The sequence below is a fragment of the Vibrio rubrogenes genome, assembly GCF_059641415.1.
Map to the genome: position 1 here is coordinate 57672 of NZ_JCARSY010000010.1, position 57671 is coordinate 115342.

General features: G+C 46.3%; 51 protein-coding genes and 1 pseudogene (2 of these 52 cut by a window edge). 20 read left to right on the plus strand and 32 right to left on the minus strand.

Features of this window, described 5'->3' with window-relative positions:
• Positions 1-82 carry the beginning of a 50S ribosomal protein L27 gene (rpmA, locus tag AC55NX_RS09550; protein ID WP_021019784.1) on the minus strand. Its footprint begins 176 nt before the window's first position, so only the first 82 of its 258 coding nucleotides appear in the window; it begins with the start codon at positions 80-82; the stop codon falls past the left edge of the window.
• 16 nt (positions 83-98) lie between these two features.
• Positions 99-410 (minus strand): 50S ribosomal protein L21, encoded by a 312-nt coding sequence (rplU, locus tag AC55NX_RS09555; protein ID WP_496995513.1) that lies wholly within the window; start codon positions 408-410, stop codon positions 99-101.
• 270 nt (positions 411-680) lie between these two features.
• Here rplU and ispB point away from each other — a divergent pair, with 270 nt between their 5' ends.
• The gene (ispB, locus tag AC55NX_RS09560) at positions 681-1652 is read left to right on the plus strand and encodes an octaprenyl diphosphate synthase (RefSeq protein ID WP_496995514.1); all 972 of its coding nucleotides are present in this window, start codon (positions 681-683) and stop codon (positions 1650-1652) included.
• An 84-nt stretch (positions 1653-1736) separates the two neighbouring features.
• On the opposite strand, the gene mdh is transcribed toward ispB, so the two are convergent.
• Positions 1737-2672, minus strand: a complete 936-nt coding sequence (gene mdh, locus AC55NX_RS09565; RefSeq protein ID WP_496995515.1) for a malate dehydrogenase — start codon at positions 2670-2672, stop codon at positions 1737-1739.
• A 388-nt stretch (positions 2673-3060) separates the two neighbouring features.
• Here mdh and argR point away from each other — a divergent pair, with 388 nt between their 5' ends.
• The 4 genes and pseudogenes from argR (at position 3061) to AC55NX_RS09585 (ending at position 8096) form a co-directional block, all read left to right on the plus strand.
• The gene (gene argR, locus AC55NX_RS09570) at positions 3061-3531 is read left to right on the plus strand and encodes a transcriptional regulator ArgR (protein WP_059123289.1); all 471 of its coding nucleotides are present in this window, start codon (positions 3061-3063) and stop codon (positions 3529-3531) included.
• Positions 3532-3868: 337 nt separating this feature from the next.
• Positions 3869-4840 (plus strand): TAXI family TRAP transporter solute-binding subunit, encoded by a 972-nt coding sequence (locus tag AC55NX_RS09575; RefSeq protein WP_496995516.1) that lies wholly within the window; start codon positions 3869-3871, stop codon positions 4838-4840.
• Between the two features lie 188 nt (positions 4841-5028).
• Entirely contained in the window at positions 5029-7581 is a 2553-nt protein-coding gene (locus AC55NX_RS09580; protein WP_496995517.1) for a TRAP transporter permease, read from the plus strand.
• A gap of 73 nt (positions 7582-7654) precedes the next feature.
• Positions 7655-8096, plus strand: a pseudogene (locus AC55NX_RS09585) (universal stress protein).
• An 84-nt stretch (positions 8097-8180) separates the two neighbouring features.
• On the opposite strand, the gene AC55NX_RS09590 reads toward AC55NX_RS09585, so the two are convergent.
• From AC55NX_RS09590 to AC55NX_RS09605, 4 genes are all read right to left on the minus strand, one after another.
• Entirely contained in the window at positions 8181-8981 is an 801-nt protein-coding gene (locus tag AC55NX_RS09590; RefSeq protein WP_496995518.1) for a glycosyl hydrolase 2 galactose-binding domain-containing protein, read from the minus strand.
• Positions 8982-9133: 152 nt separating this feature from the next.
• Positions 9134-10324, minus strand: a complete 1191-nt coding sequence (gene uxuA / locus AC55NX_RS09595; protein WP_496995519.1) for a mannonate dehydratase — start codon at positions 10322-10324, stop codon at positions 9134-9136.
• Between the two features lie 96 nt (positions 10325-10420).
• Positions 10421-11191: an FCD domain-containing protein gene (locus tag AC55NX_RS09600; RefSeq protein WP_496995520.1), complete on the minus strand. Its 771-nt coding sequence runs from the start codon at positions 11189-11191 to the stop codon at positions 10421-10423.
• A 123-nt stretch (positions 11192-11314) separates the two neighbouring features.
• Positions 11315-12304 (minus strand): TRAP transporter substrate-binding protein, encoded by a 990-nt coding sequence (locus AC55NX_RS09605; protein ID WP_496995521.1) that lies wholly within the window; start codon positions 12302-12304, stop codon positions 11315-11317.
• Positions 12305-12620: 316 nt separating this feature from the next.
• Here AC55NX_RS09605 and AC55NX_RS09610 point away from each other — a divergent pair, with 316 nt between their 5' ends.
• The 12 genes from AC55NX_RS09610 (at position 12621) to AC55NX_RS09665 (ending at position 24634) form a co-directional block, all read left to right on the plus strand.
• Entirely contained in the window at positions 12621-13148 is a 528-nt protein-coding gene (locus tag AC55NX_RS09610) for a TRAP transporter small permease (protein ID WP_496995522.1), read from the plus strand.
• A gap of 10 nt (positions 13149-13158) precedes the next feature.
• A complete protein-coding gene (locus AC55NX_RS09615) occupies positions 13159-14460 on the plus strand; it encodes a TRAP transporter large permease (RefSeq protein WP_496995523.1) in 1302 nt (433 codons plus the stop codon).
• Positions 14461-14517: 57 nt separating this feature from the next.
• Entirely contained in the window at positions 14518-16893 is a 2376-nt protein-coding gene (locus AC55NX_RS09620; protein WP_496995524.1) for a glycoside hydrolase family 31 protein, read from the plus strand.
• A 12-nt stretch (positions 16894-16905) separates the two neighbouring features.
• Complete coding sequence (locus AC55NX_RS09625; protein ID WP_496995525.1) at positions 16906-18384, plus strand: mannitol dehydrogenase family protein; 1479 nt, start codon at positions 16906-16908, stop codon at positions 18382-18384.
• Positions 18381-19808, plus strand: coding sequence for a glucuronate isomerase (gene uxaC, locus AC55NX_RS09630; protein ID WP_496995526.1), 1428 nt, complete (start codon positions 18381-18383; stop codon positions 19806-19808). The genes AC55NX_RS09625 and uxaC overlap by 4 nt, the downstream gene beginning before the upstream one ends.
• 63 nt (positions 19809-19871) lie before the next feature.
• Complete coding sequence (locus AC55NX_RS09635) at positions 19872-20501, plus strand: bifunctional 4-hydroxy-2-oxoglutarate aldolase/2-dehydro-3-deoxy-phosphogluconate aldolase (RefSeq protein WP_496995527.1); 630 nt, start codon at positions 19872-19874, stop codon at positions 20499-20501.
• Positions 20502-20974: 473 nt separating this feature from the next.
• Positions 20975-21148 (plus strand): 2Fe-2S iron-sulfur cluster-binding protein, encoded by a 174-nt coding sequence (locus tag AC55NX_RS09640; protein WP_496995528.1) that lies wholly within the window; start codon positions 20975-20977, stop codon positions 21146-21148.
• Positions 21148-21987, plus strand: coding sequence for a formylglycine-generating enzyme family protein (locus AC55NX_RS09645; protein WP_496995529.1), 840 nt, complete (start codon positions 21148-21150; stop codon positions 21985-21987). Before AC55NX_RS09640 ends, AC55NX_RS09645 begins: the two co-directional genes overlap by 1 nt.
• Positions 21971-22948: a DMT family transporter gene (locus tag AC55NX_RS09650; protein WP_496995530.1), complete on the plus strand. Its 978-nt coding sequence runs from the start codon at positions 21971-21973 to the stop codon at positions 22946-22948. Before AC55NX_RS09645 ends, AC55NX_RS09650 begins: the two co-directional genes overlap by 17 nt.
• Positions 22945-23469 (plus strand): carbapenem self-resistance protein CarG family protein, encoded by a 525-nt coding sequence (locus AC55NX_RS09655; protein WP_496995531.1) that lies wholly within the window; start codon positions 22945-22947, stop codon positions 23467-23469. Before AC55NX_RS09650 ends, AC55NX_RS09655 begins: the two co-directional genes overlap by 4 nt.
• 89 nt (positions 23470-23558) lie before the next feature.
• The gene (locus AC55NX_RS09660; protein ID WP_496995532.1) at positions 23559-24482 is read left to right on the plus strand and encodes a DMT family transporter; all 924 of its coding nucleotides are present in this window, start codon (positions 23559-23561) and stop codon (positions 24480-24482) included.
• Positions 24479-24634, plus strand: coding sequence for a hypothetical protein (locus AC55NX_RS09665; protein WP_496995533.1), 156 nt, complete (start codon positions 24479-24481; stop codon positions 24632-24634). Before AC55NX_RS09660 ends, AC55NX_RS09665 begins: the two co-directional genes overlap by 4 nt.
• Positions 24635-24838: 204 nt before the next feature.
• On the opposite strand, the gene AC55NX_RS09670 is transcribed toward AC55NX_RS09665, so the two are convergent.
• The gene (locus AC55NX_RS09670) at positions 24839-25969 is read right to left on the minus strand and encodes an ROK family protein (protein ID WP_496995534.1); all 1131 of its coding nucleotides are present in this window, start codon (positions 25967-25969) and stop codon (positions 24839-24841) included.
• A 43-nt stretch (positions 25970-26012) separates the two neighbouring features.
• Entirely contained in the window at positions 26013-26888 is an 876-nt protein-coding gene (locus tag AC55NX_RS09675; protein ID WP_496995535.1) for a glucosamine kinase nucleotide-binding domain-containing protein, read from the minus strand.
• Positions 26889-27199: 311 nt separating this feature from the next.
• Between AC55NX_RS09675 and AC55NX_RS09680 the strand changes: the two genes are divergently transcribed.
• Complete coding sequence (locus tag AC55NX_RS09680; protein ID WP_496995536.1) at positions 27200-28348, plus strand: Gfo/Idh/MocA family protein; 1149 nt, start codon at positions 27200-27202, stop codon at positions 28346-28348.
• Between the two features lie 79 nt (positions 28349-28427).
• On the opposite strand, the gene AC55NX_RS09685 is transcribed toward AC55NX_RS09680, so the two are convergent.
• The 4 genes from AC55NX_RS09685 to AC55NX_RS09700 all read right to left on the minus strand — a co-directional run bounded on the left by AC55NX_RS09685 (position 28428) and on the right by AC55NX_RS09700 (position 32895).
• Entirely contained in the window at positions 28428-29783 is a 1356-nt protein-coding gene (locus AC55NX_RS09685; protein ID WP_496995537.1) for a glycoside hydrolase family 28 protein, read from the minus strand.
• 23 nt (positions 29784-29806) lie between these two features.
• Positions 29807-30595, minus strand: a complete 789-nt coding sequence (locus tag AC55NX_RS09690) for a carbohydrate ABC transporter permease (protein WP_496995538.1) — start codon at positions 30593-30595, stop codon at positions 29807-29809.
• 29 nt (positions 30596-30624) lie between these two features.
• Entirely contained in the window at positions 30625-31392 is a 768-nt protein-coding gene (locus AC55NX_RS09695) for a carbohydrate ABC transporter permease (RefSeq protein ID WP_496995539.1), read from the minus strand.
• A gap of 177 nt (positions 31393-31569) precedes the next feature.
• Positions 31570-32895 carry an extracellular solute-binding protein gene (locus tag AC55NX_RS09700; protein WP_496995540.1) on the minus strand — a complete coding sequence of 442 codons (1326 nt, stop codon included), beginning with the start codon at positions 32893-32895 and terminating at the stop codon, positions 31570-31572.
• A 509-nt stretch (positions 32896-33404) separates the two neighbouring features.
• Between AC55NX_RS09700 and AC55NX_RS09705 the strand changes: the two genes are divergently transcribed.
• Positions 33405-34004, plus strand: coding sequence for a GNAT family N-acetyltransferase (locus AC55NX_RS09705; protein ID WP_496995541.1), 600 nt, complete (start codon positions 33405-33407; stop codon positions 34002-34004).
• Positions 34005-34022: 18 nt separating this feature from the next.
• Positions 34023-35117 (plus strand): ABC transporter ATP-binding protein, encoded by a 1095-nt coding sequence (locus tag AC55NX_RS09710; protein ID WP_496995542.1) that lies wholly within the window; start codon positions 34023-34025, stop codon positions 35115-35117.
• A 74-nt stretch (positions 35118-35191) separates the two neighbouring features.
• On the opposite strand, the gene rraB is transcribed toward AC55NX_RS09710, so the two are convergent.
• The 19 genes from rraB to AC55NX_RS09805 form a co-directional block, all read right to left on the minus strand.
• The gene (rraB, locus tag AC55NX_RS09715; RefSeq protein WP_496995543.1) at positions 35192-35611 is read right to left on the minus strand and encodes a ribonuclease E inhibitor RraB; all 420 of its coding nucleotides are present in this window, start codon (positions 35609-35611) and stop codon (positions 35192-35194) included.
• Positions 35612-35648: 37 nt separating this feature from the next.
• On the minus strand, positions 35649-37100 hold the full coding sequence (tldD, locus tag AC55NX_RS09720; RefSeq protein ID WP_496995544.1) for a metalloprotease TldD: 1452 nt from the start codon (positions 37098-37100) through the stop codon (positions 35649-35651).
• A complete protein-coding gene (locus tag AC55NX_RS09725) occupies positions 37097-37930 on the minus strand; it encodes a carbon-nitrogen hydrolase family protein (RefSeq protein WP_496995545.1) in 834 nt (277 codons plus the stop codon). The genes tldD and AC55NX_RS09725 overlap by 4 nt, the downstream gene beginning before the upstream one ends.
• Positions 37927-41871: a YhdP family protein gene (locus tag AC55NX_RS09730; protein ID WP_496995546.1), complete on the minus strand. Its 3945-nt coding sequence runs from the start codon at positions 41869-41871 to the stop codon at positions 37927-37929. Before AC55NX_RS09730 ends, AC55NX_RS09725 begins: the two co-directional genes overlap by 4 nt.
• 19 nt (positions 41872-41890) lie before the next feature.
• Positions 41891-43360, minus strand: coding sequence for a ribonuclease G (gene rng / locus AC55NX_RS09735; RefSeq protein WP_496995547.1), 1470 nt, complete (start codon positions 43358-43360; stop codon positions 41891-41893).
• A 20-nt stretch (positions 43361-43380) separates the two neighbouring features.
• On the minus strand, positions 43381-43950 hold the full coding sequence (locus AC55NX_RS09740) for a Maf family protein (RefSeq protein WP_496995548.1): 570 nt from the start codon (positions 43948-43950) through the stop codon (positions 43381-43383).
• Positions 43947-44435, minus strand: coding sequence for a rod shape-determining protein MreD (gene mreD, locus AC55NX_RS09745; protein ID WP_496995549.1), 489 nt, complete (start codon positions 44433-44435; stop codon positions 43947-43949). Before mreD ends, AC55NX_RS09740 begins: the two co-directional genes overlap by 4 nt.
• A complete protein-coding gene (gene mreC, locus AC55NX_RS09750; protein WP_496995550.1) occupies positions 44425-45312 on the minus strand; it encodes a rod shape-determining protein MreC in 888 nt (295 codons plus the stop codon). The genes mreD and mreC overlap by 11 nt, the downstream gene beginning before the upstream one ends.
• 57 nt (positions 45313-45369) lie before the next feature.
• Positions 45370-46413 (minus strand): rod shape-determining protein, encoded by a 1044-nt coding sequence (locus tag AC55NX_RS09755; protein WP_038185732.1) that lies wholly within the window; start codon positions 46411-46413, stop codon positions 45370-45372.
• A 178-nt stretch (positions 46414-46591) separates the two neighbouring features.
• Positions 46592-48580: an RNase E specificity factor CsrD gene (gene csrD / locus AC55NX_RS09760; RefSeq protein ID WP_496995551.1), complete on the minus strand. Its 1989-nt coding sequence runs from the start codon at positions 48578-48580 to the stop codon at positions 46592-46594.
• 358 nt (positions 48581-48938) lie between these two features.
• Positions 48939-49988, minus strand: coding sequence for a hydrogenase nickel incorporation protein HypB (hypB, locus tag AC55NX_RS09765; RefSeq protein WP_496995552.1), 1050 nt, complete (start codon positions 49986-49988; stop codon positions 48939-48941).
• The gene (gene hypA / locus AC55NX_RS09770; protein ID WP_496995553.1) at positions 49981-50331 is read right to left on the minus strand and encodes a hydrogenase maturation nickel metallochaperone HypA; all 351 of its coding nucleotides are present in this window, start codon (positions 50329-50331) and stop codon (positions 49981-49983) included. Before hypA ends, hypB begins: the two co-directional genes overlap by 8 nt.
• 9 nt (positions 50332-50340) lie before the next feature.
• A complete protein-coding gene (hypE, locus tag AC55NX_RS09775; RefSeq protein ID WP_496995554.1) occupies positions 50341-51342 on the minus strand; it encodes a hydrogenase expression/formation protein HypE in 1002 nt (333 codons plus the stop codon).
• 6 nt (positions 51343-51348) lie between these two features.
• The gene (gene hypD / locus AC55NX_RS09780; RefSeq protein ID WP_496995555.1) at positions 51349-52503 is read right to left on the minus strand and encodes a hydrogenase formation protein HypD; all 1155 of its coding nucleotides are present in this window, start codon (positions 52501-52503) and stop codon (positions 51349-51351) included.
• A 4-nt stretch (positions 52504-52507) separates the two neighbouring features.
• Positions 52508-52759: a HypC/HybG/HupF family hydrogenase formation chaperone gene (locus AC55NX_RS09785; RefSeq protein ID WP_059123331.1), complete on the minus strand. Its 252-nt coding sequence runs from the start codon at positions 52757-52759 to the stop codon at positions 52508-52510.
• A 66-nt stretch (positions 52760-52825) separates the two neighbouring features.
• Positions 52826-55105 carry a carbamoyltransferase HypF gene (hypF, locus tag AC55NX_RS09790; protein WP_496995556.1) on the minus strand — a complete coding sequence of 760 codons (2280 nt, stop codon included), beginning with the start codon at positions 55103-55105 and terminating at the stop codon, positions 52826-52828.
• Positions 55106-55192: 87 nt separating this feature from the next.
• On the minus strand, positions 55193-55771 hold the full coding sequence (locus AC55NX_RS09795) for a HupE/UreJ family protein (protein ID WP_496995557.1): 579 nt from the start codon (positions 55769-55771) through the stop codon (positions 55193-55195).
• 38 nt (positions 55772-55809) lie between these two features.
• Positions 55810-56637, minus strand: a complete 828-nt coding sequence (gene fdhD, locus AC55NX_RS09800) for a formate dehydrogenase accessory sulfurtransferase FdhD (protein WP_496995558.1) — start codon at positions 56635-56637, stop codon at positions 55810-55812.
• Between the two features lie 14 nt (positions 56638-56651).
• A protein-coding gene (locus AC55NX_RS09805; protein WP_496995559.1) for a sigma 54-interacting transcriptional regulator crosses the window boundary here: on the minus strand, positions 56652-57671 show its final stretch. It continues 1062 nt past the right edge of the window; 1020 of the gene's 2082 nt are visible here — the last part of the coding sequence; the start codon falls outside the window, past its right edge; the stop codon is at positions 56652-56654.

A 57671-nucleotide genomic window follows, 5' to 3' on the forward strand; every position in this document is an offset into this window, starting at 1 on the left:
CACCAAAACGTTTTACACCAAGACGTTTACTTTCTGAATCGCGGCCGTTACGAGTAGAACCACCAGCTTTTTTGTGTGCCATTGTTAAACTCTCCTACTTAAGCGTTGATAGCAGTGATTTTCACTTCAGTGAACCACTGGCGATGACCTTGTTGCTTGCGAGAATGCTTACGACGACGGAACTTAACGATTTTTACTTTATCGCCACGACCGTGTTGTACAACTTCTGCAGTTACTTTTCCGCCATCGACAAGGGGCACACCAACAGTGATTTCTTCACCGTTAGCAACCAGAAGAACTTTATCAAATTCAACAGTTGCGCCAGTTTCAACGTCTAATTTTTCTAAACGAAGTGTTTGACCTTCGCTTACTCGGTGTTGTTTACCACCAGACTGGAAAACAGCGTACATATTTTACTCCGCTCTTTCCGCACAGCCATCCTACTATGTGAGTAATTTTGGGTGTGCGCTAAACTAATCATCAATAGGGCGCAGATTCTACGCGAATGCCGTTTTTAAAACAAGCTCTATTTTTAAAAAATTGGCGAAAAACAACTCATAGGGCAAAAGTCTCTCGAGCCTAGCATTATAGCATGTATTCATCCCTGTTTTTTAGTGTATTATGAACGAATTCAAAGAACATTACTTCCTTACAAATATCGAACTTCAGCCGGATTTACAATGGATTTTAAAGCTATCCAAGCGCTCACAGCCGATGATATGGCAAAAGTTAATGAGACAATTCTTGCCCAACTTAATTCTGACGTTTCATTGATCAATCAGCTTGGTTTTTACCTCATCAATAGTGGCGGTAAGCGCCTTCGTCCTCTGCTAGCAGTACTCTCTACCCGCGCCCTGGGATACACCGGTGACGCGCATACTAAAGCGGCTGCGTTTATTGAGTTTATACACACCGCAACATTACTTCACGACGATGTGGTCGATGAATCGGACATGCGACGGGGTAAAGCTACGGCCAATGCGACTTTTGGCAATGCTGCCAGTGTATTGGTTGGTGACTACATTTATACGCGTTCATTCCAAATGATGACGCAACTTGGCTCACTCCGGGTGCTGGAACTCATGAGTCACGCAGTGAATGTGATTGCTGAAGGCGAAGTCCAACAATTGATCAACTGCAACGATCCGGATATCACCGAAGAGAACTACATGCAGGTGATCTATTCCAAAACAGCTCGTTTGTTTGAAGCCGCTACCCAGATCGGCGCTATCCTTAACGACGCCGGTTCAGATATAGAAAAAGCACTTCAAGATTATGGACGTTATCTGGGGACTGCTTTTCAGCTCATTGATGATTTGATGGACTACACATCAGATGGTGACGAAATGGGCAAAAACGTTGGTGATGATCTTGCAGAGGGAAAACCAACGATCCCATTACTTCATGCCATGCGCACCGGAAATCCCGAGCAGGTTCAAATGATTCGGGATGCGATCGAAAAATCAAATGGTATGGAGCACCTTGAAGAGATCCTTGAGATTCTGGAACAGACCGGCTCTCTCACTTACACCCAACAGAAAGCTCAGGAAGAAGCCGACAAAGCCATTCAGGCACTCAGTATTATTCCTGACAACGAATATAAAGACGCGCTGATTTCACTGGCCCATCTCGCCGTTCACCGCACCAAATAGAGCGGTTCAACTATTGTAAAATTCAACGATTGTAAAAAAAGCTGGCTTAGCCAGCTTTTTCATTCTGTTCAATATATCGAATGATTATGATGCGAAATCAACACCAAGCTGAATATCGCCATTCAATGTATCCAACATTCCGTCCAGTGCTTTTTGTTCAAACGAACTCAATTCACCATAACTCAGCACTTCTTCAATGCCATCTTTACCTAATTTGACCGGTTGAGCAAAGAAAGGTGCAAGACCGCCATCGCTTTCAATATAAGCACACTCGATAACATTAGCTTCACCCTGAAGCGCTTTCACAAGCGACAAACCAAAACGGCAAGCAGCCTGCCCCATCGATAATGTTGCACTACCACCACCGGCTTTTGCTTCAACCACTTCAGTCCCTGCGTTTTGAATACGATGTGTTAAAGCAGCAACTTCTTCATCAGAGAAAGTGACATCTTTGACCTGAGAAAGTAAAGGAAGAATAGTCACACCAGAATGCCCACCGATCACAGGCACGTTTACATCCAGCGGATTTTTTCCTTTTAATTCACTGACGAATGTTTCTGAACGGATCACATCCAGCGTCGTGATGCCGAACAATTTACGCTTATTATAAACACCCGCTTTTTTCAGCACTTCAGCAGCGATAGGAACTGTCGTATTGACAGGGTTAGTGATAATCCCGATACATGCTTCAGGGCAAACCACCGCAATTTTTTCAGCAAGTGATTTAACGATCCCGGCATTGACGTTAAACAGATCCGAACGATCCATCCCCGGTTTACGAGCAACCCCCGCAGAAATCAACACCACATCCGCACCTTCAAGGGCTGGTGTTGGATCTTCACCTGAGTAGCCATTGATTGAAACTGGGGTTGGAATGTGGCTGAGATCTTTTGCCACACCGGGTGTCACAGGTGCGATATCGTAAAGGGCAAGATCAGAACCGGTAGGTAGATGATTCTTCAATAACAGAGCAAGGGCTTGACCGATACCGCCAGCGGCACCAATAACAGCGACTTTCATTTGTAATTCTCCTTGAGCGTTCTCTCGATATATTTCTTTTGTAGGGTAATTATGCAACTGGAAAAGCTATAGCAATTACAACTTGATTACAATTGACTCGCGCCAGCTTTGCGAAGTAACGCAAGAACCAGTATGAAGCATTCGCCTGAGCAAGCGTTCCCCACAATATTTTTACCGATAATACAATACGTTATGCTTTATATATCCATTTATACCAAATAACTTACACTGATTCTCTACACTGAAATTTAAATCAGTTGGAGCATTGTGCATAACTATGCGAAAATATTCAAAGGATACATGAGGTCTCTATTCACCTTGTGTAGTGATTTTGATAACCATAAGGCCAATGCCACTCATTGGTGAAAAGGCCTTTGCTAAGTAAATTATGAAAAACGTAGATAAACAAGATCTGTTAGTCCGCTCATTTAAAGCGTTGCTCAAAGAAGAACGTTTCGGCTCTCAAAGCGATATTGTCGAAGCGCTGCGCAGTGAAGGATTTGAGAACATCAACCAATCCAAAGTCTCTAGGATGTTAACAAAATTTGGTGCTGTCCGGACTCGCAACGCCAAAATGGAAATGGTGTACTGTCTTCCGGCTGAATTGGGAGTTCCTACCGTTTCAAGTTCTCTGCGGGAGCTTGTTCTTGATATCGATTATAACCCGGCGTTAGTGGTGATTCACACCGGCCCCGGAGCCGCACAACTCATTGCTCGTTTACTGGACTCACTCGGTAAGTCAGAAGGAATTCTGGGCGTTGTCGCCGGAGACGATACCATTTTCATTACTCCGACCCGTCAAATTTCCGTTGAAGAGTTACACCGTTCTGTGTGCGAACTTTTTGAATATTTCGGATAATTTTTGCAGCATAAAACACTAGTGATAAAAATAACAACTTCTCGCTTATTGAAGTAATTAACGTGATTTACATCACATCTTCAACATCTCTAGTGTTTGATTTTACTCATATTTAAGCTATTGATTCCACTCACCAATTCGATTGTCTTTTGCCAAATATTTCTCTGATATTTTTGTCATATGTATAATTTTCATTAACAATATTTCAATTTTGTGCCAATTTTTTGATATTATCGGCCCACTTTTCGAGTCATTGTGAAAAGTTGCTGTTTCTTCAATAGGAACTCTCTTCAGTCTATATTCACTGAGAGACAACAAGAAAAAGGAAGGAATATTCATGGTATTGAATAAAATTATGAAACTTAGTGCAATTGCAGCTACTGCCATCGGTGCAAGTGCTGCCGTCAATGCGCAAGAATTCATTACGATAGGAACAGGATCGGTCACTGGTGTATATTACCCAACTGGTGGTGCAATCTGTAAACTCGTGAATAAAGATCGCAAGGAACACGATATTCGTTGCTCCGTTGAATCAACTGGTGGATCCATTTATAACGTCAATACAATTCGCTCCGGCGAACTTGATTTTGGTATCGTCCAGTCTGATTGGCAGTATCACGGTTACAACGGGACCAGCAAATTCGCTGAGCAAGGTCCTTACAAAAAACTACGTGCAATGTTCTCTCTTCATACAGAACCATTTAACGTCATTGCCCGTACCGACGCCCACATTAACAATATCAAAGATTTAAAAGGCAAACGTGTCAACATCGGTAACCCCGGTTCCGGTGACCGGGCAACAATGCAAGTTGTCATGGATAGCATGGGGTGGACGAAAGATAGCTTTAAACTCACTTCTGAGTTGAAAGGTTCCGAGCGCTCCCAAGCATTGTGTGATAATAAAATCGATGCGTTTATCTACGTTGTCGGTCATCCGAATGGTTCCATCAAAGAAGCAACCACATCATGTGATGCGAAACTTGTACCTGTAACCGGTCCGGAAATTGATAAGATCGTCTCAGAAAACCCTTACTATACTTATACCGATGTACCCGCCGGTATGTATCGGGGAACCGATCAGGATGTGAAAAGCTTCGGTGTTGCTGCGACACTGGTGACCAGTGCTGATGTCCCTGACAAAGTTGCTTATAACGTAGCCAAAGCTGTGTTTGAAAACTTTGATACCTTCAAGAGACTTCATCCGGCATTTGCTCACCTGAAAAAAGAAGACATGGTGAAAGCGGGAATTTCAATTCCGCTTCATCCGGGTGCAGTCAAATATTACAAAGAAGTTGGCTTGCTCAAATAAGAATCTCCTCAGGCTAACGCTCTGATAAATCATGAGGAGGCCGAACGCCTCCTCATTTTATATTTTGGTATTGCATGAATCACTCATTTTAATTTTCGCAATATCTTTTCTGACTTTCCGTTGGTGTGAAAGTCATGGTGTAACTTCATCATTAGACCATCAATAATTCAATAATAAGGATAACGTACATGACGCAGGCAAATGTGCAGGATATGGTGGCACAGGCAGATACAGGTGCCCGAAATCCCAAGGGCCTTGCAGGCCGGATTCTCTGGGTTGTTCCGGTCTGTTGGTCATTATTCCAACTTTGGTATGCTTCCCCGCTACCATTCATTTTTGATTTTGCCGTTCTCAACGACACACAGGCTCGTTCAATTCATTTGATGTTTGCAATCTTCCTTGCATTCACCGCATATCCGGCCATGAAGAACTCTTCCCGGGATCACATTCCCCTGATTGACTGGATACTGGCATTACTCGGTAGCTTCTCCGCCGCTTATATTTATCTGTTTTATGAAGCACTAGCCGGACGCTCAGGGGCCCCGACAACCGTTGACGTTGTTGTCTCAGTAATCGGTATGGTGTTACTTCTTGAAGCCACACGCCGGGCTTTAGGTCCGCCGTTGATGATGGTGGCAATGGTATTTCTCGCATATACCTTTGCCGGACCGTATATGCCGGATGTGATTGCGCACAAAGGCGCAAGTTTAAATAAAGCGATGTCTCATCTCTGGCTCACCACCGAAGGGGTCTTCGGGGTTGCTTTGGGTGTTTCAACCTCATTTGTATTTTTGTTTGTGTTGTTCGGTGCGATGCTCGAAAGAGCCGGTGCCGGTGCTTACTTCATTAAAGTCGCTTTCTCGTTACTGGGACACATGCGGGGCGGTCCGGCCAAAGCTGCGGTTGTTGCTTCCGGATTATCTGGATTGGTCTCCGGCTCTTCGATTGCGAACGTCGTAACCACAGGAACATTTACCATCCCGTTGATGAAGCGTGTCGGTTTTCCCGGCACCAAAGCCGGAGCCGTAGAAGTTGCCGCATCAACCAATGGTCAGTTGACACCACCGATCATGGGTGCAGCCGCTTTCCTGATGGTCGAGTATGTCGGTATTTCTTATGTGGAAGTGATCAAAGCCGCTGCACTGCCTGCTATCATCTCTTATATCGCGCTGATTTATATTGTCCATCTCGAAGCCTGTAAAGCTGGCATGGAAGGACTGCCGCGGCGGAAAACCGTCACCCTGCTTCAGAGTGTGCTGTCTTTTACCGGCACAATTCTGGCACTCGGTGCTATCAGTGCCATCGTCTATTACGGTATCGGCTGGACAAAAGCAGCCTTTGGTTCGGCAGCAACGCCTATCGTCACCTTGGTGCTACTCTCATCCTATGTCGGTTTGGTCAAAATATCCTCCCGCTATGCCGGGCAAACCATGGATATTGATGAGGACTTACGTGAAGTTCCGGATCCGGGCCCGACGCTGAAATCAGGTCTGCACTTCCTGCTGCCGATCGTGGTACTGGTCTGGTGTTTGACCGTTGAACGTTTTTCTCCGGGGCTATCAGCATTCTGGGCAACCGTGTTTATGATCTTCATTCTGTTGACCCAACGCCCATTAATGGCTTTCATGAATCAATCCGGTGATATTGCTGCCCAAGCAAAAGTCGGCTTGAATGATTTCTTTGAAAGTCTGGCATCCGGCGCGCGTAATATGATTGGTATCGGTGTTGCGACGGCAGCCGCCGGGACAGTGGTCGGCGTGGTCACCTTAACCGGGATCGGACTGGTGATGACCGACTTTGTCGAGTTCATCTCCGGTGGCAGCGTGATCATGATGTTGATCTTTACCGCAGTGATCAGTCTGATACTGGGGATGGGGCTGCCGACTACGGCAAACTATATTGTGGTCTCTACCCTCATGGCACCGGTCATCGTGACGCTCGGAGCACAACACGGTCTGATCATTCCTTTGATCGCGGTGCACCTGTTCGTGTTCTATTTCGGTATTCTGGCTGACGATACACCGCCGGTAGGGCTGGCTGCATTTGCCGCATCCGCGATTGCCAAATCGGATCCGATCCGCACCGGTATTCAGGGCTTTACCTATGATATTCGGACCGCCATCTTACCGTTCATGTTTGTATTCAATACCCAGCTGTTACTGATTGGTATCGATACTTGGTGGCATTTAATGCTGACCATTTTCTCCGCCATTGTCGCAATGCTGCTGTTTTCTGCTGCAACGCAGGGATGGTGGTTTACCAAGAATAAGTGGTGGGAAACGGTGTTACTCCTTGCTCTGACCTTTACATTCTTCCGACCCGGGTTCTGGTGGGACATGATCTATCCGGAGCATCAACTGTATCCGGGACCTGATATCTATCAGGTCACGGAGAAGCTTCATCCCGGAGAAGCATTGGAGCTGGTTGTCTCTGGTGACAAAATGAATGGTGAACATGTGACGAAAACGGTTCGGCTGCCATTCGATGAGCGCGCCAAAACAGCCGAAGAGAGAGTCAGTTCGATGGGCTTGATGCTGACCCAGCAAGGACAAGATATGATGGTCGATATGGTCGAATTCGGTAGCCCGGCAGAAGCCTCCGGCATTGACTTTGACTGGAAAATTGACTCAATCATCGTCGAATCTGAGCGACCAATGAAAGAGTGGGTATTTATTCCGGCATTATTCCTCACGTTATTATTGATCTGGAATCAAAAACGCCGCATAAGATTATCAAAATAGATGCCATATCAATATGCCTGACTCCGGTCAGGCATATAATGGCTCCGATTCTGGCTAGAGAGGTTATATACCCATGTACAAACATATTCTTGTACCTGTTGATTTAAATGAACAAGGCTTTGCCGATAAAGCGGTAGAAATCGCAGTCTGGCATGCAAAACATTCCAATGCCGAAATACATCTGCTCAATGTTTTGCCCGGTATTCACATGTCAATGGTTTCGACCTATTTTCCTAAAGATGCGGCCGCCAACATGAAAGCCGACGTCAAAGCGCAACTCAAAGCTTTTGCGGAAACGCATATTGATGAAGAAGTGGTCTATCACCTCCACATTGCCGAAGGAAAACCCTATAGCACCATTTTGGATTATGCCGAGAAACTGGGCAGTGACCTGATTATTATGCCAAGCCACAAACGCTCCAAAATTGATAATTGTGGTATTAGGCTCAGTCGCCAGTAAAGTCGTGCAGAACTCTCCTATTCATGTACTGGTTGTCAAACCTCAAGAGCTCTAATCTCAACCACATGAAACAAGCGTATACCAAAAAGGTGCAGATTATAAATCTGCACCTTTTTTAATCGTCCGTTTGTTCAAATCGTCACAGCGGAAAGTGAGTCACACATATCCCTTCACTCAGACCGATTTGACAACGTTGTTCCTGCCCGTCCAATTGAACGGTTAATATATATAAATCCTGAGGATCCGGATGCCCGGGATCAAAATATCGGGGTGCCTCAACCTGAAAAATAGCACTGGCCTGATCGCTTCTCATGTCGATAGGGATCTGATAACTCATCCCATCAAATTTAATTACCGCAGACACCAATCCGGGTTTTAGCATTTCAAAATAAATATGCACCAGCAGTTCACAGCCACCACCGTGATGCCATACCTGTTCTGTCGTCAAATGCGTCAATCTGACATGACGGATACACTGGAGATAAGGTTCCCGCCAGATACCGACGCGTGAGTCGTAATGACGGATCGGCTCTTTGCCCAGAAAACAGAGCGGATGTTGAACAACGTCAATCAAGGGTTCATCATCGGGTTCGAGAAATAAAATCTCAAACCGATTCCGGCCGGGCTGAAGTAATGGTTTAATCTCTTTCCGATAGACGGATGACAATCCGTCACAATCAAACAAAGCAACGCCATTGAGGCGGACCTCCGCATAATGGTCGATCCCTTCTAAAACGAGATCGATTCCCACATAACTCAGCAGCTCATCATCCACTTCAATATCGTGCATAAGGTGCCATTCCTGTGCTGCAATCTCTGCTTCAGAAAGCGTGACAGGGAGAACCTCGCTCAGCGGTGCGGGAAAACAGATATCATCCTGAGGAACAGTGAGATCAGTCAGCGGAGAAAGCTGCCAATAACCTGCCAATGAGTATTTCATATGCCATAACTTGTTCTGGATCAATTTTTACATTGTCCCAGAGTCACGGTCATTTTGAAAGAATCAAATATCTGCCCATAAATAAAAAAAGCCGCTCAACAGCGGCTAAATCAATCAACGGCAAAGAACGTCATCAGGTACAAACCAATCATTTAGTTACTGGTGTAAAATGCCCGTTTTAAAGCAAGTTCAACACCTCGAATCTCAGCCAATCCTTTCAAGCGGCCGATACAGGAATAGCCCGGATTGGTTTGTTTTTTCAGATCATCGATCATTTGATGACCGTGATCCGGACGCATCGGAATGCGACGAACATCTCCTTGCATTTCACGTCGATGCTCTTCTTTCAAAAGTGCATTAATCACGTTGTACATATCCACATCGCCATCTAAATGCGCGGCTTCATGGAAACTCATCGGGTTGCTTTCTTCACGTAAGGTCGAACGCAAGTGCGTGAAGTAAATCCGGTCACCATAGGTTTCAATCATCCGCACCAGATCATTGTCTCCGCGCACCCCGTAAGAGCCGGTACACATGGTGATACCATTCATCATACTTGGCACCGCGGTAGTCAGCGCTTCAATATCTTCAATGGTTGACACGATCCGAGGTAAGCCAAGAATCGGACGCGGCGGATCATCCGGATGTACAGCTAATTTGAGGCCATATTGCTCACAGGTTGGTATCAATTCTTGTAGAAATAACACCATATGTTCCCGCAGTTTTTCTTTGTCAATGCCCTGATAGGTGTCAAGACGCGCCTGAAATTCTTCTAACGTATACCCTTCTTCTGCACCGGGTAAACCGGCAATGATATTGGATGTCAATTTCTCAATTTGTGCCTGAGACATCTGTTCGAAACAAGCTTTCGCCTGTGCTTGTTCCGCTGCGGTGTAATCCGCCTCCGCGCCCGGCCGTTTAAGAATAAACAGTTCAAATGCTGCAAATTCAATCTGATCAAAACGCAGTGCTTTCGAACCGTCGGGTAACTGATACTCCAGATCGGTGCGTGTCCAGTCGAGTACCGGCATGAAGTTGTAACACACGGTATCAATGCCGCATTCCGCGAGATTAATCAGTGACTGTTTGTAGTTTTCGATCCATTGTTCGTAGTGACCGGTGCGCGTCTTAATCTCTTCATGCACCGGCACACTTTCGACAACTGACCAATTAAAACCTTTCTGTTCCAACAGCGCTTTGCGCTTGAGGATTTCATCTTTGCGCCATACCTCACCATTCGGAATATGATGCAATGCGGTTACAATTCCCGTGGCGCCTGCTTGTTTAATATCATCTAAAGACACAGGATCGCTTGGGCCATACCAACGCCAAGTTTGTTCCATAATTGTTTCCTAGTTATTCGTTTTCCAGTGATTCGTTTTCCAGTGATTTATTGTTGAGCCATATCGAATGAGTGCGACATGGTTTTATCCACAAAGTTAGCGAAACAGATAACCATCAAATAGCGGGTCATCCATATCGGATAATTGAAACAGCGTCTGCTTCACATTTTCGATATGCTGCCACATCGCTTGTCTTGCTCCGTCCGGATCGCGCTTTTGTAACGCCAATAAGATTCGCTCGTGATCCTCTAGCCATTGACAACGGTAAGTATTGCTCTTTATACGTGAATGCAGTTGTTGCCACATGGGGCTTTCATTTCGCCGCTCCCACAGGTCATGAATGATGTCACTCAGGACACTATTTTGGGAGGCTTCAGCGATGGTCAGGTGGAATAGCCGATCATATTCGTAATCATCGGTATCATTTTCCAGATTGACGCGCTCTTGATCCAAGTAATATCGAAGACGAGAAATATCATTCTTGGTAACGTTCGATGCAGAAAAACTTGCAATCTGACTTTCCAGCACCTGTCGCGCTTGTAACAATTCAAACGGGCCGACATCACTACTGCGATTTAACTCTGGTTCCTGTTCTTCTTGTAATGTGTCCGGCAGTTTAATGACATAAACCCCCGATCCTTTGCGGACCTCAACAAACCCTTGCAGTTCTAACATGATAATCGCTTCGCGAACGACGGAACGACTGACATCAAGCTCCTCAGCGATCTCTCGTTCAGGCGGCAGGCGATCACCGAGACCAAATTCCCCGGACGCAATCCGCTTTTGTAATCCAAGGCCTATTTTTTGATAAAGACGCTGTGGATGAATCATATCAACACGAACACTCAAGTTTGTTTGAATACCCATATGATCTCACTTAGTTAACTACCGTTAGTCTGGGGTACAGGTATTGTTGGATAAGGATGCAACGACATCGGGCTCTAATAATTGGTTGACCAAGCCATATTGGTCAACCATTGATAGCATTGCTTAATTGGATGCCAGCGCATCAATTTCTTTGACATATTTTGCAATCGCTTGATTACTCAATGCTTCATCATGCATCGGTTTGACCGCATCGATAAACGGCTGTTTCTCAACTTTTACGAAAGAAACACCCATTGCTGTTTTCGCTTTTTCCTGCGCTTCTGCAATCATTTTGGTCCAGAGATCTTTGTGATACAGCATTGACTCTTTGGCAGCTTTACGAATAGCAACTTGCTGATCCGGCGTGAGTTTATTCCAAGACTCTTCACTGATAACCAATACATCAGGAATCATGGTATGTTCATCCATGCTGAAGAATTTCGCCACTTCACCATGACGAGAGTTGGTTAAAGCCGTTTCATTGTTCTCAGCACCATCGACTACCCCTTGTTGCAGGGCAGTGTACAATTCACCATAAGCCAGCGGTGTCGGTGAACCGCCCATAAGTTTAATCATGTTGACTGCGGTAGGACTGGGCTGGACGCGAATTTTCATGCCTTTCAGCTCAGCGGGTGACTTGATCGGTTTCTTCGCATAGAAGCTACGCGCACCACCATCATAATAAGTTAAACCAATGAATCCCTTTCCTTTCGATGCATTTAAAATATCGTCACCGACCTGACCGGTCAGCACGCGGTAAAAGTGGTCGCGATCATGGAAAATATAGGGGATGTTAAATGCACCATAGGCCGGTTCAAAAGACTCCAGCTCACTCGCATTTGATTTGGCGATATCCAAAGCACCATTTTGCAGCAGCTCCATCGACTCACGTTGGGTCCCCAGCTGGCCATTCGGATAGATGCGAATTTTCACCTCACCGTGGGTATATTCCTTCACTTTTTCTGCCATATATTGCATCGACTTGTGAACCGGGTGATTTCTGTCTTGGTTATGGCTCAGCTTTAGAATGGTGGTCGCAGATGCCGTAAAAGAAATTGAAGCAGCCGCCACACAGGCCATCAGGGTAGACAGCGTTTTTTTATTCAACCGCATAATGTTCTCCATTTTAGAGTGATGTTATTTTCATGCGTTATCTTTCAGATTATTCGATGAGTGCTCCACGCCTTATTCATCTCATCTTTAGTAGGTCACTATTAAGTTAGCTGCCAATGCAGACCAATTTCAATAAAAAACTTCACATTGGTTGACCAACTTCATAAAAAACGGCCACAACTGTTCAGACCAAATGTTAATGAGAGTTCGATCACAGGCTGTTTTTGTGTGACATGCTCTAATGCCAAGCGATTTTAAGGAAAATAATTTACCCCTACATGCTTATATAACAAAAATTGGTTTACCAGGAGTCATTATGGACAAGTTAATAGGCGTCATTAATCGAGGACTGTCGATGTTCTGCATCGGCTTATCCAGCGTCCTCGTTATTTGCGTCGTCTGGCAAGTTTTCTCTCGGTATGTGTTGAACACACCCAGTACAACGACAGACGAGCTCGCTCGCTTTCTTTTTATATGGGTCGGCCTGATGGGCGCGGCATATACATTGGGACAAAAACGCCATTTAGCCATTGAATTACTTGAACAAATTTTAGAAAAAAGTCCGGCTAAGCACAGCATTCTTCGTCTTGTCATTAATGCAATCAGTATTATTTTTGCCAGTGTGATCATGGTTTACGGCGGTGGAAAACTGATGCTGCATGTTCTGGAAACCGGTCAGGTATCTCCGGCACTCAACCTCGAGATGGGCTACGTTTACGCAGCCATTCCCCTCAGTGGGATCTTCATGTTGATTTATTTATCAACTGACTTTTTGACCAACCTGAGAACCCTAATGTGCATTAAGTCACACAAGGTGGATTCTGTGGCTAACCAATTAAAATAGGAACTGACTCATGGATTGGCAAATTATCATTGTTCTGTTTGGTACCTTCTTTATTTTCTTGGGATTAGGCGTACCGATTTCATTTGGTATTGCAATTTCATCACTGCTAACCGTGATGCTTTCACTCCCTTTTGATGCAGCAATTGCGGTTATTTCACAAAAACTGGCTTCCGGTCTCGATAGCTTCTCTCTGTTAGCGATTCCTTTCTTCATTCTCGCAGGGAATATCATGAATCAGGGCGGCATCGCTCTGCGACTGATTAATTTTGCCAAAGTATTGGGCGGCCAATTACCGGGCTCATTGGCGCACGTCAATGTACTCGCCAATATGATGTTTGGTTCGATTTCAGGCTCGGCCGTTGCATCCGCTGCAGCAGTCGGTGGCACCATGTCACCACTACAAAAGAAAGAGGGCTACGATCCGGCATATTCCGCGGCCGTCAACATTACCTCTTGCCCGACCGGATTACTGATTCCACCCAGTAACACTTTTATCGTCTATTCATTAATTTCCGGCGGAACATCGATTGGTGCATTGTTCCTCGCAGGTTACATCCCCGGCCTTCTCATGGGATTAGGCTTAATGGTTGTTGCTGCGATTATCGCCAAGAAACGCAACTATCCGGTCTCCGAAAAACCCAGTGGTCAAATCGTACTGCAAAGAACCCTCGATGCGCTGCCAAGCCTTGGTCTGATTGTCATCATTATGGGCGGAATTATCGGTGGTATCTTTACCGCGACTGAAGCATCCGCCATTGCAGTGGTTTACACACTGATGCTGGCCGTGGTGTTCTATCGTGAAGTCACGATCAGACAAATTCCGGCGATTATTTTGGAGTCGGTGATCACCACCTCAATTGTACTGCTCTTGATCGGTGCCTCAATGGGGATGTCTTGGGCAATGGCCAATGCCGATATCCCTTACATGATCAGTGATGCACTGATGAATGTATCTGAAAATCCGATCGTCGTCCTGCTCATCATTAACCTGATTCTGCTAATCGTCGGGGTCTTTATGGATATGACGCCGGCCCTGTTGATTTTCACCCCGATCTTTCTGCCGATTGCGATGGATCTGGGGATGGATCCGGTTCACTTCGGGATCATGATGACGTTTAACCTCTGTATCGGTATCTGTACGCCGCCGGTCGGCAGTGCACTTTTCATCGGCTGTTCCGTGGGTAAAGTAAAAATCGATAAAGTCATCAAACCATTGCTGCCTTTCTATGCAGTCTTAGTGCTCGCGCTGATGCTGGTCACCTATATCCCTGAAATCAGTTTAGCGCTGCCGAAAGCTTTCCTCGGCTATTAATCTCACTGGTATTCTTGGGGGCGTACAATAAGGACGCCCCGGTGTAAGGACTAAATGATGAAAACATTAAAACATTGGCAATGGGATTCTGCTCAGGGTAACGAAATCATTCTTCGCTGCGATGCAAAACATACCCTGCATATCTTTGTTCTCGAACCCGATATCTTCCGCGTGTTAGTCAAGAAAAATGAAAGCTTGCGCCTCGACAGAACCTGGACCGTCTCCCCTGCCGCTGATGATATTGACTGGAACGGCCGGGCAAGAACATCGATGCAAGGCTATTCGCTGCCCGATTATCAGTTAAACCGTAGTGATGATGAAGTTGAAATCGCCACCGACCGCCTGAAACTGACCATCACACAACCGTTGCAACTCCACTGGCACTACCATGCACAGGGGGAGTGGCAGCCCCTCGCCCATGATCGTAAAACCGGTGCGATTCAGCTCGCGACAAGTACCGAAGGGGTCGCCCACTTCATGCACCGCGGCGATAACGAGCATTACTTTGGCCTCGGAGAAAAGACCGGCAACCTCAACCGAGAAGGCCGCCGCTTTGAAATGCGTAACCTCGACGCGATGGGATACAACGCCAGCTCGACAGATCCACTTTATAAACACATCCCGTTTTATATTACCCGGACACCACAGAATGTGAGTTACGGTTTGTTCTACGATAACCTCGCCAGCTGCTGGTTTGACTTGGGCAATGAACTCGACAACTATCACATCAAATATCGTAGTTATCGTGCTGAAGACGGCGATCTGGATTTTTACTTCATCCTTGGCCCGCAAGTCATTGATGTCACCCGCTCATTTGTCAAACTGACCGGCGGCACAATCTTCGGCCCGAAATGGAGTTTAGGCTACAGCGGTTCGACAATGCGTTATACCGACGAACCGAATGCCCAAGAACTGCTCGAAAGCTTCGTCGATCAGTGCGCAGCCCATCAAATCCCATGCGACTCTTTCCAGCTCTCATCAGGCTATACCTCAATTGGCGATAAGCGTTATGTCTTTCACTGGAATCATGACAAAGTCCCCGACCCGACGGCCATGTCGGACTATTTCCACCAGCATGGCTTGAAGCTCGCAGCCAACATCAAGCCCTGTCTGCTGCATGATCACCCGATGTATCAGGCTGTCAGACAACAAGGGCTGTTTATTCAGGATTCAGAAAGCGATACTCCGGAAATATCGGTCTTCTGGGATGCGGAGGGTTCTCACCTCGACTTTACCAATCCGAAAACCATCGACTGGTGGAAAAGTAACGTCACCGAACAGCTGCTTGAATACGGTATCGACGCAACATGGAACGACAACAATGAATATGAAATATGGGATCGCGAGGCGCGCTGTTACGGGTTTGGCAATCCCATCCCGGTGAGCTTAATCAGACCGTTACAACCCCTGTTGATGATGAAAGCGTCGTACCATGCCCAGCGAGAATTCGCACCGCAATTACGGCCTTATTTGATCTCCCGTTCAGGATGTCCCGGCATGAACCGATACGTCCAGACTTGGAGTGGTGACAACCGGACCAACTGGACGAGCCTGAAGTACAACATCAAAATGGGCTTGGGCATGAGCCTATCGGGTTTGTACAATATCGGCCATGATGTCGGTGGATTCTCCGGTGATAAACCCGATCCCGAACTCTTTGTCCGTTGGGTGCAAAATGGCGTGATGCACCCGCGCTTTACCATTCATTCATGGAATGACGACGGGACGGTCAATGAACCGTGGATGTATCCGGAAGTCACCCCGATTATTCGCAAAGCGATGGCACTGCGCTATCAGCTGATGCCTTATCTCTATGATGCGCTGTGGCTGGCTCACCATGAACATCAACCGATGCTTCGTCCGACCTTCCTCGATCATGAGCATGATGCCAACACTTGGGCGGAAAATGATGACTTTATGCTCGGTCAGTCGCTACTGGTGGCCTCAGTGGTTGAACCGAATCAACGTCAGCGTGAGGTTTATCTCCCGGATAACACCGTCGGATGGTATGACTTCTATACTCACCAATGGTTTAGTGCCGGTCAAACGATCACTGTACCGGCCGCGTTAGAGACGCTGCCGCTGCTGGTCAAAGCCGGCTGTGTACTGCCGCTCAATCCGGAAACCGGTGTCGCAAATACCCGGCATGACAACCAGCGTGTGCTACTGATTTTCCCGGCTCAGGGCACACATCATTTTTCGCAAACTATTTTTGACGATGACGGTGAAAGTTATGCCTATCAGAGCGGTCAATATGCCGAGCTGTCTGTCGCTGTGACAACCGATGCCAAATCGGTTCAGGTCTCCGTCTCGAAAGCGGGTGACTTTCAGCCGGATTACGACAACGTCGAGATTCGACTCCCTGTGACGGAAAACCGGCAGCTGATCGTCAACGGTCAGCCAACTGAGAACCATCATCGTATTTCAATCTGAGAAGAGAGCAACATGAAGACTATAGCGAATACACAACTCAATTCTGGCGTATCTTTACCAGAATATGATCGAAGCCGTCTGGTGACGAGAATAGTTCACTTAGGATTCGGCGCATTCCACCGCGCACATCAGGCGCTCTTCACCCATGAAATGTTACAAAAAACCGCCAGTGACTGGGGAATCTGCGAAGTCAGTCTCTTCACCAGTGAAGACCTGATCACCGCACTGCGCCGTCAGGATCACTGCTACACCGTCGCTGAAAAAGGTGCAGAGGAAACGGTTGTCAAAGTGATTGGTGCCGTGACCGAGTCATGCCATCCGAAGTTGGACAGTATTGAAGCGGTACTGGAGAAAATGGCAGAACCGCAAGTGGCAATCGTCTCGATGACCATCACCGAAAAAGGGTATTGTGTCGATCCGGCGACAGGTCAGCTAGACCTGACTCACCCTCTGATTCAACAGGATTTACAAACACCGCACGCCCCCAAATCAGCGCTCGGTTATATCGTTGAGGCGCTGAAACGACGTCATGAACGAAGCTTACAGCCTTTTACGGTCATGTCATGCGATAATATCCAAGAAAACGGGCATGTGGCCAGAGCCGCGGTACTTGAATTCGCCCGCCAACTGGATCCGCAGCTTCACCGCTGGATCGAAACCCATGTCACGTTCCCTTGCACCATGGTTGATCGGATTGTACCAGCGGCAACGCCTGATACACTCGACGAAATTGCAACATTATTGGGTTGCCCCGATCCGTGTGCGATTGCTTGCGAACCCTTCAGCCAATGGGTGATTGAAGATAATTTCGTTGCCGGACGCCCCGAATGGGACGTGGCAGGCGCGGAGTTTGTTGACGATGTCGTCCCATATGAAGAGATGAAACTGAGAATGCTCAACGGGAGTCATTCGTTTCTCGCTTATCTCGGCTACCTCGGTGGCTACGAGCATATTTCTGACACCATGACGGATGCAGGCTATCGTCAGGCCGCTTTCGACATGATGCTCAAAGCGCAGGCACCATCACTCAATATGCCGCAAGGAACCGATCTGCAAGCCTATGCTACCCAATTGATTGAACGTTTCACCAACCCGAGCCTGAAACATCGCACCTGGCAAATCGCGATGGACGGCAGTCAGAAAATACCGCAACGGATGGGCCGCAGCCTGAAATACCATCTGGCTCATGGCAGTGATTTTTCGTGGATTGCGACAGGAATTGCGGGCTGGATGCGTTATGTCGCAGGTGTCGATGAACACGGCAATGAGATTGATGTGCGCGATCCGATGGCAAAGCAGCTCCGTGATATCTGTGATCAACACGGACTCAATGTATCGGTTGTGCCGGCATTACTCGGCGTAGAAACAATTTTCTCTCATGAACTGGGCCAGAACCCACAAGTGATTGACGCTGTGAGTCACGCCTATCAATCGTTACTGGATCATGGTGCCCGCGCAACGGTCGCAGCACTGTCAGGAGGAACACAATGAAAAATTTTATGGATGAAGACTTTTTGCTGAATACGGAAACAGCGCGTCGCCTCTATCACGAATACGCCTGTCATCAACCGATCTATGATTATCATTGCCATCTGAGTCCGGCAGAGGTCGCAAATAACCGTCAATTCGAAAACCTGACCCAAATCTGGCTCGCAGGTGATCACTACAAATGGCGGGCAATGCGCGCTGCAGGTATCTCTGAGCAACAGATTACCGGTAACGCCAGCGACTACGACAAGTATCTCGCCTGGACTGCCACTGTGCCACAGACGTTAGGCAACCCGCTGTATCACTGGACCCATCTGGAACTGCGTCGCCCATTCGGTATCACCAATACCTTACTGAGCCCCAAAACTGCGCAGTCTGTCTGGGAGCAGTGCAATGAGCAACTTGCAACGCCGGCATTCTCCGCCCGGGGGATCATGCAACAGATGAATGTTGTCATGGTCGGTACCACCGATGACCCGATCGATTCACTCGAACACCATCATGCCATTGCTCAGGATAGCGATTTTGATGTCGCTGTCCGGCCCAGCTGGCGTCCGGACAAAGTGTTCAAAATTGAACAGGATGGGTTTGCTGACTATATCCAAAAACTCGGAGAAGTCGCAGATATCAATATTGAGCGCTTTAGTGACTTACTGAATGCGCTCGATAAACGTCTGGCTCATTTCGACGCCCACGGTTGTCGCGCTGCGGATCACGGTATCGACACGATGCGCTATGCGCCTATTCCGGATGAAAAAGCACTTGATGCCCTGCTGACACGTCGTTGCAACGGTGACATTCTTTCTGAACTGGAATACGCTCAGTTTTCAACCGCAGTACAAGTCTGGCTCGGTCAGCGCTACGCCGCGCTTGGCTGGGTGATGCAGTTCCATATTGGCGCACAACGTAATAATAACAGCCGGATGTTTGCCCTGCTTGGCCCGGATACAGGCTTCGATTCAATTGGTGACCGGCCGTTTGCTTTTGAACTAGCTCACCTCTTAGATGAGATGGATAAGAGCGACGCTCTGCCCCGAACCATTTTGTATTGTCTCAATCCGAGAGACAACGAAATGATGGCAACCATGATCGGTAACTTCCAAGGCGGTGGGATTGCCGGCAAAATCCAGTTTGGCTCGGGTTGGTGGTTTAACGATCAAAAAGACGGAATGCAGCGTCAGATAGAGCAACTGTCACAGCTTGGCCTGCTCAGCCAGTTTGTCGGTATGCTGACCGACTCACGTAGCTTCCTCTCTTATACCCGTCACGAGTATTTCCGGCGGATTCTGTGCAATATGTTAGGAGGCTGGGTCGAAAATGGTGAAGTGCCGAATGATTTCTCACTGCTCGGTCCGATGGTTGAGAATATCTGTTTTGGCAATGCGCAACGCTATTTTGAGGCGAGGGATGAAATGGCGAGAGATTAAATGATGAAGCATATCGCCATTATCGACACTCAAGCCGTTCTGCTTTCTTAATAAGGAACAACCATGTCAGACATTAAACAGCAAATCAAAGCTATCAAAATCATTCCTGTGATTGCTATCGACAAAGCCGAGGACATCATTCCTCTGGGCAAGGTGTTGGTTGAAAACGGCCTGCCCGCAGCCGAAATCACCTTCCGCTCAGATGCAGCCGCCGAAGCCATTCGTCTGCTGCGTAAATCACAGCCAGACATGCTCATCGGCGCTGGTACCGTACTCAACCGGGAGCAGGTTATCGCCGCCAAAGAAGCAGGTGCGACATTTATTGTCTCTCCCGGTTTCAATCCCAATACAGTCCGGGCCTGTCAGGAACTCGGCATTGAAATCATTCCGGGAATCAATAACCCGAGCGTGGTTGAAGCCGCACTGGAAATGGGAATCACCACCATGAAATTCTTCCCTGCGGAACCATCGGGTGGGATCAACATGGTTAAGTCTTTGCTTGCACCGTATACCAATCTGGAGCTGATGCCGACCGGTGGTATCAAACCATCAAACATCAAAGATTACCTCGATATCCCTCGCGTGATAGCCTGTGGGGGAACATGGATGGTCGAAAAATCACTGATTGAAGCCGGAAACTGGGAAGAAGTCGCCCGCCTCACGCGCGAAGCGGTCGCTTTAATTCAAGCGTAAGCCCTGACCAAAATCCCCCCTCATTTGTTTCGTGAGGGGGATCCGAAAAGTAAAAGCCTTATTGCCCCACGAAACACATCCGGTGAAACCAACCTTCTGCTCACCCCGATGAGTCCACTTATCGTCCGAATATCAATTCATTCTACACTCTGAACCGCCCGCATGATTACGCTGACACCATTAACTCACTTTAGAATCGGTGCTTATGGCTATATTTAATCAATTAATCATTATAAAACCGTTCAAATAAACGATTAAATAACTGAGCATTCAGATAATAAAGAAATTGATAAAACAAACAATTCAATATTATTAAAAACATCCTAGTGATATATTTTAAATTAATGAATAGGGTTCATACACATATAATAACCAAACCACCAATTACACACAATGTAACAAAATAAATAATATCTTAACATTAAAATAACACATATAAATCAATTAGATATAGTGATAAAATAACAAATTACATGCAATATAATTGCCGAGATGGTTTCTGTAGCCGCTGTAAAGTGTTATTAAAGAAAGGGCAGGTTAATATGGATCATTCTGGTGAAATCTCTCGAACAGAAATAAAAGATAACTATATTTTAGCTTGCTGTTCAACTCCCCTAACCCCAATTGAAATAGAGGTTATTAATTGATGCATTACTTATTATTTTTATGTATTTTTTTTATTAATTCCCCTGCATTTTCATCAACAGAAAAACAACTTAAATTAAATGAGTCACTGGTACAAGCCGGTGATTATTATGTTGGTGATGTTTTTGGCCAACAGCCATATGAAAAACATACAAATGTGTCTGTAAAATCTTTCTATATGATGCAGACAGAAGTAACACGTTCACTATTTGAACAAATCACAAATTGGGCAATACAGAACAAATTGGTTAAAGGGGATATCGTTAAACATACAAATAAAGAAGAGGCAAACATCGCTGTCGCAAGTGTATCATGGTGGGATGCCGTAATTTTTTCAAATATGATCAGCCGTTACTTCAATCTATCTCCCTATTATTTAGACAAGTCCGGCAATCCCATTTTTGAACGCCCTAAAGATGGCGTTGTCACTGTGAATGAGTCAGCTTCCGGCTATCGACTTCCCAGTATTTTTGAGTGGCAAATTGCAGCTCGCGGGGGGCAAGAAGCATTAAAAAACCAGACATATGGCACACTGTTTGCGGGCTCAGATCAACCAGATACGGTCGGGTGGTTTCCAACGGATGATTTATCACAACAAGAAATTCCTTATGTTGTCGGACAGAAAAAACCCAATGAACTCAATCTATTTGATATGTCCGGTAATGTTGCAGAATGGACAGGTGAAGTCTTTAATCTGGATGGCAACAACGTCCTTTACTACTACTGTGGGGGGAGCTTTATTATCAGCGATAACTCACTGGCAAATTGCGATATCCATTCCCGTCATCATAAAAGACCTGACTTAGGGTTCCGGTTAGTGAGATATGCCTCCCAGCCTTAAATATTCCCACAATAAACACGATGAGAAATCTATTTTGAATCATGCCTACAAATATTATATTGGCGTACTGATTGCTGTCATCCTATGGGGAAGCAATTTTGTGGTGATAAAAATCGCACTACAACAGGTGGACACATTAGCGCTACTCTCGATTCGCTTTGTGCTGAGTACGATGATTCTTGGCGGGATCTGCCTTTTCAGACGGCAATCGGCCACACCACTGTCATTGAGAAACTATATGTTTCTCTTTTTCCTTGGGACACTCGGAATTGCAGGGTTTAATCTGGGGCTTTTTTATGGGCTCAACGACACATCACCTATCCATGCGTCACTTATTGTGTCTCTTTCACCATTGATGACCTTATTCATTGCCAGTCGCTTTCACATAGAGCGAGTCAATCTCTCTCACGTCATCGCTCTTTTACTCTGTATGCTTGGGGTTTTTCTGGTGATTGGTTCACCATTGGATCATAGCTGGCTGATGATTAAAGGCGATTTAATCATTTTTGTCGGCACACTTTCTTGGAGCGTCTATACCATTTTTTCCACAAAAATCAGATCTCAAATCGAGCCACTTCAGTTAACATTCATGGTGATGTTCTTTGGCTCAATTTGTATTGTCTTGCTGAGCTCATTTCATCTGAACTTGTTCCGTGTATTGACAGAAATAAACACTCAGGCTTGGGGGCTCATTCTATATATGGCGATATTTACAACCTGCATTCCTCACCTCTTGTGGGTTCACTCCGTGAGAAAAATCGGACCGACAGAGTCCTCGTTATTCTTTAATTTAATTCCGGTTTTTGCCACTATCTTCGCTATGTTTACCGGTTTCATCCCTGATCAATACCAGCTCATCGGTATTATCATCTCATTTGCGGGCTTAGCTATTCCTAACCTATATACCTACATCGTCAACCGTGCTCATTTGATGACGAAAAAAGAGGCGGTTAACAAATGAGGTATCTGTACTTGATCGTGCTGCTCCTACACCCTTTTTATGCTTATCCTGCGGCTAGTTTTTTCGAATTAAACAGTGGCTTGAACCAGATAGATTTAAACTCGGATGGCATTGCTGATGCTGTTTTTTATGCGAGGTTTGATAACAACACATCTCATCCGGATCCGACCCTCTCGGTTTATATCAAGAATAACGATGCAACCTACTCGATTGTACCGACACCGGCAGGTGACCGGTTCACACTCTTTGGTATCAATGTCTCGGTTTCCAATGTGTTGGTGAGGAGTTTCGGTTTTATCAAAACATCAAAGCAGGTCTATCTGGTGGTTGCAGTTAAATCCGGAGACTCGCCCCATTTAAAACAGTTCTTCAAATTCAAACTCTATCAAATTGAAAAGAATCTGGAACACCCGGGAATTGCGCTATATGGCTGGACCCAAGTCGGGGAAAAAATAAGCAAAAATAAATACATGTCAGCAGATGTAGCGATCCGCGAGTGCCCCAAAACATGTTTTGAATAGCCGGAGAATAGAAAGCACTATGTGACTATAGTCACCAATACACAACTGTCACCTGTTGTATATTGATAATTATTTAAATGGATATTGTAATGCCATATTTTTTATTAATCCTTGCTGCCATGTTTTGGGGTGGTAATTATGTTGTTGGTCATATACTCGTTGCCCAAGCAGACCCGATTGTTATGACTGAAGCACGATGGTTACTCACTGCCATATTACTTGGATTTTTGTATTTCAACCAAGTTAAAAACAATTTAAACAAAATAAGAAACTGTTTCATTGCGATAATATTTCTTTCTATTTTTGGTCAAGTTCTCTTTCCGCTAACACTCTACATCGGACTACAAACCACCACATCATTGAATGCTGCAATATATATGTCAGCGACACCGGGGATTGTGTTAATTATCAATGGCGTCATATTCAGAGATAAAATTACATTGAATAATATTTTGGGTGTTATTTTGAGTACGTTTGGCGTTTTCTTTTTAGTGATGAAAGGCAATGTGAGCGATACTCGAGTCTTCCACCATATCAATACCGGTGATCTATGGGCTATGGGGTCGGCCTTAAGCTGGGCATTTTATTGTTCTTTCTTACGGCTAAAAGACAAAACGATCCCCAGTAATGCTTTCGTCACTGTCAGCTCTTTTACAGGCGCAGTCATCTTAGTACCAATCGTCTGGTACTACACCACGACTCAATCTCCTATCAGCCTATCATCGTATACTCATGGTGGTTTTCTGGCTGGCCTGCTGTATTTAGTGCTCTTTCCGTCTTGGTTATCTTATGTCTTTTGGAACAAAGATATCGGTGAGATCGGCGCGACAAGAGGAGAAATCTACACGCATATTATCCCTTTATCAGGCGGCGTATTCAGTATCGTTTTTCTGGACGTTCAATTAAAGAGTTACCATATTGTCAGTGCGCTGCTCATTGGGGTTGGAATCTGGTTTTGTTCAAAAAAACTCAAACCGAAATCGAGTCTGATCTCCCCGCTTGAGCATAAATGATCAATTTAGCATTCGCAGATGTTGCGATCCGCAAATACCTCAAGACATTCTTTAATAGCCAAGCCAAACCACAAAAAAACCTTGCTGCGAAGCAAGGTTCTTCATTGAAAGTTTCTGCGAAACCAGACGATGATTCATCATTTTCTGATTAAAAGGAAAAAATCGGAAAAGGTGTCCATTGCCAGCCTATAAGATTCTCACTTTTGAGTAATATGAAACCACTAGGGGCTGTTGACCTTTCGTGATGTTTTTTGCAGCAATTTGTCGTGCATTTAGTCAAGGCAGGTCATGTGAAGTGTAGCGATCTACATGAACCATGACCTAACGCTGGATAAATGAGCGACAAATCAGTGCGTCTATTTTTCATTATCTATTTCACTAGCCAACATATCCAACAATCGATTCACCGCAAAACCGGCGGCACCTTGTGCCCACATTCGTGATTCAGTGAGAAAATGAAGCGGCGTCACCTGAGGCGTGACACGCAATCGGTATTTTTGAAAGCTCTGAAGAACTTGATCAAATAAAATGCGCGATACCGTTTGAGGTTCTGTGGTCAAGTAAACAATATCAGGGTCAAAGGCAATGGATAAATTAGCCAAAGACACACCAAGGTGATGTCCTGCATTCGTCAGAGTCTCAATCGCCATCGGGCTCGGGTTAAGCTCTAGCTCCTGTAAAGTACGTGGCGGATTTTGCCTATCAATATCCGGGTCATGATGCAACAAATACTGCAAAATTGCCCGCGACGATGCCACGCTTTCTAATTCTCTTTCAGAACCATCACCCAACAACCCATTCCCGATTTCACCGGCATTTCCATGACGACCACGATATAACTGGCGATTAATAATAATCCCCGCGCCGATCCCTTGACCAAAAGTAGCAATAATTGCTGATGAGGACTGCCCAATTTGGCCAAATACGACCGAAGCCAGCGCTAAAGCATTGGCATCATTTTCAATAAATACCGGAATCGAAAAACGCTCAGTCAACTGAGAAGCAATATCGACATTATTCCAGTCAAGCAAAAATGAACGTAAACAGCGGCCAGAATCAGGATCAACAACCCCTGATATAGCAAGACCAATGGCACCGATATTTCTATGTGACGCAGTAGATTTCATAAACTTAGCTAACGAGTCACCAAGCTGCTTTGGTGTTAACTTACCTGTTGAAATCTGTTGCTCACCAATCAAAGTACCGGCCAAGTCAGTCATCACAATAAGATTACGCTCTGTATTAAGCTGAACGCCAATCACACATGTGAAATCAGGGTTGATCCCCAACAGCGTTTTCGGTCTCCCCATTGAGACCTTACGTAATCCTAACTCACGAATAATACCTTTGTTCAACAGCTTATTCGTCGCTTGGGAAACAGCTGACATACTCAGTGTACTACGCACCTTTAAGTCAGATTGACTGATGGAAGCATGTTCAACAATCAAACGAAGTAGACGGGTAGTGATGGACGGTGGTGTCGGCATAATTAAACTCAAAATTATCTATTGGTTACGGTGCGTTCGTGCATTATATGGATTCACAGGACAAACGCGACAATATCAATGCGCCATCAAGCGCATCACCTTTGGCATCGATTAGAACAGCCTGATTACGAGGTGATAGCCATGGCACAATCGGCTTAGCCAGCCCACCCATCAAAGTCGCTCCGTTCTCACCTTGATGTGTTAAATAGTCCAGCATTTGATCTATTTCACTTGCGGTTTGCCGCACTAGTTGTGTTGCGACCGCATCACCAAGTTCAGCGTAGTGAAAAATTGCAGGCGCAAAATGGCCCCAATCGGCAGGCGTCGCGTTGGTTGACCAAGTCAGCATCTGTTCTGGCGAGTTGTCAAATTGACTCATGATTTCTCGGGTTAGGGCTGTCGGCTCAATTAAATGCTCATGAGCTTGTAGTGCATACCGAACCGCCCGGCGTCCTAAAATCGCACCGGACCCTTGGTCTGCAAGACTGAACCCCCACCCTCCGACTTGACTAAATTGCCTGCCATCCCATCTCACACCCTGACTGCCTGTGCCTGTGATTAGCACGGCACCGCTCTCACCTAAGTGACCGCCAATACAAGCAATTTCAGCATCAGACACAACCTTCACATGAGCAAAACCTTGAAGTGCCTTCTGAGCACACTGACGGTAGGATTCAACGTTGGCTCCCGCTAAACCGAGTACCACACTAGTACAAGCAGAGGATTCAAAAGGCAAATTGGCCTGTAAGTAAACATCAGCGATCAGACGGCTTACGGTTTCGAGTGCTTTATCAAACGCAGAATAGATATTAGCTGAACCCGCTGCACATTCAGCGAGAATCTCACCATCGACATTCATTAAACGTGCTCGACATTTAGTGCCGCCACCATCCACACCAATAAAATATTGACAATCCAAATTGTGTTTCCCCTTGATACATGGTTGAAATGGGCCACCTACCATTTGTAACCTTTAGCCAAAATAGATAAAAACAACGTCAATATCAACAAAAAAGATTTCATATAAAAAAACTAAATAAAATAATTTAATTATAAGATTATGATTTATAAAAATATATTAACAATTACACTAAAAACCATTTATTAAAAATCTTTATTTACTTTTTTTCGTGAAGTAAATGAGATAGATTAAACAAGGCTCATCTATTGATACTATTTGTCTTGCCAGAACCGAGCTCGGCTCATCACGTAACTGGTCAGGGAGGAAAAATGAAAGTAGGGATAATTGGATTGGGGCATCGCCTTTCTCACGTTCTTAGAGACATGAGCAAAGCAGACCCAGACTTTTCAATCGCAGGTTATGTCGACCCCGTGCCAGCCGGACTACCAAATTTACATCAATTTGGCATAAAACCCGGCCAGTCTTATGAAAACCTTGAAGCAATGCTCAGTGCCGGAGGCTTTGATTTGCTGATGGTGGGCACACCCAATTTTATGCATCTTGAGCATATTCGTGCTGGTTTACAAGCTGGTTATACGGTATTCACGGAAAAGCCGGTAGTCATCGATCAGAAACAAAGTATTGAGCTAGCCAAACTGGTGAAGGAGTACGGTGAAGATAAAATCATCGTGGGGCTGGTACTACGCTATTCTCCGCTATATCAGGATTTAATCAGCGCTAAGGAACAAGGTACACTGGGCGAAATCACCTCGATTGAAGCGACCGAGCATATTCCTCCCCACCATGGTGCCTTTTTCATGCGAGACTGGCGCAGAATGGAGAAATACGCCGGACCTTATATTTTAGAAAAATGCTGTCATGACATCGACCTTTACCAAGGGCTCGTTGGTGAGCGCCCGGTACGCGTTGCCAGCTTCGGCGGTAGAAAATCATTTACGCCCGAACATGCGCCGACAGGAGCCGTGACCGCCGATTCTGAGATGTACCACACCAAGCCCAGCGGCTGGAATAGCACTGATGCCGTGTTTGATAGCGATGCTGATATCATTGACTACCAAAATGCCATCATTGAATATCAAGGCGGCGCCACACTATCATTTCATGCCAACTTAAATGTCCCTGATGAGTTCCGTCGTTTTTGCGTGATCGGTACCGACGGGATGGCGGAAGGTGATTTTGTCCGTAACTTTTTTAAAGTCCACGATGCCCGAACCACCAACTGCTTAACCGACAAGCAGTACGAAGGCACCGCTTATGATGGTCACTACGGCTCAGATGAATTAATGGCCCAAGAAGTCGTCAATCACATGCTTCATGGTACACCGCTTAAAGTTTCTGTTGTGGATGCTCTGGAAGCGGGCTTAACGGCTATCATGATCGACCAGGCAAGAAAAAACAAAACCGTCATCGATATGACGGAATGTTGGGCTGAATTCGATAAAGCACTTGGACGCTAACGACTTACGGTTAGCAAAAACCATGTTCAAAATGAAGCCGCAGCACTGAGCTGCGGCTTTTGTTTTATCTACACAGACCTTATCGTTGGACGTCCCCCTCCAAATCGTGAACAAAGACGATTTTTTCCGGATTCCAACTTGCACCTTCTTGCTGAGTAAAACAGCAAGACTCTAACCTGATCTCCGTCTTACTGATGTTATGAGCAAACACGGCTGGTAATCCATTTGGGTAGTGCCAAACTCCCCAAGGACGAGTCTGTCCTTCTAATATGGTATAGGCATTGTCCATCCCTGAATTGTCACTTTGATGAGGGTTACATGGCGGACGAACATCATAAGTACCACGATCAGGGTGATAATGCCCAAGTTGAGCCTGGCTGACATTAAACAAACGGATGTCTTTAACCAGCCCTGCCTGCTCGGCATGGAAGTTAATCGCGCCTTCTGAACGAATCGTAATATTAGATATAGCAATATGTTCAATGACGCCACAAGGGCGAGCGGCCTGCCGTCTTTTGGCCGTGATATAGATAGAGTCAGCTTTCCCCCAATGACATGGCGCTGTAAACTTGGTTTCAATTGAAATATTGTCAAAGCTAACATTTCGGATAGCCCCGCCATCACGAGAAACCAACGCTAAGCCTCGATTTGAGTCACTGATAATGCAGTTGCTAAATTTGATATTGTTGAAATCATTGAAACTTTCGGTGCCGATTTTCAACGCAGAGCTATGCGAGTAAATCAGGCAATTTTCGACTAAAATATTTTCGCATGCCTGATCCATTCGAGCAGCTTTACGACTGGTTTTAAGGCACACGCCGTCATCAGCAGTGTGCAACTGACAACCACTAACGATAAAATGGCGGCAACCATCTAAGTCAATCGCATCGGTATTGGTGTATTTAAAGCTATTTTTCACCTTCACATGACTAATCCGTCCGTACTCACATGAGACCATATGCAATGTCCACATTGGCGAATCAACAATGCTGATATCCTCGATCACTACATCGCTACACTCTTCAAAAATAGCCGTACGAGGCCGTTCAGCATGTGGCTTACGATAACCAAGTTCATCCGCTATTTCAGTGTGATAAGCCGGTGCGTTACCATTGATCTTACCTTGTCCCAAGAGCCCGACATTCCGTTTGCCTTTGGCAAAGATAAAACCGTAGTAACTCCCTTCCGCGACGACTTCACTCACCCCCGCAGAAAAGTCGCTATAATTGGGAGAAGCAATTAACTCGGCCCCAGCACTTAAATACAGTGACACATTGTTTTCTAAGCAAATACTGCCACTTAAATAGCGACCCGGTGGCACATACAAGATACCGCCGCCTTGTGCACTCACCGTTGCAATAGCCCGGCGAAATACGTCAGTATTCAGGTTATGCCCATCGGCAATTGGGTGAAAATCTTTAAGATTGGTATACATGATAATTCTCTTTGCTTCCTAGATTATTTCACCGCACCCTCAGTGACACCACTAATGAATTTTCTCTGGAATATCAAAAATATAACAATAAGAGGAAGAATAACGATCATGGCACCGGCCATCAGAACAGGGATGTTGATGGTATTCCTGTTCTGGAAAAACATCATGCCAATCGGTAGTGTTCGCAATTCTTCCTTATTCACTAATACCAACGGGATGAGGAACTCATTCCAAGTCCAGATAAATAGCAACAACCCCAACGTTAATAAAGTGGGACGAATAGCCGGCAACAAAATTTTCCACAAAATAGTAAATCGTGGCGTGTTATCCATAACTGAAGCTTCAATAAGCTCTTTTGGTACCTGACTGAACGCCGTTGCTATCATCAAAGTACTAAACGGAATTGAAAGTGCTATCTGAGGCAAAATAAGTGCTAAATGGGTATTTATCAGTCCGAGCCAGTGCATTTCATGATACAGCGGAATCATAAATGCCTCAGAAGGCAAGACCATGCCAAGTGCAAGCAACAAAGCAAGAAAAGGCTTCCCGGGCAACTTCAAAAACGCGAATGCAAACCCCGATAAAGTACCAAGCGCCATACTGGCAATCACAACCGGAAATACGATCAAAAGCGAGTTCACAAAATATGTTTTAAAGTGTCCTTCCTGCCATGCAGACACATAATTGTGAAAGCTAAAATGCTCTGGAAGAGAGAAAAAACCTTGCAACATTTCCGATTGAGACTTAAACGATGCCGATAGCACCAATAAAAACGGTGCGATGGTCAAAATGGCAAAAAACCACAGTAACATGCGAGATAACATGGGGTTATTCGAGGTCATTAATGTCGCTCCCTAAGCACAAAATGCAGAAATCCATTTACCGCAAATACAATCGCCATACTGACTAAGGCAACGGCAGAAGCATAACCAAAGTGGTGCAAATCAAACCCCTGCTGGTACATATACATATTCGTAATTAAAGTTGATGTTCCCGGACCACCTTGGGTCATCACATAGATCAGATCAAACGCTTTCAAACTGGCAATAACGGTAAGAATCAAGGCAACACGGACTTCTGGCAGCAATGCCGGCAAAGTAATACGAATGAATTTTTTCCAGTGCGTTGAACCATCCAGTTCTGATGCTTCGTGAATTGACGGATCCATCCGTTGGATACCCGACATAAAAAGAACCAAACAAAAACCAAAGAAATACCAAACCGCAACAAAGCCAGTCGCCGGAAGTGCCCAATCAAAATCCCCAAGCCAAGCTTTAGCCATTGATGGCATACCAATATATCTGAAAAATTGATCAATCGGCCCAAATGCCGGGTTATAGAGCCAGCGCCAAACCACACCCAGCACTGCCATCGGCATAATATAAGGCATGAAAAACAAAATTCTCATCATGGTGAGCTCTTTTTTATTTTTCAATTCATTGAGAAAACTACACAGTATCAGCCCTAAGCCAATCGGTATAACGGTGTAAAATCCCATCAGTTTGACATTGTTACCGATCGCTATCCAAAATTTCGGATCATTGAAAATCCCGATGAAATTTTGCAGACCGACATACACGGGATGGCTACCGCCATCCCATTCTGTCACGCTAACACCTAGTGAGGTCATCAGTGGAAATAAAAGAAAAACGCAGTAAATAAACAATGAAGGTAATATATAGAGCGCATTTCTTGTAATAGAACGGTTGAGCATGGTCACAATCCCTGTACGACAAGAGGCTGGCTCGTAAGCGCCATGCGCTTACGAGCCTCACTGAGATAAAAACTATTGGCGAAGAGACTTCATATAGCTTTGGTAATTTTCATCCAGATGACTCGACAGTTGCTGTGGCGTAATTCTGTCCGCCATTAACATCTGTACATTTTCATTAAGCGTAGCCAGCATACTTGGAGTAGACCAGTCAACGTAGTGACCCAGTGCATTGTCCTTGTTCACTTGGACCCAAGTCGTATAAATATCACCAAGCAATTGATTATCTGCTGGTAAAACGACTTTATCAGCTTGAGCAGCAGGAAGGAAACCGTGGCTTAACCAATTCGCTGCCACTTCGCTTGAAACAAGATAATCGATAAACTTCGCAGCAGCTTGTTGCGCTTGCTCGGTGTTAGCGGTAGAGGTAATTGAGAAAGGTAAATCCGTGCCACCGACCATTAAAGGTTTGTCGACGCCGTCAAATTGAGGCATGCCAATGAAATGAATATCTTTGTTCGCTTTAAATTGACCGGAGTACCAAGTGCCGCTGATGAAGAATGCCGCTTGACCATTTTGAAATAACGTTGCTGCGTCATCCTTACCAATCCCTTGGAAACCCGGGAAAAAGTAACCTTTTTTATGCCAGCTTTGCATCAACTCAGCGGCATGTTCAAGCGCTGCATTTTTAAAAGTACCGCCTTTGCCGTAAATAAGCTTATCCAGAGACTCACGTTTGCTGGCATCGATCTGGCTTTCCCAGATAGCACTTAACATTTGTTGTCCGGCGTTACCATCAAGTAACCCAAGTATGATTGGAGCGATACCTTTTGCTTTGAGTTTAGCCATATCCGCTTCAAATTCAGCCATCGTTTTTGGCACGGTAAGGCCGGCTTGATCAAGCAAAGCTTTGTTATAATACAAACCTATCATTTCGCCCAGACAGGCAACGCCATACAACTCGCCATCACCAAACTGACCACTTTTTGACCAGCGATTACGTTTTAAAATCGATTCAGGGAAGCGAGTTGTCCAGTGGTAAGTTTTGTCAAGATCGTCCATCGGTACTAACAAATTTTGCTTAACCAGAGCGCCCATATCGCCAACCCCTTGGTTAACCTGAGCAATCTGAGGACCGTCACCAGAGGCCAGTGCAAGTTTTAGCGGAATACGCATATCGGCAAAAGAGTGGATCGAACGTTCAACTGTAATGTCCGGATTCTGCTTGCTAAAGTTTTTTATCGCATCTTGAATCACAGCCGATTGATTGGGGTAGTTATATATATCCCATGTATCTACAGTCGTTTTGGCTTGAGTCGAAAACGTCAAGCCTGACATAACAATTGGGGCGATTAGCGCACATATTTTCTTACGGTTAAAAAAGGGGAATTTACGATCCATGTGGAATCTCCAATAACACAACTCATCATTTCACTAGACGAACCAAGCCTCACTTCCTGTACAAGTTTTCGCCTAACCCACGAATAGACTTACTTCTTTTTGTAAACAAAGTAAAGTTTTATTTCATAAATGTTAACAAAACTGTCGTTACGTCAAACTATCAATCAACCAAGTGAGCATTCGATTTATAGCGCCTTATCCGCACTTCCATCCCCCGATTCCCGACAAAAGTACCCCATCTTAAAATAAACATATAACTTATTGTTAATTTGAACTTTTTGTAATATTCAAAAGAAATAAGTTCGGTTTCATATCAGAGCCAACGCTTAAAATCACATCGCTTCCCAGAGAATTTTTCATTTGAAATACCCGTTTGAAAATGAACAAAATTTCGCCACAACGCACTTTGCATCTCCGTAATTAAATCTTGCTTAATGTTTTTATTTATTATTTACTGAGAATTAAGTTGATTGATATTCACTCATAAAGTACAGGAAAGGAGTTCTGTAATGTCAACCCGCTGTTTTATTCGCCAGGCTCGCGTAGAAGATGAAGAAGCCCTTTATCAAATTTGTCTTAAAACCGCTAAGGCAGGTGATGATGCCAGTGATGTCTATAGCGACCCTCACTATCCCGGTCAGCTATATGTGGTGCCTTACGCTCGTTTTGAACCCGAATTAGCATTTGTCCTAACCTGTAATGAACAAGTGGTCGGCTACGCCGTTGCTACTTCAAATACCCGGCGATTTGAACAGACTCTGGAAAATAAGTGGTGGCCGGCACTGCGCCGGGCGTACGCGCACCGCGAAGAACAAAAGCCATTTGACAATAAAGTACTGAATCAAATTCGTCATCCTCATATTGCTGACCAAGAGCTCGTATCAAAGTGGCCTGCCCACCTGCACATTAACTTACTTCCTCAAGTACAAAGTGGCGGATGGGGAAGTAAACTCATCAGCACTGTGGTTGATGCTCTTCAGAAAAAGCAAGTCCCCGGGGTTCATTTAGGTGTGAGCCTACAAAATGAAAAAGTATGTGAATTTTATAAAAAACAAGGATTTACCCATATCATTCGCAGTAACGCGATCTATATGGGCCGCAAACTGTAATGCATAGGAAGGCAGAAAATGGCAAAGCTTGAACTTATCGGCATTAGAAAAAGCTGGGATAATCAGGAAGTCATACACGGCGTTGACTTAAAAATCAAAGATGGCGAATTTATTGTATTTGTCGGCCCGTCAGGATGCGGAAAATCAACCTTATTACGCATGATATCCGGACTAGAAAGCATCAGCGAAGGCTCTCTAGTGATCGGTCGCAAAGAAATGACGAATACCCCAGCGGCGAATAGAGGCATTGCAATGGTATTTCAGTCATACGCACTGTATCCCAATATGTCAGTCCGTAATAACCTCGCTTATCCGCTCGAAATGGCCAAAGTACCTAAAACAGAAATTGAACAAAAAGTTGCTGAAGTGGCAAAAACGCTGCATCTTGAACCAATGCTTGACCGGCTCCCCAAAGCACTTTCCGGGGGGCAAAGACAGCGTGTGGCGATTGGCCGAGCCATCATCCGCGAGCCTGACATCTTCTTATTTGACGAGCCACTCTCTAACCTTGACGCTGAACTACGCCTCCAAATGCGGATTGAGATAGCCAAACTGCATGAATCTCTGGGGACAACCATGATCTATGTCACTCATGATCAGCTTGAAGCGATGACGTTAGCTGATCGCATTGTCGTGCTTCGTGATGGAAGAATTGAACAAGTTGGCTCACCACTTGAGATCTACCATAACCCGAACAATATATTTGTCGCCGGATTTATTGGCTCACCAAAAATAAACTTACTTCCGGCAGAAGTGGTCAACGCCTACGAGGGCCAAATACAAGTTCGCGTCCCTGCTCTCGGGCTTGATCACCTTATTTTTAGTCTGGAAGCTCCGGTGAACGAAGGCCAGAAAATTTCTATTGGTTTCCGACCAGAACACATTATTGACGACACCAATGATATCGCAGATAGTCAAGTATTTAAGGTGCCTGTGGCCTATAGCGAGCATCTTGGACATACCAATTACCTTTACCTTAATGTGGGTGAAGAAGATATGTTTGTTGTTGAATCACGCCAAACTGAAGCTATCGCCAATCGTAAGCTAGTCGCGTTTGCTGTCGATCCGCAAAAGGCACTGCTATTTGATGAAAACGGTTTACGGCTTCGCTAATGTCTCGGCAGGTAATCACAATACATAAAAAAACCAGCGATCACTCGCTGGCTTTCCATTCTTATTGGTCTTCCTTATTCATCATCTTCTTCATCGTCGTCAGGATAAAGGGCATCTTCCCCTTCGTAGTAAGTTCCCCAACCGTCATAGATGATGTCGTACTTCTCAGCCAGATGGATTAACTTTTCAGCCTGCTCATCAATGGCTTCGGCATTCAGGGCTGACTGCATCGTTGCATCACAACAAAACAGCATTTGCCCGTCTTCTTCATCTTCAACTTCTTCGGCTTCCAACACCTCAAAGCCCATTTTAAACGCTTCAACGGCGGCTTTTTCAAGCTGCTCAAATGTCTCCGCAAACAGGTGGTGTTCTATCTCATACAGCGCTTCGGGATCACTGCCATCTTCGAGGAGTGCCGCAATAATTTCTCGGGTGTCTTCTTTCTGTAATTCGATCAACGACTCAACAGAAACATAATCGTCTTCATGGGACATGTTCATACTCCAGCTTGATATTGAAAAATATTGATGATTAATCCGTCCCACCAACAGTAATTGCATCGAGTTTGAGAGTTGGCTGTCCGACACCGACAGGTAAACTTTGTCCGGATTTACCACACACGCCAACCCCTTTATCAATTTGTAAATCATTGCCGACCATCGAGACTTGTTGCATCGCTTCTATCCCGGAACCGATCAATGTTGCCCCTTTGATGGGGCGTGTGATTTTGCCGTTTTCGATCAAATAAGCTTCAGATGCCGAAAACACAAACTTTCCGGAGGTAATATCCACCTGACCACCACCAAAGTTTGGGGCATACACGCCTTTCTCAACCGTTGAAATAATTTCTTCCGGTGTATGCTGACCGGGAAGCATATAGGTATTGGTCATCCGTGGCATCGGCAGATGCGCATAAGACTCCCGGCGGCCATTGCCGGTCGGTGCCATTCCCATCAGGCGTGCATTGAGTTTATCTTGCATATAGCCTTTCAGCACACCATTTTCGATCAGGACATTATACTGCCCCTGAACCCCTTCATCATCAATATTCAATGATCCGCGGCGATCTTTTAACGTGCCGTCATCGACGATGGTACAAAGATCCGAGGTGACCTTCTGCCCGATCTTACCGGAAAATACGGAAGATCCTTTGCGGTTAAAATCGCCTTCAAGCCCATGCCCGACAGCTTCATGTAATAATACGCCCGGCCAACCGGCCCCGAGAACCACTGGCATAGTCCCCGCCGGTGCGGCAACGGCTTCTAAATTGACTAAGGCTTGTCGAATCGCTTCATCAGCAAATTCATAAGCGACGGCCATGCCGTCACGCTCAGTCAGAAAGTAGTCATAACCGACCCGGCCACCGCCTCCGGCACTGCCTTTTTCACGACGATCGCCTTTTTGTGCCAATACGCTAATCGACAGTCTGACTAACGGGCGGGTATCGCCGGCATATGTACCGTCAGTGGCAGCAATCAAAACTTGCTCATAAACACCGCTCAGGCTGATCGACACTTCCTGTATCAACGGTTCTTTGGTACGGATATACGCATCCAACGCTTTCAGCAATTCAGTCTTCTGTTGCTTTTGCCAGCTATCAAGCGGATTATCCATGCCATAATAATCTTGGGTATTTCTGCGGGAAAACGGCCGAACCCGTTGCTGTCCTGTCTGGCCTTGTTGCGCGATCCCTCTTGCTGCTGTCGCACTCTGTTGCAAAGCATCTTCTGTCAACTGATCCGAATAAGCAAACCCGGTTTTTTCACCACTGACCGCCCGGACGCCAACGCCCCGGTCAATATTGAAAGAGCCGTCTTTAATCAACCCATCTTCCAGAACCAGCGATTCATGCCAACTGGACTGAAAATACAGATCCGCATAATCGATCTGCCGGGCCATCATATTCGACAACGTTTGCTCAATGAATTGTTCAGAAAGCCCGGTCGGATGAAGCAGTGCTTTTTCTATATGTTCAATTGTCATAATTTGCTCTTCTGTTCCAAAAACTGATTGCTAAATCTTGTATGAGATAATACCGGCATTGAGGTTCTCACCTGAGCTAACAAATCAAGATCAATATCAGCGACGAGTGTCGCTGCAGTTTGCGCCAGACTTGCCACGATCTCTCCCCAAGGGTTGATGACCATCGAATGTCCCCAAGTCTCCCGACCTCCCTCATGAACACCGCCCTGATTGACAGCAACCACCCAACACTGGGTTTCAATCGCTCGGGCTCTCAGGAGTATCTCCCAGTGAGCCCGTCCGGTCACAGCGGTAAACGCGGCCGGAACCAAGATGATCTGGGCACCTTGCTGGCGTAACATGGAGTAGAGATTAGGGAAACGTACATCATAACAAATCGAAAGCCCCAACTCACCAAACGGTGTTGACGCCAGCCGGACTTCCGAGCCGGGAAGGAAGATATCTGACTCGCGATAATGTCGGTGTCCATCTGCCACATCGACATCAAACATATGCAGCTTATCATAAGATGTGACGAGCTGACCGTCGGAGGAATAAACCAGCAAAGTGGTGGTCACGCCCTGTGGCGTTCTCACCGGAAAACTACCGATGACAAGCCAGACTGAAAACGCTTTTGCAATCCGGCTAAAAGCATCCTGTAAAGGACCGGTGCCCAAAACTTCAGCATGATGATGATAGTCCTGTTTAGAACCGAAAACGATGGCATTTTCCGGCGTCACAATCCACTCAGCCCCCTGAGCAGATAACGCTTCAACCTGTGACTCAATCCATCGAATATTGTGCTCCGGATCAGGTCCGGATGTCATCTGAATTAAACCGACTCGGCTCATTGGGTCGCTCCTTGTTTATGTTGCTGTACTTCTTCGCGTAATTTTTTCGGTAGTTTGAATTCACCTTTACTCCGGGAAATTTCTTTCACGACAGGCTTATCAATCGGCCCTTTCACTTCATAATTGACTTCCGTGAAAACCTCAACCACCGGGGAGATAACCGTCGTGATTGCCAACACATAGAGGGCTGTCACTGGGTTGACGGCAAAAGCACCGAGAACGGGAATGCCAGACGTCATATCAGGAACAAAATGAACTTCAGCATCAATAGTCTTCGCGTTCAGGTCAACCATACCTTTAATGGTCATATTGCCAGCCAAAGCATCCATCTCAATATTATTGGTCACGAACACACCCTGTGATATTTCTCCGCTCCCTTCAATGGAGTCAAACGCCATCCCCTGATCAAATACATCACTGAAATCGAGCTGCATCTTACGAATAATGGAATCTAAACTAAACAATCCCAAGAAACGTGCCGCACCACTGACATCGGAGATACTGCCTTTACCAAGTTTTGAGCTGACCGAACCTTTGAGTGTATCGACCTGAGCAGCCCATGGAGCGCCATCCCATGCCATCTGCGTCTTGATCGAGAACTGTGCATTCTGAATCCCTGATGTGATTCCGAAACGCTCCATCAGATCACTATTGTTATCACCTTTCAAATCCATGTTTAGCACAGTATGGGACTGTTTCCCATCCAGTGTCCACTGACCATTGGCATGAATTTCATTACTGCCGCTGACGATATCAATATTCTTCCATGACAGCACTTTTCCTTGCCGTTGGAAATCCATATTCAACCGACCGACTTTATACCCCTGAAACCAGAAATCTTGGATCACTAGTGTCAGGTTTGGCATCAACTGATGAAACTGACGATCAAAATTGGTAATACTGCGCTCGTTCTGTCGAGATTCATCAATAAACAACGAATCGTGCTCTTTCCGGTTTTCTAACGCAGGGATATACAGATGCAGTTGATCCAACGCGACACTCAAATCATAAGGTGCAATATAATTGGCTTTCCCCTGAACTTCTTGACTCTGAATATTCATTCGCCAGCCAAAACTTTTATGCCGGGCAAGAAAATCCACATCATGCCATTCCAGTGTTGCCAGTGTCAGGTCTTTCACCTGAATTTCGATATGATCCGGTATCGGCAGCGGTGGTATTGACGCCGCTTGACTGGTACTGCTTTTCGGTGCACCGGAGGATGCCTCTTCCGTGGCCAGCAATGCAATCCATTGATCAAGATCGAAATGATTCAAACGGATTGTGGCTGAATGTCCGACAATCGGACTCACTTTAAAACTGCCGTTGCCGAAAATCAGGTTGGTTGCCGTGAGTATCGGCTCGGATTGTGTCACATCGATTTCCGTCTGATACTTGGCATGAGGCACCTGAATCCGGGCACTAATCGTTTCCTGATTGCCGGAAATTTGTAATACGGCTTTCCCTGGCTCCTGACTCTTTTTATTTAACGGATAAGGATACTGACTGGCAATTGCTTTCAAATCTGTGTTCAGGTTTGCCTGATAAGAAAAACCAATATCATTGAGCTGAATATCAACCCCCATTTTCCACGGTGCATGGCCGGAGAGCGGTGCAATCCATTTTTGACCGACATAAGATGCCAAGGGCGTGACTTCCCAATCGCCGACCGTATCAATATGAACATTGTATCCTTTGCTACTGCTTTCTCCTTGAAAATCCCATAAGACCGGCTGACCTAACATTTCTCCCTGCAACGCTGACGCGGTCACCACATCATTATCAAAACGAATACGACCGGAAACTTTGCGTAAATCAAGTGAGGGGGACTGAATATCAACACGATTGTTCTTTAGATCTGCCCATCCCCATGCTCTCGGCTCTCGGTGGCTTTCAAAGGGAATGTTGAGCTGAAACTCAGATTGGATATTGCCGTTCACCTGCACGGTGGTTAATGCGGCACCGACCGAATTAACCAATGGGGTCGATGTCATAAAATCACGCAATGCGTTCCCCTGGGCTTCCGCTCTTGCTTCAATTTCAATATGTCCCGAATTGATTAAAGCCGGAATCCGTCCGGTTATGCGTAACGCGTTGACATCCATCAGATGTGCCTGTCTCGAATCCAGATACATTGATTCATTCTGAAATAGCAGATTCACCTGTAAATCGGTTAAAGGTGGCCATGCGGTATCATAACTGAACCGGGCATTTTTTAACCCGACCCAAGCCTGAAAAATACCGTCATTGTGCTGATAAGGAAAATCGTTCAGACGCCCGTACCACAGTATCTTCGCTGTCTTTACCTCCCCGCCCTGAATGGCAGTCGACAGGTAATCTGTCAATTCATCGCCAAGTGCACGGACCGGCAAATAGCGCCATGTTTCTCCGGCCTGAAACAGATCGACTTCGGTATACAGTGACAGTAACGGGCTCTCATCATGAAAAAAATCCAGTTTAAATTGACCGACGGTCTGTAAATCAGGTGTGCGTACGGTCACATGATCTGACCATAATGACCAGCCATCAGCAGTAGACTGCCAGACTAAATTGACCTGACCTTTTTGGATAATCAGCGGTGCCTGAAACACATCACTGTAAGGAAGAGTGTCATCATCCAAACGGGCCTGAATCACAGCTTTATCGATATTGCCACGAATACTCGCCTGAAGATGATGAACTTCCGGCAATAAAGACCACTGCTGAATTGCTCCTTCGGCAAGTTGTGCTGAATATTGCCGGATACCCTGCATATCACCGGCTAAGCGAATATCATGCAACGTACCTTGCGGTTTCAGTTGTGCCAACATGCCTTGCAGTTGCTTGGACAAAGGCATCCGTTTGATCAGTGGTACTAATGAACCGATGTTGATCTCACCGATATTCATCAGCCAGTGATCAGGCTGCCATTTCATTAAAAAGTTGAGTTCCGGCCACTGAATCTCATCCGTTTGTAATACGACAGACTGCGCCTGAATCACCATGCCGTCTTGCTTCGGAATCAGCCGGAAGATCCCTTCCTGCATATGCAAACGGTGCTGTTTACCCGGAGCTGAGTCTGAATGTTTATTGGATAAGTCCGACCAGAACAGATCGGAAGGACGGACCTGCACATAGCCATCTTTCGGGGTATTGTGTTCGAGCGTCAACCAGCCATTAAAACTGACCTGAGCACTATGAATGCCGGTCTCTTTTTTCAGGTACTGAGTCAGCCACGGACCAACGCTAATATTGTCCGAACTGACATAAAACTGGCCAGAAATATCATGGAATGAGTCAAAATCCTCAAAGTCTGCCCGAACAGAAAGAGAGTTAATACCGGTATTAGTGACACTCACCACGCCTTGAGCCTGATGACGACGGCCATTGTTCTGCCATTTCAGTCTGGCAATTTCCAGCTGCCGGATATCACCAGAGATCGAGCGATAACGAACGGTCGAGTCCAGCACCGAAAAATCATCGAGCTGACGCAGAAAAATATTGTCCAGATGACGAATGGTTTCCAGTTGTGCTTTTTTTTGCTCGTCCCGGTCAAGGGAATCATTGGGCGACGATTGAAACAGATCAACCGAACTGACATCCAGCTTCGACTGGTGAATGACTAAATTTGCAATCACGGGCTGCCCCTGCAGCAGTGATTTAAATAAATCGAATTCAATATCAACCTGATCGGCTGCAAAATGAATATTCGATGTATCGGGTAAATGCGCTTGAAATCCCGTAAAAGAAAGAGAAGGATGTCGATTACGCCAAAATCCTTGTATATCCTTCACAGAAAACTGAATTTCAGCCTGTCGGTTCATCCATTCGGTCATTGGTATCTGATACTGATTCATATGAGGTAAAGCAATTCTCAAAGCTGAAATCAGAATCGCAAGCAAAACCAACAGGCTTAATAAAAGCCATAGTAATGTCCGTACAAGACGAGAAACTATAAAACGCACAATACCCTACTCAGTTAAGTCACATCATGACAACATCAAACTGCTCTTGGACATACAAATGTTCCGCTTGAATCCGCACCTGTTTGCCAATAAAGACCTCAAGCTCTGCCAACGCATGAGACTCATCCCCCTGTAAAGAATCAGCGACCGCTGGCGAAGCATACACGACAAATTTATCCGCATCATAAGCACGGTTCACCCGGGTGATTTCACGCAAAATTTCAAAACAAATGGTTTCAACAGTTTTGACTTGTCCACGTCCTTCACAGGTTGGACAAGTAGAACACAACACATGTTCAATACTTTCTCGCGTTCTCTTACGTGTCATCTCGACCAATCCCAGATGCGTAAAGCCATTGATATTGGTTTTGACCCGATCTTTACTCAGTGCCGTTTCTAATGAGGTCAGTACGCGAGTCCGGTGTTCTTCTGAGACCATATCTATAAAATCGATAATAATGATGCCCCCCAGATTGCGCAGGCGAAGTTGACGGGCGATCGCTTGGGTGGCTTCAATATTGGTATTGAAAATCGTCTCTTCCAGATTGCGGCGGCCGACAAAGGCACCCGTATTGATATCGATGGTAGTCATAGCTTCCGTTTGGTCGATGATCAGATAACCACCTGATTTCAGTTCAACCTTACGTTCCAGAGAACGTTGGATTTCATTCTCTGTATCATACATATCAAAAATGGGTTTATCGCCTTCATACAACACCAATTTCTCGGTCAGTTCCGGCACATATTCAGAGGTGAATTCTTTGAGGTTTTCAAACTCCAGACGAGAGTCTACCAGAATTTTAGTTAAATCCGTTCCGACGAAATCTCTGAGAATGCGCTGTGACAGTCCCAGTTCACCATAAAGGGTGGTCCGCGTTTTATACTTTGCCCGCCGCTCCATGATCTTGCTCCACAAGCGCTTGAGAAAAGCGGCATCCTGAGAGAGTTCTTTCTCATCAGCACCTTCTGCGGCAGTACGGATAATAAAGCCTCCCAATTCATCACAATAATTAGCGACGATATTCTTGAGACGCTCTCTTTCGCACTCACTTTCAATCCGTTGAGAAACACCGACATGACTGGCGCCGGGCATAAACACCAGATAACGGGAAGGCAGTGTGATATCCGTCGTCAGGCGAGCCCCTTTGGTACCGAGCGGATCTTTAACAACCTGTACCACAATATCTTGTCCCTGACGGACAAGTTCAGAGATATCGCGTACCTGAAACTGCTGCTTTTCATTTTCCGCCACACATTCAGTGTGGGGAACAATATCCGAAGCATGGAGAAAAGCGGCCTTATCCAGACCAATATCAACGAATGCAGCCTGCATTCCGGGCAACACCCGGCTCACTTTTCCTTTATAAATATTTCCGACGATACCGCGTTTTGCATCTCGCTCGATATGGATTTCCTGAAGGACGCCACCCTCAATCATCGCAACGCGACTCTCACTCGGAGTTACATTCAACAACAACTCTGCACTCATGAGCGCACCTCAATTTGATTTTATAAAAATTTATGCAAGAGCTGGTCAGTTTCAAATAACGGTAGTCCGACAACGGCAAAATAACTACCTTCAATCCGAGTTACAAATTTTCCACCCAATCCCTGAATACCATAACTGCCAGCTTTATCACACGGTTCGCCCGATTGCCAATAGCGTTCTATTTCATTGTCTGACAACGGTTTAAACCATACATCAGTGGTTACAACTATCGTGTGTATTTGTTGGGCATCAGTTACCGTCACTGCGGTCATGACCTGATGGTTTCGCCCGGAAAGCTGTAAGAGCATCTGCCGGGCATGTGTAAAACAGGTCGGTTTTTCGAGAATATGCTGATCAACTACCACAATCGTATCAGCCCCTAAAACAACCGCTCGCTCAGACGTCGCCATGTGCAGACCCGCGATTGCTTTTTCCCGGGATAATCTCGACACATAGGCTTGCGCTGATTCATAGGCCTGATGCTCTTCTGCGACTTCAGGTAAAATAATCTCGAACGAATAACCTAGCTGCGTCAGGAGCTCTTTTCGTCTCGGGGAAGCGGAAGCAAGATAAAGTATCCGGTCGTTCATCGGATATTCCAGTAGCGTCTCACGCGTCTCAATAGCAGGAAGAGCCACGGCCACAAAATACAGCTAATGACCCCGCCCCATAAAGAGAGCGCATTGAACTCAGCAGGCCGGAACAAAAACTCTCCACCCAGAACCATAACGTCAAGCGCAATTGTCAGTAACCCAATTACGATCGACTGCTGCCATAATGCCATATTACGCAGAATCAAAAAATTCATCGCGACAATATACACAATAATAGACAACATCATGCCACGGATCCCCAAGGTTGATCCGAGAATCAAGTCCCAGAGTAGTCCAAGCACCAACGCTGTACCGACATTCACACGGTGCGGCAACGCAAGTACCCAGTAACAGAGAATCAGTAAAATCCATGAGGGGCGCAATAGCTCAAGCGCCCCCGGCCACGGGATCGTCTGCAAAACGAGCGCACAGAAGAAGGATATCCAGATCACAACATGTCCTTTCAGGACTTTATTGGCCACGCAGCTGCTCCTTATCCAATGTATCCGTTAAAGACTGGCGGGCTTTCTGTTGTCGATCCTCGTTCGGCCAGACCAGCAACAAATAACGTAAGCGATCAAAATCAACCACCGGGGTTGCTTCAATGACGGCAAACTCGCGACGTGTGTCTTTATCCACTTTGGACACTCTGGCGACGGGATAACCTTCCGGATAAATGCCTCCCAATCCTGAAGATGCCAATAGATCCCCCACTTCGATATCGGTACTACTCGGAATATGTTCCAGTTGAATATATTCCGACTGGCCATTCCCGGAAGCGATCACCCGAATATCATTGCGTAGATCCTGAACAGGAATTGCACTATTTGCATCAATCAACAGTAAAACCCGACTATTATGAGCTGCCACAAAAGTAACCTGACCGACAATCCCTTTTTCATTAATAACGGGCTGGCCTTCATAGACGCCATCGGTCCGGCCTTTATCAATCACAACTTGGTGGGTATAAGGTGAGGTATCGACCGCCATCACTTCCGTGACCATCTTCCGCTCATCCCGAACAAAAGACGATCCCAGTAATTTTCTTAAGCGCTGATTTTCTTCTTTATACTGATTGAATAAAATCAAATCACTTCTGAGCGTCAACACTTCTTGTTTCAGACGTTGATTGGATTCCAACAGCGTTTGATGACTCTGCATCCGCTCGTATAAACCGTCAAATAAAACCCGGGGAAGGTCCGCAGCATACTGAATCGGTGCAACGAAACTATTGAGAAAATAACGTACGTGAGAAAAAGTATTTAAACGACTATCAGCCAGCATGAGACTGGCTGATAATACAACGGCAAAAAAAAGACGTAGCGAAAGAGATGGACCTCGCCCAAAAATTGGCTTCATGATGACAATCCCGTTTTGCAGCGTCTCTTCATCTCAAACAATGACACAAAGATGGCACTACTCTTCACTAAATAAATCACCGCCATGCATGTCGATCATTTCTAGCGCTTTACCACCGCCTCGGGCAACACATGTCAGTGGGTCATCGGCAACCACAACGGGAATTCCCGTTTCTTCGGTCAGCAGACGATCAAGATCTTTCAGCAGTGCACCACCACCTGTCAGCACCATCCCATTTTCAGAAATATCTGATGCGAGTTCCGGCGGACATTGCTCTAATGCAATCATCACGGCAGAGACGATCCCAGTGAGAGGCTCCTGAAGTGCTTCCAGAATTTCATTCGAGTTCAGTGTAAAACTACGCGGCACACCTTCTGCCAGATTACGACCACGAACTTCGATTTCCCGGACATCGTCACCCGGATAAGCCGTACCGATTTCATGTTTAATCTTTTCGGCAGTCGCTTCACCAATCAAACTACCGTAGTTGCGACGAACGTAATTGATAATCGCTTCATCAAACCGATCACCACCAATCCGTACTGAAGACGAATACACGACACCATTGAGAGAAATAACCGCAACTTCAGTCGTCCCGCCACCGATATCAACCACCATTGAACCGGTCGGCTCTGAAACGCGAAGACCCGCACCGATAGCAGCAGCCATTGGTTCATCAATCAAATAAACTTCACGGGCACCGGCACCTTCTGCCGATTCTTTGATCGCACGCCGTTCAACCTGAGTTGAACCACAAGGGACACAGATCAACACCCGAGGGCTCGGTTTAAGAAAACTATTGTCATGGACTTGTTTGATAAAAGTTTGCAACATTTTCTCAGTGACGTAGAAATCAGCGATAACACCATCTTTCATGGGGCGAATTGCTGAAATATTCCCCGGTGTTCGTCCCAGCATCTGTTTCGCCGCATGTCCGACGGCAGCGACACTACGACCACCACGCCCTTTATCTTGGCGAATTGCTACAACGGAAGGCTCGTCAAGGACAATACCTTGTCCTTTGACGTATATAAGCGTGTTGGCAGTCCCTAAATCAATCGATAAGTCGTTTGAAAACATACCACGAAGTTTCTTAAACATATTCTTCGTTCATCCTGCAAGAAAATTGAAGATTAAAATTCCGTTAAATGTACCAATGCCTTGCTGTCACAGCAAGATATTGACACCGAAACATGGACAGAAACACGCAATTTCTAACAGATTTCTTACTCAGGGCTAAGATTCCGCCTGAAATAGCACCGAATCTTAGCCTGTTCTGTCAGCGCTGAGTGTGTTTCGTTTTCCAGCGTTTCCGTTTCCCCGGTTTAATATTGGTTACCCGAGGCTTGGGAATCCATTGAGATTCGATATCAAATAACCGTCCCTGAACGCCACTGACGCCCAAAGACTGAAGAATTTTCCATTCACCTTCAGATTCAACACCGACGGCGATAATTTGAGTGTCCGCGCCACGGCAGACACCAACCATACTCCGAACAAACAACTGATTCTCGGAGCGTCGTTCAATACCTTTTACCAGACTACGATGAAGTTTCAGATAGTCAATTTTGAATTCTTTGACGTAATGCGTGCTGACGATAGTACGTCCGACCTGTCCAACCACAATCTGGCAATTGAATGCAGCAATCATTTTTAACACCGGTCGCATATAGTCAAGGTGTTTCACTAAATGACTTTCCGTAAACTCAAAACAGAGCCGCTGACGATATTCACGAGGCAGTTGCATCAGCAAATTCCTGAACCAGATAAAATGTGTACGCTGAGCAAATGAGGTGACATATAAATTGATTGAATATATATCAGTCCCTGAGCCTTCCTCCCGAAGGAATCGCACCACGCGATGACAGGTTACCCGATCCAGCACCATTTCATAGCCAACGGTCACAATCGCTGAGATAAACCGGGATGTTTTCATGAATCCCTGTCCCGGTTCGGGAATTCTGACAAAAAGTTCTTTATGGATAACCGAGAGTTGGTTATGACGGGAGATGACATAACAGTCCTGTTTGAATAAACATATTTTCTCTTCAGTCAGGTTATGTTCAAACAAACTACGCCAGCGAACGTTACCTCTTTCATCATCGACCGGTTTAACCTTGTTAAAGCGGCTCCACGCGTTGACACCTTCCAATTGAGCCGTTTTTAATGCTGTCTCCACCTCATCAATAATTCTCCCCCACTGTTCTCCTTCGGTGTACATCGTGATGCCGATATGACACCAGTTACTCGGTTCCAGTGGCAGAGGCGGACTTAACCGCTCAATCCCTTTCAAACACTGGACAGCAACTTGAGCCACTTCCTTCGAATTTTGATGGGGGATCAACACCGAGAAAACGGTGTCATAATAACGCGACAGAATTGCATCCGGATAACGTTGAATCACATTCGAAATACATTCCCCGACCTGAACGACCAAATGATCAAATTCCGATTTATCCCGCCCATCCAGCTCTTCAAGCTGTAGCATCAGGACACCGCCTCGCGCATCATTTTCGAGTAAAGCCGCTTCCAGCTTGCTATCAAATAACACCCGGTTGGCAGCCCCCGTCAATTGATCTAAAAATGTCTGCGTGCGGATAAATGTATCAAAACGACTTCGTTCCTGTCGGGCATCTTGAAGTTCTTCAATCAGTCGGTCAAGTGCCTCACTTGCGGTATAAGGCCACTCTTTTTCATCACCCTTTGCATAACGTTCCACCTGCCCGGCCAGAATCATCCTGCCGCGCTCTTCAAGCAATTCAGAACCAAGCAGTTGAGCCTGTAACCATTTCACCCCTCGTAGCAGACACACCACAATCAGAATCACAGCGAAGGTTGTCGACCACATTGCACTGAAAGAGTACGTAAAGCCGATATAGGGCGGGACCGCCTTAAAGTGTAAGGAGTAATCCTGATTACGTTTCAGACCAAAATGAGCATGATACAATCGGCTCTCCTCAACTGAAGAGGTTGTATCTTTAAATCGGTACACGACACCGGCTTTCGAAGTGAGCGTCATTTCAACGATGTTACTGGCATGAAGTAACTTGGGAACCCAGCGCTGCATAGAATAGGCAGCATCAGGTTCTTCCAATTCTTTATCAATGACTTCAACCACACCATACAGGTAATGATTGAGATATTCATGTCCCAACCGTTGAAAAGAAAGGGTTCCGCCAATAAATAAGATAAAAATCGCCCCGGTCACAATCATAGTGACTACCGCAACCAGTCGGGTGCTGAGCTTGAGCGTTGGCGTATATCTCATGAATATCAAATCCTTTTATATTCATTGAAAATTGAACGGGCTTCATTCAGGATACAACGAAATCATGTCATATGACGGCGAATCGTATAACACAATCAAAAATAACAGGAAAATATTGACCCTCTCTGGGGGAACAATATATACCTGAACCGAAGCATCCAAAAGAACACCTTCATTCTCTTTCTACGCGCAAGCCCGATTTTATTCTACCTGTTCTTTCCTTTTCTCAGATAAGTTCCCCCATTTCATCAATATATCAGTCGTAATAATGGTTTTTATCAACTTTAGGCCCACTCATGTGGCGCAACGTAAATTTGAGACATTCCTCCAATAAAACATCACATCAATCAACGCACAATCAGGATGCGAGTTGCTTCTGCTGCTGAGTGATCCAGTCAATCCAAGCTGACATCCCTTCACCGGTAGTGGCTGAGATCTTGATCACCCGGATGTTCGGATTGATCTGACGTGCATTGGCAATACAGTCTTCGATATCAAAATCGACGTAGTCCAGCAGATCAATTTTATTCACCAGCATCAACTGAGAAGCAGCAAACATATTCGGATACTTCAATGGCTTATCTTCACCTTCAGTGACAGATAAAATGGTGACTTTATGCCGCTCTCCCAGATCAAAACTCGCCGGGCAAACTAAATTGCCGACATTTTCAATAAACAAAATACCGGACGCTTGCATGTCAAGCTGATGATAAGCACGGTGGATCATCTGAGCGTCCAGATGGCAGCCCTTGCCGGTATTGACCTGAATCGCCGGAACGGATGTGGCCCGAATTCGGTTCGCATCCTGACTGGTCTGTTGATCCCCTTCAATCACTGCACATGGATAGCTCGACTGCAACTGCTTCAACGTTTCAACCAGTAGCGTCGTCTTACCGGAGCCCGGACTCGACATCAGGTTTAACACCAGTTGACCATGAGCTTGAAAATGAGCCCGGTTTTCATCAGCGATGCGATCATTCTGGCTTAAAATATCTTGTTCGAGATGGATCAGCTGACGCTGAGACACCCCTGTGACATGGGTTTGAGCTGCACCTTGACCATAGTGAAGATCCCCCTGCGCCGTGACTGTCGGTTGATGGGGTTCCTCATGGTGATGAGGTTCATGACGGTGCGATTCGTGATGATGTGCTTCATGGTGATGATGCGGCTCATGATAGTGATGAGCAGCAGACTGGTGCACCACTGATGATAACTCATCCTGATGAATATGATAGTGAATATGATGATGGACATCGCCCTGATGACTGTAATGATGATGAATGACCATCGGCTGAGCTTTTGACGGTTCAGCATGAGTATGGGGATGGGCGTGATCATGGTGATGGTCATGATGGTCATGATGATGCTCATCCAAGTGACTTTCGCCACAACCGCAAACACTACACATAAGATTCTACCTCTATTGATTTAATTTTTAATTCTTGTCCGGTTTCAACGATCAACTGATATGAATGACATAACGGACAACCGGTATAATGGGTATCAATATCAACGTGTTGTTGACACGGTTCACACCAAGCTGTGGCTGGAATCATCTCCACCAAAAACTGTGCGCCTTCCGCCAGAGTCTCGCGACTCGCAAACTGCAAGCCCGTCAATAATGAATCCGGTTCAATACAAGAAAGCACACCGATCCCCAAGGTGACAGCCGTCACCCGATGAGATTGGCATTGACGTGCATGTTCTACGACCAGATCAATCGTTTTCAGACTCAGAGATAATTCGTGCATGATTCACTCCTAGCAAATTCGCGGTAACAACTCACCGGCAGGGAAGTCAAGGTAACGGCGGCTCCCCCAAGCAGTATGCAGCACCGGTTTTGCCGGTGATAAAGAGACCGCTTCACCAATCACCGCGGCCTGTGAATTAAACTGACGTAAGACTTCGAGCGTCTGCTGCGCCTGCGCTGCAGGAACTGCGATGACAAACGTCCCTTCATTCGCCAAATCACAAGGTTCAAAGCCACACAATTCACAGATCCCCCGCACAGCATCATCCACCGGGATTTGTGCTTCCTGAATCGCCAGTTGTAATCCACAACTCTGGCACCACTCATTCAACACCGCAGAGAGACCACCCCGCGTTGCATCGCGCATTGCATGGATGTCAATTGAATCGGCTAACAGTGCCTCAACCACCGGCCACAACACGGCACAGTCACTGATGATCGGATGGGCAAGCCGTAGTGATTCTCTGGCCGCCAGAATACAGGCACCGTGGCAACCGATATCCCGGGAAACCAAAATCACGTCCCCTGCCATAATCCGGTGTGCCGAGACATCCGTTTTTTGAATTGCACCGATGCCGGTAGTATTGATGAACACCTTATCGGCTGCGCCTCTGGGCACAACTTTGGTATCACCACAGACGATCTGGGTCTGACCGACAGCCAGCTCGGTTGCCATGGCATCGACAATCGTTTCTAATTCGCTGATGAGCGTACCTTCTTCAATGATAAAACTACAACTCAGATAAGTCGGTTTGGCAGCGACCATTGCCAGATCATTACAGGTACCGGCAACGGCAAGAGTCCCGATATTCCCTCCGGCAAAAAAATGGGGAGAGACGGTGAAACTGTCGGTTGTCATGGCCAACGGGGAAGGAATATTCAGTGTTGCGGCGTCTTCTGCCTGATTGAGAATATCGTTCCCCAACCGCTGCCAAAACAGATGCTGAATGAGATGATTCATCTCAACGCCACCACCACCATGACTCAATTGAACTGTTTGCTGTTTTTTCATGGATGATTACTCCTGAGGCTCAGTATGAAAACCGGCGTAGCGATAATAAGCATTACAGGCACCTTCAGAACTCACCATGCAACTTCCCATCGGCCGACTCGGTTGACACGCTTTGCCAAAGACTTTGCAATCAGGCGGGCTGGCGAGCCCACGTAAAATATCCCCACAACGGCACGCTTTGTGATCAGGCACAGGCTCCTGCGGTAGCAGCGATTCAAACAAAACTTCTGCATCCATATCCGCATACTGTGCCCGGAGCTTCAGGGCGGAGTTCGGAATATTCCCCAGCCCACGCCAGTTAAATGCTGCCCGGACTTCAAAAATATCCGCGATACATGCCTGAGCAACCGCATTGCCTTCAAATGAGACCGCTCGTGTGTATTGCGTCTGCAATGCAGGCTGACCATCAAGCGCCAGTTCGACCAGCATATGTACCGACTCCAAAACATCCACCGGTTCAAAGCCGGAAACCACCACCGGGATTTGATAATGCTGCACAATCGGCTGATAAATCTTTGCACCGGTGATCACGCTGACATGAGATGGGCCGAGAAACGCATTAACCCGGGCCATTGAGTCCGCCATCACCGCATCCATCGCAGGAGGCACCAGTACATGATTAATATGAAAACAGAGGTTGGTCAGTTGTAGACGTCGCGCTTGTTGGACTAAAACCGCGGTCATCGGGGTCGTGGTTTCAAAACCGATCGCGAAATAGACCACCTTTTGCCCTGGATTTTGGCGGGCAATCTCAAGCACATCCATCGGGTCGTAGATCGGCATGACCGAACCACCATTGGCCCGACATTCTGCCAGAGACAAACGAGAGCCCGGCACTCGGATCATATCACCCAAGGTCACCAGAATTACACCTTCGGTCTGCGCCAGTATAATGGCATGATCAATCCGTTCTTTCGGCATGATGCAGACCGGGCATCCCGGCCCATGCACGAAATGTAAATTCTCCGGCAATAATTGCTGGATACCATATTTCATGATGGTATGCGTGTGTCCGCCACACACCTCCATCATGTAGAGCGGCTCCGGCAAGTCACGTGCTTTATGGCGAATCTGTTCTGCCAACCCGCGAATGACCGCCGGTTCCCGAAAACCCTGATACAAAGATCGGACCGAATCTGTCGTGCTTATTTCGTCATTCATCGCTTCACCCAATCCACATCTCATCAGAACCGACCTGACTGATCAGGTCACGATAGGTTTGCAAACTTTCCTTTGCTTCTTGCTGATCAATTTTACTGATCGCAAATCCCACATGTATCAGTAAATGTTCACCAACCTGAATTGGTTCTGATATCAAGTGAGTACTAACTTCTCGCTCGACACCTAATGTATCGACGACAGCGGTCATTCGTTGTTGATCGACACTGACAACACTCGCGGGAATACATAAACACATCACTCATTACTCTCTGCTGTCCGAAGATTCGACCACAAGGCTTCACCATCGGATAATTCTGATTATTCAGCACTGGTGAATGCCATACCAGAGCTGTCCCATCGCAATACCGCTATCATTGATCGGAATCATCGTACCGCTATATATCGGCTGCTTGGTTTCGTCCCAGTTCTGCCACAAGGCATCCATCAACAATCGATTTTGAAAAACCCCGCCACTGACAATGACCGGCAGGGATGGATAACGGCTTGCCATCTGTTGAATCGCCCCGGCCAATGCTTCAATCAACCCTAGACAAGCGTCAGAAATCGCTTCTTGGCTCAGCCAAATTTGGGATTCAATACACCGTATCAATAATGGCTTCCAATCCAGTAGCGACGTCCCGTCCTCCCAGTTCATCTCCCAAGACGGGTCGGGCTGCCCGGCTGACATTGCAGCGGATTCCACCAGTAAGCCGCTTTCGCCGTCAAAATCAGGACGACCGAGCAATGCACCTAAACAAGCCCACGCATCAAACAGGCGTCCGACAGAAGAACACAGCGGAGAATGTTTACCGGACAGCCACAGTTGATGCAGATTAGAAAAGTCATGGTCATCCCATCCCTGAAAGGCCGGGTGTTCCAGCGAGCGAATCTCTTGCAGCGAATAACATTCAAGCAGCATTGCCAGCAGAATTCGGGCAGGTTCACGAATCGCCCGCTCGCCGCCAATCAACCGAAAAGGTCTTAAACTGCCACAACGCTGATAACCTTGAGTATCCGCCAGCAACACTTCACCGCCCCAAACCGTGTCATCATCCCCCATGCCGGTACCATCAAACGCAAACCCTAATACGGGGCCGGTGAATTGATATTCCGCCATTACGGCCAGAATATGGGCATGATGATGCTGCACCTGTAACAGGCAGCCGGATTGGGTTTCCGCAAACTGGGTCGAACAATATCCCGGATGATAGTCACACACCCAATGTGAAGGTTCACATTGATACAGATGTTGAAAGAATGAAACCGTCTGTTCATGGCGTTGTTGGGTATCGAGATCATCCAGATCACCGATATAGGGAGACAACATCGACTGTCCGGATAAGGCCATGGCAATGGTCGATTTTTGCTGCGCGCCCATCGCTATAATCGGTGCGCCCTGATAATCACTGTGATGACTGAATGGCGCGTACCCCCGCGCCATTCGTAGCACCCGCATGGCATTGCCAGCCTGATGAACAATGCTATCGTCACACGGATTGGCAATCGGCCGGTTATGATCCAACACGCCATCCAAAGCCTCGCCAAACAAGCGCAGCACATCATCACCGTCTGTTACTAATGGCATTCCGGACACATTACCACTGGTCATCACGAGAATCGGCTCGCTTCGGTAGCGCCGATATTGTTCAAACAACAGATGATGTAACGGGGTATAAGGGAGCATCACGCCCAAGTAAGGACTGTCACACGCCACTTCAGGGACAAGCTCAGGATGCCCCCGACGCTGCATCAGCACAATCGGTGCGGCACTGGCGGTTAGTGCCTGCCATTCGGCGGGCTCCCCGGTAACATATTGTGCCGCGGTTGCGACATGATCGACCATGATCGCAAAGGGTTTACGCTGCCGGTGCTTCATTTGGCGCAATTTGATAACACTCACTGACGATGTTGCATCACAAACCAGATGAAATCCACCAAGCCCTTTGACGGCGATCACCCCGCCTTGGCTAAGTATCTCGGCCGCTTGCTCAAACACTTGATCATGTTGTGTGGTAAGAGTACCCCGGGCATGACGCAGAGAAACCTTCGGCCCGCAATGGTGACAACTGGTGGGCTGCGCATGATAACGCCGGTTGCTCGGCGCTTGATAAGCCTGCAAACATGACGGGCAGAAATCAAACCCTTTCATCGTCGTGTTGCTCCGATCATAAGGCAGTTGCTCAATAATCGAATATCTGGGGCCACAATGCGTACAGTTGACAAATGGATAGTGATAATAAGGAGAATGTTCATCATTCATTTCAGACAAACACTCGGGACAAATCGATTGATCCGGAGAAACACTGACCGCAACATGCGTTTCACGCTGACTCGGGTGAATCGTGAATCCTTGTATCCGCCTCAAACGCTGGCGCGAACAAGCGACGTGATCCACACGAGCAAGCCGGGGCGGACGTTCTCTCAGCGCCCGAACAAACAAATCGAGCGCATCTTTGCGTCCCTGAACATCAATTTTAACGCCTTCAGAGCTATTCATCACCCATCCGGATAAATGATGCTGAACCGCCAGTTGATAGACAAAGGGACGGAAACCGACCCCCTGAACAACACCGGAGACACAAATAAAATATCGTTCATTCATGGCACAACCAGCCCGGAGAACTGAAGACACTAGAGAACTTAAAGTACTCTAACTTAAGATACTTTTTCGCTTAAGACGCTTTCTTGCTTAAGACACAAGAAACGAACCGCCAAGTATTGCGACAACAGCGCCGAGCATTTTGACTAAACGACCACTGGCTGAAAAACGCAACACAACACTGCCAAGTCCGATCCCCGTCATATGTAACAGAAAAGTGGAAACAACAAAGCCACTGAAATAAGCCAATGCATGACTATTGAATGGCATCTCTGCACCGTGTGCCATCCCGTGAAATACCGCAAATGCCATGACTAAAACCGTCACCCACTGATGAGAAATTTGCACACTGCGCCAGAGTAACAGCCCCATCACAACCACACTGAGCGCGATATACAGTTCTACACTCGGTATCACCCAACCGGATACCCCTAAAATTCCACCAACAATCATCAATGCGATGAAAGAAAGTGGCATCTGCCAACGACTTCTTCCCCCAAATAAAGCCGCCAAGACACCAACACTGATCATCACACTGAGATGATCGACTCCAGTCAGCGGATGCAAGATGCCACTTTCAAAACCATGATCTCCACCATGACCGGAGTGTGCCCATGCCAGTGGAGAAAACAAAACCAGTAACCCGAGGAGTAAATTCTTTATTTTCATTGTGTTATCTCTTTCTCTAAGACTAAATACATTCCCAACTATTGATTCAACCCGAGAATCCTTTCTGCGTGCGTATAAATATTGGCTTGTCCCGGACGGCAATAACCACACAGCGTGACATTGAGACGCTCCGCTAAATCCACGGCCATATCGGTCGCGGCTGAGATAGCACACAAAATCTCGACTCCCCCGGCTGCGGCTTTTTGCACCATCTCAAAACTAGCCCGGCTTGTGACCAATACCACCCCTTTCTGTTTATGATGCTTGGTGACCCAACCGATCAATTTGTCGAGCGCAATATGCCGTCCGACATCTTCAAATAATGCTTCCAGCTCACCATGCGTATTCATATAAGCAGCGGCATGGCAGGAACCGGTCAGTTGATTCAGTTGCTGGCTCTGTTTCAAACGGTTTAAAGCGTCATCTAGTTTTTGCAAATGAAAGGTCGTATGGCTTTCCAGTGGTATTTGTACACGACAAACATGAGCCAACTGGTCTGTGCCACAGAGACCGCATCCTGTCATTCCCGCCATCGTACGCCGTTTTTCCTGCAGACGATTGATACAGCGATTGGCAATATCGATCGAGAGCGTGATGCCATCGGGACTCATCTGAATATTGATATCATGGATATCCCGATCATGGTCAATAATGCCTTCCGTCAGCGAAAAACCGACAGCAAACATATCCAGATCTCTGGGAGTACACATCATAACGGTGTAAGCCACCCCGTTATATTCCAAAGCAACAGGGACTTCTTGAATCAACGTATCATCAACCAAATGACACTGACTATCCTGCCGATAACGAACAATTTTTTTATGACTGACAGAATCAATATTCTGTACCGTGAAAGATTCATTCATAGATCAATCCTGATTCATGACGAGGTTGATTCAGTCTCAGGCAAATAATCCTTGCTACTAATCCCCATCCGTTGCATTCGTGACAGTAATGTTGTCCTTTTTAAACCGAGCTTCGCAGCCGCGCCACGCGCGCCGGCGACAATGCCATTACTTTCTTTAAGAGCCTGAATCACCGTATCACGATTAATTTCAATCGCATCTTTTTTATCTTGATAAGCTTCCGATGCATTCTCCTGTGGCTGGGATTCTGCTTTCGGAATTTCCAGACCCAATTTCACTAATTCGTCCAGTGGTGCATTCAGCACATCACCACGGGTTAAAATCACGGACCGCTCGATAAAGTTACGTAACTGTCTGACATTACCGGGCCACGCAAACGCTGTCAGTGCTCTCATTGTTTCATTGGTAATCGCGGTAATATGCTTCCCCATCTGCTTGGCAATCACACGCGTGAAATGCTTCACCAATAAAGGGATGTCTTCCGGCCGCTGACGTAGCGGCGGGATTTCTATCGGAAAAATATTCAACCGGTAATACAGGTCATTACGAAACGTTTTTTCCTGCACCATGGAAAGCAAATCGGCATTGGTTGCAACCACAATCCGCACATCAACCTGAATCAACTGGTTTTTCCCGACCCGCTCAATTTCATTTTCCTGCAACACCCGCAACAACTTAGGTTGCAACTCCAACGGCATATCACCGATTTCATCTAAAAACAGCGTGCCTTGATGCGCCTGCTCAAAACGCCCCACCCGTTGATGGACAGCGCCAGTAAATGCACCGCGCTCATGACCGAAAAGCTCACTCTCAAATAAGCCTTCCGGCACCGCGGCGCAGTTCATTTTTATCATCCGCTTTTGACTACGCCGGCTCATTTTATGGATCGCCCGGGCGACCAATTCTTTACCGGTACCGGTCTCGCCCAGAATCAAAACCGTACTATCACAGTCAGCCACCATCGCAACCTGATCAAGCACCCGATTCATCGCCTCACTCTGGCTGATAATATCGTCAAAAATACGCTGCTTCTC

Coding starts and splice junctions, on each gene's coding strand:
- hypE (WP_496995554.1), bottom strand. CDS start 51,342: ATGAAAAAACAGCAAACAGTTCAATTGAGTCATGGTGGTGGTGGCGTT.
- AC55NX_RS09690 (WP_496995538.1), bottom strand. CDS start 30,595: ATGTTACTGTGGTTTTTTGCCATTTTGACCATCGCACCGTTTTTATTG.
- AC55NX_RS09670 (WP_496995534.1), bottom strand. CDS start 25,969: ATGCCGACACCACCGTCCATCACTACCCGTCTACTTCGTTTGATTGTT.
- AC55NX_RS09685 (WP_496995537.1), bottom strand. CDS start 29,783: ATGTATACCAATCTTAAAGATTTTCACCCAATTGCCGATGGGCATAAC.
- AC55NX_RS09740 (WP_496995548.1), bottom strand. CDS start 43,950: ATGAACGACCGGATACTTTATCTTGCTTCCGCTTCCCCGAGACGAAAA.
- AC55NX_RS09660 (WP_496995532.1), top strand. CDS start 23,559: ATGCCATATTTTTTATTAATCCTTGCTGCCATGTTTTGGGGTGGTAAT.
- uxuA (WP_496995519.1), bottom strand. CDS start 10,324: ATGGAACAAACTTGGCGTTGGTATGGCCCAAGCGATCCTGTGTCTTTA.
- AC55NX_RS09640 (WP_496995528.1), top strand. CDS start 20,975: ATGCAATATAATTGCCGAGATGGTTTCTGTAGCCGCTGTAAAGTGTTA.
- AC55NX_RS09590 (WP_496995518.1), bottom strand. CDS start 8,981: ATGAAATACTCATTGGCAGGTTATTGGCAGCTTTCTCCGCTGACTGAT.
- AC55NX_RS09620 (WP_496995524.1), top strand. CDS start 14,518: ATGAAAACATTAAAACATTGGCAATGGGATTCTGCTCAGGGTAACGAA.
- mreC (WP_496995550.1), bottom strand. CDS start 45,312: ATGAAGCCAATTTTTGGGCGAGGTCCATCTCTTTCGCTACGTCTTTTT.
- argR (WP_059123289.1), top strand. CDS start 3,061: ATGAAAAACGTAGATAAACAAGATCTGTTAGTCCGCTCATTTAAAGCG.
- AC55NX_RS09615 (WP_496995523.1), top strand. CDS start 13,159: ATGGATTGGCAAATTATCATTGTTCTGTTTGGTACCTTCTTTATTTTC.
- AC55NX_RS09635 (WP_496995527.1), top strand. CDS start 19,872: ATGTCAGACATTAAACAGCAAATCAAAGCTATCAAAATCATTCCTGTG.
- AC55NX_RS09665 (WP_496995533.1), top strand. CDS start 24,479: ATGATCAATTTAGCATTCGCAGATGTTGCGATCCGCAAATACCTCAAG.
- AC55NX_RS09655 (WP_496995531.1), top strand. CDS start 22,945: ATGAGGTATCTGTACTTGATCGTGCTGCTCCTACACCCTTTTTATGCT.
- tldD (WP_496995544.1), bottom strand. CDS start 37,100: ATGACAATTGAACATATAGAAAAAGCACTGCTTCATCCGACCGGGCTT.
- AC55NX_RS09575 (WP_496995516.1), top strand. CDS start 3,869: ATGGTATTGAATAAAATTATGAAACTTAGTGCAATTGCAGCTACTGCC.
- hypA (WP_496995553.1), bottom strand. CDS start 50,331: ATGCACGAATTATCTCTGAGTCTGAAAACGATTGATCTGGTCGTAGAA.
- AC55NX_RS09580 (WP_496995517.1), top strand. CDS start 5,029: ATGACGCAGGCAAATGTGCAGGATATGGTGGCACAGGCAGATACAGGT.
- mdh (WP_496995515.1), bottom strand. CDS start 2,672: ATGAAAGTCGCTGTTATTGGTGCCGCTGGCGGTATCGGTCAAGCCCTT.
- AC55NX_RS09705 (WP_496995541.1), top strand. CDS start 33,405: ATGTCAACCCGCTGTTTTATTCGCCAGGCTCGCGTAGAAGATGAAGAA.
- AC55NX_RS09710 (WP_496995542.1), top strand. CDS start 34,023: ATGGCAAAGCTTGAACTTATCGGCATTAGAAAAAGCTGGGATAATCAG.
- AC55NX_RS09725 (WP_496995545.1), bottom strand. CDS start 37,930: ATGAGCCGAGTCGGTTTAATTCAGATGACATCCGGACCTGATCCGGAG.
- AC55NX_RS09795 (WP_496995557.1), bottom strand. CDS start 55,771: ATGAAAATAAAGAATTTACTCCTCGGGTTACTGGTTTTGTTTTCTCCA.
- rraB (WP_496995543.1), bottom strand. CDS start 35,611: ATGTCCCATGAAGACGATTATGTTTCTGTTGAGTCGTTGATCGAATTA.
- hypF (WP_496995556.1), bottom strand. CDS start 55,105: ATGAATGAACGATATTTTATTTGTGTCTCCGGTGTTGTTCAGGGGGTC.
- AC55NX_RS09680 (WP_496995536.1), top strand. CDS start 27,200: ATGAAAGTAGGGATAATTGGATTGGGGCATCGCCTTTCTCACGTTCTT.
- uxaC (WP_496995526.1), top strand. CDS start 18,381: ATGAAAAATTTTATGGATGAAGACTTTTTGCTGAATACGGAAACAGCG.
- AC55NX_RS09605 (WP_496995521.1), bottom strand. CDS start 12,304: ATGCGGTTGAATAAAAAAACGCTGTCTACCCTGATGGCCTGTGTGGCG.
- rplU (WP_496995513.1), bottom strand. CDS start 410: ATGTACGCTGTTTTCCAGTCTGGTGGTAAACAACACCGAGTAAGCGAA.
- AC55NX_RS09755 (WP_038185732.1), bottom strand. CDS start 46,413: ATGTTTAAGAAACTTCGTGGTATGTTTTCAAACGACTTATCGATTGAT.
- hypD (WP_496995555.1), bottom strand. CDS start 52,503: ATGAATGACGAAATAAGCACGACAGATTCGGTCCGATCTTTGTATCAG.
- AC55NX_RS09650 (WP_496995530.1), top strand. CDS start 21,971: ATGCCTCCCAGCCTTAAATATTCCCACAATAAACACGATGAGAAATCT.
- AC55NX_RS09645 (WP_496995529.1), top strand. CDS start 21,148: ATGCATTACTTATTATTTTTATGTATTTTTTTTATTAATTCCCCTGCA.
- AC55NX_RS09700 (WP_496995540.1), bottom strand. CDS start 32,895: ATGGATCGTAAATTCCCCTTTTTTAACCGTAAGAAAATATGTGCGCTA.
- AC55NX_RS09610 (WP_496995522.1), top strand. CDS start 12,621: ATGGACAAGTTAATAGGCGTCATTAATCGAGGACTGTCGATGTTCTGC.
- fdhD (WP_496995558.1), bottom strand. CDS start 56,637: ATGAATGAATCTTTCACGGTACAGAATATTGATTCTGTCAGTCATAAA.
- ispB (WP_496995514.1), top strand. CDS start 681: ATGGATTTTAAAGCTATCCAAGCGCTCACAGCCGATGATATGGCAAAA.
- AC55NX_RS09625 (WP_496995525.1), top strand. CDS start 16,906: ATGAAGACTATAGCGAATACACAACTCAATTCTGGCGTATCTTTACCA.
- AC55NX_RS09785 (WP_059123331.1), bottom strand. CDS start 52,759: ATGTGTTTATGTATTCCCGCGAGTGTTGTCAGTGTCGATCAACAACGA.
- AC55NX_RS09600 (WP_496995520.1), bottom strand. CDS start 11,191: ATGGGTATTCAAACAAACTTGAGTGTTCGTGTTGATATGATTCATCCA.
- csrD (WP_496995551.1), bottom strand. CDS start 48,580: ATGAGATATACGCCAACGCTCAAGCTCAGCACCCGACTGGTTGCGGTA.
- hypB (WP_496995552.1), bottom strand. CDS start 49,988: ATGTGTAGTGTTTGCGGTTGTGGCGAAAGTCACTTGGATGAGCATCAT.
- rng (WP_496995547.1), bottom strand. CDS start 43,360: ATGAGTGCAGAGTTGTTGTTGAATGTAACTCCGAGTGAGAGTCGCGTT.